Consider the following 47,277-nt stretch of genomic DNA (forward strand, 5'->3'; position numbering starts at 1 on the left):
ATGATGCGTACTATCGCTATTTCCTCGGCGATAAACCGGAGTTGATGAGCGACGCAGAATGGCAACGTCGTTACTGATCGTGTCGATTGTGTTATGCTATCGTACTCGTTAAAGAGTACAAAAGGGGGAAGCAAGCACGCTTCCCCCGCAACGATGGCGATATCTTATGACTCAGCAATCACCCTATTCAGCAGAGATGGCAGAACAACGTCACCAGGAGTGGTTACGTTTTGTCGATCTGCTTAAACACGCCTATGAACAAGATTTACACCTGCCACTGCTCAATTTGATGTTAACGCCGGATGAACGCGAAGCGTTGGGCACGCGTGTGCGTATCATTGAAGAGCTGTTGCGCGGCGAGATGAGCCAGCGTGAGCTTAAAAACGAGCTCGGGGCGGGGATTGCCACTATTACGCGAGGGTCGAACAGCCTCAAATCCGCACCGGTGGATTTGCGTCAGTGGCTGGAGCAGGTGTTGCTGAAAAGTGTCTGATTTTCTCGTAGGCCGGATAAGGCGAAGCCGCCATCCGGCAATGGTGCGCGCTGCTTGCCTGATGGCGCAACGCTTATCAGGCCTACAAATTACAATGACTCATCGTATATCGCGTTATGAAACGGGCTGAGCGCCAGAATCACCGCCTGGTGATAAACGCTTGAGCGCGTCAGCTTGCCCGCGGTAAAAACGCCGATTGCGCCTTCTTTACGGCCAATCTCATCAATACCTGTATAGTCCGACATCACCGGGCCGAGTGCTTCACCTTTACGGACTCTGTCGAGAATGACAGTAGGCAATGGCAGCGTGGCTGAACGAGCTTCACCGCGCTGAACGCCGTTATCAATCACCACCCAACTAAAGGTGGCGTCATCGTCAATTCCTGCTTCAATGGCGACCCAGAAATCAGCCTGCGGGTGCAGGCGGCGAGCGTTATCAACGCGATTTCGTGCGCCAGTGCGCGTTTCCTGGTTTCCGAAAGGTTGTTCCGGCACGCCACTCTCGACGGCGACGGGTTCAATATGGCAGGATCCTTCCCCGAAAATCTCTTCAAATGCCCGCAGAATTGCCTGAATTTTGGCAGGATTGGTGGTCGCAGAGATAACCTTGTGCATAATTAAGCTCAGTTTGAAAATTCATCGCATCGCAGTATAACGGAAAAAAAGCATGTTACAGGTATACCTTGTTCGCCATGGCGAAACGCAGTGGAACGCCGAGCGACGTATTCAAGGCCAGTCAGACAGCCCACTAACCGCTAAAGGTGAACAACAAGCCATGCAGGTGGGAGAACGCGCCCGCTCGTTTGGTATTACGCATGTCATCAGTAGCGATCTTGGTCGTACACGACGCACCGCAGAAATCATCGCCCAGGCCTGCGGCTGTGATATCACCTATGATTCTCGTCTGCGTGAGCTGAATATGGGGGTGCTGGAAAAACGTCACATCGATACGCTGACGCCAGAGGAAGAGGGCTGGCGTCGCCAGTTGGTGAACGGCACGGTGGATGGTCGTATTCCGGAAGGGGAATCGATGCAGGAGCTGAGCGATCGCGTCAATGCGGCGCTGGCATCCTGTCTGGAGCTGCCGCCGGGAAGTCGTCCACTGCTGGTCAGCCACGGTATCGCGCTGGGTTGCCTGGTGAGCACAATTCTGGGATTACCGGCATGGGCTGAACGTCGCTTGCGTCTGCGCAACTGTTCAATTTCTCGCGTTGATTACCAGGAAAGCTTATGGCTGGCGCCGGGATGGGTCGTTGAAACGGCAGGGGACATCTCACATCTGGACGCCCCTGCGTTGGATGAACTACAGCGCTAGCGGCGAATCGGAATCAGGAATTCGCAGCGCAGGTTGATCGGGCGATCTCCCGCTTTGGCATCTTCTGCCGGGTAGTATCGCTCGATATCCTGTCCTTTGCGGCGCGTCAGGTTCAGCATCGGCATGCATGTGCCGTAAACCGTCAGGATAAACTCTTGCACGCCGGTTCCCAGCCCTTCGTAGGTAAACATCACGTACTCGCCACCCTGTAACAGGATAGGCTGCGCCGACGGCACATAGCCATTGGCCTGTTCCGGCGTCAGTGCTGTGGTGTAAAACACTTCCTGTTCGTCATCTTTTTCAATGCTCGGACGCGTTTCGTTAAGCCCGTACAGCACTGGCGGGATCGCCGGAGCCTGAGCAAGGAAGTCGCGCCAGAACTGAATACGCATTTCATGACGGAAATCTGAAATCTGTTCCAGCGAGCAGGAATAGCTTTGCGTGGTGCCGAGCAGTTGCGTATCTTCCAGCGTAACGAACTCGTGCGCAGGCATTGTAAATTCACCCAGTCGCATTGGCGGGCGAATACCGAATGCGCTCCATTCCGGTGAACGGCGATACAGCGCTGGTGTCTGCGAAAATTGTTTCTTGAATGCGCGAGTAAAAGTTTGTTGAGAGTCGAAGCGATATTGCAGCGCAATATCCAAAATTGGACGCGCAGTCAGGCGCAGCGCCACTGCGGATTTCGATAAACGACGGGCGCGGATATAGGCGCCAATAGCATGGCCCGTCACGTCCTTAAACATTCTCTGCAGGTGCCACTTGGAATAGCCCGCTTTTGCCGCCACATTGTCAAGCGACAAAGGCTGATCCAGATGACCTTCCAGCCAGATTAATAGGTCGCGAATAATGCCAGCCTGATCCATAAAATATCCTCATCCTTTCAACAACGAGTACCTGACGTCAGGTATGAGGATAATAGCATTTTTTGCTGTTTTAGCATTCAGTGTTTTTTTTGCTCATAAGTGCTTTTTTCGGACATACGAAAGCGTGATTATTGTAATCCTGTGATCTGTATACATTTTATCTTAGAATGTTTAATAATTACGCAGAACAACTTTTAAGAATGGTAACAATATGAAATATAAGAGCTTAGTCATTTCCTCAATTCTGCTGATGTTGGCGCAGGTCGCCCATGCGGAGCAGATTGGATCTGTCGATACGGTGTTCAAAATGTTTGGGCCGGATCATAAAATTGTGGTCGAAGCGTTTGACGATCCGGATGTTACCAATGTGACCTGTTACGTGAGTCGTGCGAAGACCGGCGGCATCAAAGGTGGACTGGGGCTGGCGGAAGATACCTCCGATGCCGCCATCTCTTGCCAGCAGGTTGGGCCGGTAGAACTGAGCGACAGAATCAAGAACGGTAAAGCTCAGGGCGAAGTGGTATTTAAGAAACGTACCTCGCTGGTGTTTAAATCTTTACAGGTCGTGCGTTTTTACGATGCGAAACGTAATGCGCTGGCCTATCTGGCCTATTCAGATAAAGTTGTCGATGGATCGCCCAAAAATGCCATCAGTGCGGTACCCATCATGCCGTGGCGGCAATAACAAGGAAGCACAATGCAACAGCCGTTGATCTGGTTGGTTGAGGATGAGCAGGGAATCGCTGATACGCTTATCTACATGCTGCAACAGGAAGGGTTTAGCGTAGAGGCGTTTGAGCGCGGATTTCCAGTGCTGGAGAAATCTCGCCAGCAATGCCCTGATGCCATCATTCTGGATGTCGGGCTACCGGATATCAGCGGTTTTGAACTGTGCCGACGTTTACTGGAACGCCACCCGGCGTTGCCGATCCTCTTTCTGACCGCGCGCAGCGATGAAGTGGATCGCCTGTTGGGGCTGGAAATTGGCGCAGATGACTATGTTGCCAAGCCTTTCTCGCCGCGCGAGGTGTGCGCTCGTGTGCGTACGCTGCTGCGGCGGGTGCAAAAATTCTCCACGCCTTCATCGACGACACGCTGTGGGGATTTTGAACTTAATGAGCTGGCCGCGCAGATTACCTGGTTCAGCATGCCGTTGAACCTGACGCGTTATGAATTCCTGCTGCTGAAAACATTGCTGATGTCGCCGGGACGTATTTACTCTCGCCAGCAGCTGATGGATTTAGTCTGGGCAGACGCGCAGGATACCTTTGACAGAACGGTTGATACTCACATCAAAACGCTGCGCGCCAAGCTGCGGGCTATCAATCCGGAGCTTTCCCCCATCAATACACATCGCGGTATGGGATACAGCCTGAGGAATTGCTGATGCGCATTGGCATGCGTTTGCTGCTCGGCTATTTTCTGATTGTCGCGGTCGCCGCCTGGTTTGTTCTGTCGATCTTTGTGCAGGAAATTAAGCCAGGCGTTCGTCGGGCGACCGAAGGTACTTTAATTGATACCGCCACGCTGCTGGCTGCGCTGGCGCGTGATGACGTGCTCTCTGACTCACCGGCTAACGGCAAGCTGGCGCAGGCATTTGCGCAGCTGCATAACCGCCCATTTAATGCCAACATCAGCGGCATTAACAAAGTGCGTAATGAATACCATGTCTACATGACGGACGCGCAGGGCAAGGTGTTGTTTGATTCAGCTAACCAGGCCGTCGGTCAGGACTACTCCCGCTGGAACGATGTGTGGTTAACGCTGCGTGGGCAGTATGGCGCCCGCAGCACGCCGCAAAACCCGAACGATCCGGAAAGCTCTGTGATGTACGTTGCCGCGCCGATCGTAGATGGTGGTCGTATTATCGGTGTGCTCAGTGTCGGCAAACCAAATGCGGCGATGGCACCGGTGATTAAGCGCAGTGAACGGCGAATGCTGTGGGCCAGCGCCGTATTGCTGGGTATTGCCCTGGTGATTGGCTTCGGGATGGTATGGTGGATAAACCGATCTATTGCCCGGCTGGCGCGTTATGCCGACTCCGTTACCGAGAATCGCCCCGTCCCACTGCCTGATTTAGGCAGCAGCGAGTTACGCAAACTGGCGCAGGCGCTGGAAAGTATGCGCCTGAAGCTCGAAGGCAAGAACTACATTGAGCAGTATGTCTACGCGTTAACGCATGAGCTGAAAAGTCCGCTGGCGGCCATTCGTGGCGCGGCAGAAATATTGCGCGAAGGCCCGCCGCCAAACGTGGTAGCGCGTTTTACCGATAATATTCTGACGCAAAATGCGCGTATGCAGGCGCTGGTCGAAACTTTGCTGTGCCAGGCGCGACTGGAGAATCGACAGGACATTACGTTGACGGCGGTGGAGGTAGATACGCTTTTTGCTCAGCTCAAAGAGGCGCGTAGCGTGCAGCTGGCGGCAAAAAACATTACGCTGACCATTCTGCCTTCATCGCTTAGCGTCGCTGCCGATCCCGCGTTACTGGAGCAGGCATTGGGGAACTTGCTCGACAACGCTATCGACTTCACGCCACAGGGCGGGACGATTACGTTGAGCGCGCATCAGCAGAAGGAGCTGGTCACATTGCAGGTCACCGACAGCGGTAGCGGGATCCCTGATTTTGCGTTGCCGCGTATTTTTGAGCGCTTCTACTCGCTGCCTCGCGAGAATGGACACAAGAGCAGCGGTTTGGGGCTGGCGTTTGTCAGTGAAGTTGCACGACTGCATGAAGGTACGGTGACATTATCTAACCGACCAGAAGGCGGCGCCCAGGCCTCGTTTACGCTTCACCGTCACTTCACATAACTTCAAATTCTCCGCACATAGCTGTTCTACCTTACTGATATTGCAAAGGAGAACGCTATGTTTAAATCACCCCTGTTTTGGAAAATTGTCACCTTAGGCGGCGCCATATTACTGCTGTTAATACCACTGACGATGGTCAGGCAGATAATCGTTGAGCGATCGGATTATCGTGATGAAGTCGAAGATGCTATTCGTCAGAGCACCAGCGGGCCGCAAAAGATGGTCGGGCCGCTGATTGCCGTCCCGGTGACGGAACTGTATATCGAGCTGGAAGGCGACAAACAGATCCAGCGTAAGCGCAGCTATATCCATTTCTGGCTGCCGGAGTCGCTGGTGGTTGAGGGGAATCAGAACGTTGAAGCGCGTAAAATCGGTATTTACGAAGGCCAGGTCTGGCACAATGACCTCTCGGTGAAGGCTGAGTTTAACGCCGAACGCTTGCGCGATTTAAACCATCCCAATGTCAGCGTCGGCAAACCGTTTATCGTGGTTGGCGTGGGGGATGCGCGCGGGATTGGTGTGGTGCAAGCGCCGCAGGTCAATGGGGAATCGCTGGCCGTTGAGCCAGGGACGGGGCTGGATGGGGGAGCTCAAGGGATCCACATTCCGCTACCTGACGCGAGCTGGGCGGAGCAAAACCTGAGCATGGTGTTGTCGTTGAATTTGAGCGGAACCGGAGATTTCTCCGTTGTTCCGGTTGGCCGTAACAGTGAAATGACTTTAACCAGCAACTGGCCGCATCCCAACTTTCTTGGGGATTTCCTCCCGGCGAAGCGCGAAATCAGCGAATCAGGATTTAAGGCCCAGTGGCAGAGCAGCTGGTTCGCGAATAACCTCGGCGAACGCTTTGATGGCGAAAAGATTGGCTGGAAGGGAATGCCTGCATTTAGCGTTGCCGTCGCCACGCCAGCGGATCAGTATCAGTTAACGGACAGGGCTACCAAGTATGCCATCCTGCTGATTGTACTGACCTTTATGTCTTTCTTCGTGCTTGAAAGTATGACCAGCCTGCGTCTGCACCCGATGCAGTATCTGCTGGTGGGGCTATCGCTGGTGATGTTTTATCTGCTGCTGCTGGCATTGTCTGAGCACATTGGGTTTACGGCGGCGTGGATTACGGCAAGCCTGGTAGGCGCGTTAATGAACGGGGTGTATCTGCAGGCGATATTACAGAGTTGGCGGAACAGTATTTTATTCACCGTGGCGCTGCTGGGGTTGGATGGGGTGATGTGGGTGCTGCTACGTTCACAGGACAGCTCTTTACTGCTGGGAACCGGCGTGCTGTTGGTCGCGTTGTGTGGCGTGATGTTCCTGACGCGTCATCTTGACTGGCACTCGCTGGCACAGCCAAAACCAAAGCCGACAGAAATTCCGGAGCCTCTGCCTGCGCAGAGTGACGAGTTTCGCTTATGGAAATAGGGCGGTGGGGAAATGAAAAACGGCGCATAATGCGCCGTTTTTTTACCTGTAAGGATTGAATTAATCCTGCAGGTCGCCGCAGAAACGGTAGCCTTCACCGTGAATGGTGGCGATGATTTCTGGCGTATCCGGCGTTGATTCGAAATGTTTACGAATGCGGCGGATAGTCACGTCAACGGTACGGTCATGCGGCTTCAGTTCGCGACCGGTCATTTTTTTCAGCAGTTCTGCGCGAGACTGGATTTTGCCCGGATTCTCACAGAAGTGAAGCATGGCACGGAATTCGCTGCGTGGCAGTTTATACTGCTCGCCGTCAGGACCAATCAGAGAGCGGCTGTTGATGTCCAGCTCCCAGCCGTTGAACTTGTAGCTTTCGACGCTACGGCGTTCTTCGCTGACAGTACCCAGGTTCATGGTACGGGACAGCAGGTTACGAGCACGGATAGTCAGTTCGCGCGGGTTAAACGGCTTGGTGATGTAATCGTCTGCGCCGATTTCGAGGCCGAGAATTTTATCGACCTCGTTATCACGGCCCGTCAGGAACATCAGCGCAACGTTAGCTTGTTCGCGAAGTTCGCGCGCTAACAGGAGGCCATTTTTCCCAGGCAGATTGATATCCATAATCACAAGGTTGATGTCATATTCAGAGAGAATCTGATGCATTTCCGCGCCATCTGTCGCTTCGAATACATCATAGCCTTCTGCTTCGAAAATGCTTTTCAACGTGTTGCGTGTTACTAACTCGTCTTCAACGATAAGAATGTGCGGGGTCTGCATGTTTGCTACCTAAATTGCCAACTAAATCGAAACAGGAAGTACAAAAGTCCCTGACCTGCCTGATGCATGCCGTAAATTAACATGATCGGCGTAACATGACTAAAGTACGTAATTGCGTTCTTGATGCACTTTCCATCAACGTCAACAACATCATTAGCTTGGTCGTGGGTAGTTTCCCTCTGGACCCGACAGTGTCAAAAACGGCTGTCATCCTAACCATTTTAACAGCAACATAACAGGCTAAGACATGCCGGACACCCAATAAAACTACGCTTCGTTGACATATATCAAGTTCAATTGTAGCACGTTAACAGTTTGATGAAATCAACGTATCCAAATGTTTGCTTTCATCACAAAATTGCAATATTACAACTAGTTGCACGAGCTAATTAATAAATGTAATGAATCCAACCAATGCGATCCATTTTAAAATAAATTATCATGGATAAACAGAGGGATATACAACTTTTGTTAACATAAAAAGCAATAGTACAGTTTGGAAATAGTTTAGCATTTTTTACCGGATGCGAAATCCTTTTTCAGTGACTTCTGTTAAAAAAATGTAAATTTGCGCTGCGTAATATGTTGACGTGCGTCACATTATTACTTGCAGACTGACCAAAAAGAGTATCGAAATGCGTTTAACAATTATTCTGGTTGCCCCTGCCAGAGCGGAAAATATTGGTGCGGCTGCCCGTGCGATGAAGACCATGGGATTCACTCAATTACGTATCGTTGACAGCGAGGCGCACCTGGAACCCGCCACGCGATGGGTCGCGCATGGATCGGGCGACATTATTGATAATATTAACGTTTTTCCAACGTTAGCCGATGCGCTTCACGACGTTGATTTTACCGTTGCGACCACCGCGCGTAGCCGGGCGAAGTTCCATTATTACGCCACCCCGGTCGAACTGGTTCCCCTGTTACAGGAGAAATCCACGTGGATGGAACATGCAGCGCTGGTGTTTGGTCGTGAAGATTCGGGGCTGACCAATGAAGAATTAGCGCTGGCAGATGTACTCACTGGTGTACCGATGGTCGCTGACTATCCTTCACTCAATTTGGGGCAGGCGGTGATGGTGTATTGCTATCAATTAGCAGGTTTAATACAACAACCGGCCAAAAACGTTGAGGTGACGGATGAGCTTCAGCTGCAGGCATTGCGCGCACGCGTTTTGCGTTTATTAGCCACGCTGAACGTTTCTGACGACATCAAGCTGACGGACTGGTTGCAACAGCGAATGGGTCTGTTGGGGCAGCGAGACACGGCAATGTTGCACCGTTTTTTACATGATATTGAAAAAAACATCACAAAATAAAATGTTGAACAATTTTTGTTGTGTAGTGTTTTGTTCTTGGTTCAAGTGGGCTCGACATGCTGTATTGGTTGAAAGTAAAAGGGCAAGCAGTTGCTCATGAACAAGTTTCGGAATGTGATCAATTTAAAAATTTATTGACTTAGGTCAGCAGATACTTTAACCCTAAAAGAATACAGGACAGATAATAAATAATTACAGAGCACACAACATCATGAAACGCATCAGCATCACCATTACTACAACCATCACCATTACCACAGGTAACGGTGCGGGCTGACGCGTACAGGAAACACAAGAAAAAGCCCGCACCTAAACAGTGCGGGCTTTTTTTTCGACCAAAGGCAATGAGGTAAACCATGCGAGTGTTGAAGTTCGGCGGTACATCAGTGGCAAATGCAGAGCGCTTTCTGCGGGTTGCCGATATTCTGGAAAGCAATGCCAGACAGGGGCAGGTCGCGACCGTTCTCTCTGCCCCCGCAAAAATTACCAACCATCTGGTGGCAATGATTGAGAAGACCATCGGTGGTCAGGATGCTTTAGCTAATATCAGCGACGCCGAACGCATTTTCTCCGAGCTGCTGGTGGGTCTTGCCGCCGAGCAACCAGTTTTTCCGCTGGCGCAGCTCAAAGCCTTTGTTGAACAAGAATTTGCCCAGATTAAGCACGTCCTGCACGGCATCAGCCTGCTGGGACAGTGCCCGGACAGTATCAATGCCGCGCTTATCTGCCGTGGTGAAAAAATGTCGATTGCTATCATGGCCGGCCTGTTGGAAGCACGCGGGCATAACGTAACGGTCATCGACCCGGTGGAGAAATTGCTGGCTGTCGGCCATTACCTCGAATCTACCGTTGATATCGCCGAATCTACGCGCCGCATCGCCGCCAGCCGTATTCCTGCGGACCACATGATTCTGATGGCAGGGTTTACCGCTGGAAATGAAAAAGGTGAGTTAGTGGTGTTGGGGCGTAATGGCTCTGACTACTCTGCCGCCGTACTGGCCGCCTGTTTGCGTGCCGATTGTTGTGAAATCTGGACCGATGTCGACGGTGTATATACTTGCGATCCGCGTCAGGTACCCGACGCCCGACTGCTTAAGTCGATGTCTTATCAGGAAGCGATGGAGCTTTCTTACTTCGGCGCTAAAGTGCTGCACCCGCGCACCATTACCCCTATTGCCCAGTTCCAGATCCCGTGCCTGATTAAAAATACCGGCAATCCGCAAGCGCCCGGTACGCTGATCGGTGCCAGCAGTGATGACGATGATTTGCCGGTAAAAGGTATTTCTAACCTCAATAACATGGCGATGTTTAGCGTTTCCGGCCCTGGAATGAAAGGCATGGTGGGCATGGCGGCGCGCGTTTTTGCCGCCATGTCGCGTGCGGGCATCTCGGTAGTGCTGATCACCCAATCCTCTTCTGAATACAGTATCAGTTTCTGCGTCCCGCAGGGCGACTGCGCGCGTGCGCAACGCGCCATGCAGGATGAATTCTACCTCGAGCTGAAAGAAGGCCTGCTGGAGCCGTTGGCGGTGACTGAGCGTCTGGCCATCATCTCTGTTGTTGGCGATGGTATGCGCACCCTGCGCGGCATCTCGGCGAAGTTCTTTGCCGCGCTGGCTCGGGCGAACATCAATATTGTAGCGATCGCCCAGGGCTCGTCTGAGCGTTCTATTTCGGTGGTGGTGAATAACGATGACGCGACCACCGGCGTACGCGTGACCCATCAGATGCTGTTCAACACCGACCAGGTGATTGAAGTGTTTGTGATTGGCGTAGGCGGCGTGGGCGGTGCGCTGCTGGAGCAGCTTAAACGTCAGCAAACCTGGCTCAAAAAGAAGCATATCGATCTGCGCGTGTGCGGCGTGGCGAACTCGAAGGCCCTGCTGACCAACGTCCACGGTCTGAATCTGGAAAACTGGCAGTCGGAGCTGGAGAGCGCGAAAGAGCCTTTCAACCTTGGGCGCTTAATTCGTCTGGTGAAAGAATACCATCTGCTCAATCCGGTGATTGTCGACTGTACGTCAAGCCAGGCGGTAGCGGATCAATATGCCGACTTCTTGCGTGAAGGCTTCCACGTGGTTACGCCGAACAAAAAGGCCAACACGTCGTCGATGGATTACTATCATCAGCTGCGTTTTGCCGCCGCGAAGTCTCGTCGTAAATTCCTGTACGACACCAACGTGGGCGCGGGCTTGCCGGTTATTGAAAACCTGCAAAATCTGCTCAGCGCAGGTGATGAACTGCAACGTTTTTCAGGCATCCTTTCTGGCTCACTGTCGTTTATTTTCGGCAAGCTGGATGAAGGCATGAGCTTCTCGCAGGCCACCACCCTGGCGCGTGAGATGGGCTATACCGAACCCGATCCGCGTGACGATCTTTCCGGTACGGACGTGGCGCGTAAGCTGCTGATCCTGGCCCGTGAAACTGGTCGTGAGCTGGAGCTTTCTGACATTGTCATTGAGCCGGTCCTGCCAAAAGAGTTTGATGACTCCGGTGATGTTTCCGCGTTTATGGCGAAATTGTCGCAGCTGGATGACGTCTTTGCCGCGCGCGTGGCGAAAGCCCGTGATGAGGGAAAAGTATTGCGCTATGTTGGCAATATCGAAGAGGACGGCGTTTGTCGCGTGAAAATTGATGCAGTAGACGGCAACGATCCGCTGTTTAAAGTGAAAAACGGTGAAAACGCGCTGGCGTTCTATAGCCACTATTATCAGCCGTTACCGTTGGTTCTGCGCGGATATGGCGCGGGTAACGATGTGACGGCGGCGGGCGTCTTTGCCGACCTGCTACGCACCCTTTCATGGAAGTTAGGAGTCTGACATGGTGAGAGTTTATGCCCCGGCTTCCAGTGCCAATATGAGCGTCGGGTTTGATGTGCTCGGTGCAGCGGTAACGCCGGTGGACGGTTCGCTGTTGGGTGATGTGGTGTCCGTTGAGGCGGCTGACCAGTTCAGCCTGAACAACCTTGGGCGCTTTGCCAACAAACTGCCGCCTGAGCCGCGAGAAAACATTGTCTACCAGTGCTGGGAGCGATTCTGTCAGGAGCTGGGTAAAAGCGTTCCGGTGGCGATGACGCTGGAAAAAAATATGCCGATTGGCTCCGGGTTAGGCTCCAGCGCCTGTTCCGTCGTGGCGGCGCTGGTCGCTATGAACGAACACTGCGGTAAGCCGCTCAACGATACGCGCCTGTTAGCGATAATGGGCGAACTTGAAGGGCGTATCTCCGGCAGTATTCATTACGATAACGTCGCCCCGTGCTTTTTGGGCGGTATGCAGTTAATGATTGAAGAAAACGGCATTATTAGCCAGCAGGTGCCAGGCTTTGATGAGTGGCTGTGGGTACTGGCGTATCCAGGGATTAAAGTGTCGACGGCTGAAGCGCGGGCGATTCTCCCAGCGCAGTATCGCCGTCAGGACTGTATCGCTCACGGGCGGCATCTGGCGGGATTCATCCATGCCTGCTATTCCCGTCAGCCTCTTCTGGCCGCGAAGCTGATGAAAGATGTCATTGCTGAGCCGTATCGTACCCGCTTGCTGCCAGGCTTTAGCCAGGCGCGTCAGGCGGTCGCAGAAATTGGCGCACTGGCCAGCGGTATATCTGGGTCCGGGCCGACGCTGTTCGCTTTGTGCGATAAGCCGGATACGGCACAGCGCGTAGCAGATTGGCTGGGTAAAAATTACCTGCAAAATCAGGAAGGCTTTGTTCATATTTGCCGGCTGGACACGGCGGGCGCACGGGTACTGGGATAATCAATGAAACTGTATAATCTGAAAGATCACAACGAACAGGTCAGCTTTGCACAGGCTGTTACGCAAGGACTAGGCAAGAATCAGGGATTGTTTTTTCCGCACGATCTACCGGAATTCAATCTGACAGAAGTGGATGAGATGCTGAACCAGGACTTCGTTAGCCGCAGCGCGAAGATCCTGTCCGCATTTATTGGTGATGAGATCCCTCAGGAAATTCTGGAAGAGCGCGTGCGTGCGGCATTTGCCTTTCCGGCTCCGGTTGCCCAGGTTGCCGCGGATGTCGGCTGTCTGGAACTGTTCCACGGCCCTACGCTTGCATTTAAAGACTTTGGCGGGCGCTTTATGGCGCAGATGCTGACGCACATCAGTGGCGACAAACCGGTAACGATTCTGACGGCGACTTCCGGAGACACCGGGGCGGCGGTTGCGCATGCCTTTTATGGCCTGAAAAATGTGCGCGTGGTGATCCTCTATCCGAACGGCAAGATCAGCCCATTACAGGAAAAACTGTTCTGTACGCTGGGCGGTAACATTGAAACTGTGGCGATTGATGGCGATTTTGATGCCTGCCAGGCGCTGGTGAAACAGGCGTTTGATGACGAAGAGCTGAAGGTGGCTCTGGGACTGAACTCGGCTAACTCAATTAACATCAGCCGTCTGTTGGCGCAAATCTGTTACTACTTTGAGGCTGTGGCCCAACTGCCGCAAGAGGCGCGTAATCAACTGGTGATTTCCGTTCCCAGCGGTAACTTTGGCGATCTGACCGCCGGGCTGCTGGCGAAATCACTAGGCTTGCCGGTGAAGCGTTTTATCGCGGCGACTAACGTTAACGATACGGTTCCGCGCTTCCTTGCAGAAGGTGAGTGGGCGCCGAAAGCGACCCAGGCAACGTTGTCGAATGCGATGGATGTCAGCCAGCCGAACAACTGGCCGCGCGTGGAAGAACTGTTCCGCCGTAAAATCTGGCGTCTGAATGAGCTGGGTTATGCCGCTGTTGACGATGCGACGACTCAGGACACGATGCGTGAGTTACATGAGATAGGCTACACCTCAGAACCGCATGCGGCGGTGGCTTACCGAGCGCTGCGTGACCAACTGAATCCTGGCGAGTACGGCCTGTTCCTTGGTACTGCGCATCCGGCGAAGTTTAAAGAAAGCGTTGAAGAGATTCTTGACCTGACGCTGGCGTTGCCAAAAGAACTGGCGGAACGTGCGGACCTGCCGCTGCTTTCTCATCACCTGCCAGCTGATTTTGCTGAACTGCGCAAGCTGATGATGACCCGCGGTTAACGGTTGTGCCCGCTGGCGCTTTGCATAGCGGGCCGACAAAACCTGTAGGCCGGATAAGGCGTTAGCCGTCATCCGGCCTTTTTACTATTGCTCGTGGCGTTTAAACACCAGTTCGCCGTTTCCTGATGCTTCTTCATCAAAGAAGTAGCCTTCGCTGTTAAATGCGGTCAGCTGCTCCGGTTGCGTTAAGCGGTTCTCAATAATGTAGCGACTCATCAGGCCGCGCGCTTTTTTGGCATAGAAGCTGATGACTTTAAACTTACCGTTCTTCTCGTCGAGGAAGACCGGTTTGATAAGCTCAGCGTTGAGTTTTTTCGGCTTCACGGATTTAAAATACTCATCCGAGGCGAGGTTGATCACCACGCTGTCGCCTTGCGCTTCCAGCGCTTCGTTAAGTTTATCGGTGATGGTATCTCCCCAGAACTGGTAGAGATCTTTACCCTTCGCATTGGCCAGACGAATGCCCATCTCCAGACGGTATGGCTGCATCAAATCCAGCGGACGCAAAACGCCGTACAACCCGGACAGCATCCGTAAATGCTGTTGAGCGAAGTCGAAATCCGCCTCGCTGAAGGTTTCAGCCTGCAACCCTGTATAGACGTCGCCTTTAAACGCCAGAATGGCCTGACGTGCATTGTCCGGCGTGAAGTCAGGCTGCCAGTCATGGAAACGGGTGGCGTTCAGATCCGCCAGCTTGTCGCTAATCCCCATCAGCTTGCCAATCTGCGGTGCAGAGAGCTGGCGTGCCACGTGAATAAGCTGCTGAGAGTGATCCAGCAACTCGGGCAGCGTATGACGTGTCGTTGCCAGCGGGCTTTGGTAGTCGAGCGTTTTTGCAGGTGAAATCAGAATCAGCATATCCAGTCCTTGCAGGAAATTTACTGCGACTTTAGCAAAAAAAACGACTGAATTGATCGATGGTTGCGATTGCCGCGCTATTCGCGCGGCGTTTCATCCCAGCTATCGGGTGCAAGCTGTTGTCTGATATCAGGATAACGGCGCGGATCGAATTCCGGGCGCACCCCGAGTTTTCGCTGGCGCAGATAGTCGCTGGCGATGGTATGTACAACCGGAGAAAGCAGCAGAATCGCCGTCAGGTTAGTAATGGCCATACAGGCCATGATGATGTCCGCAAGTTGCCAGACCAGCGGAAAACTGATTAACGTACCGCCAATGACGGTGCAAACGGTGGCAATACGTAATAACCAGATAACCCGGATGTTGTCCAGTTTCAGGAAAATGAGGTTGTTTTCCGCATAAATGTAGTTGGCGACGATAGAGCTAAAGGCAAACAGAATCACTATTAAGGCAACGAATCCGGCCCCCCATTCACCCGTCAGCGAGACCATGGCTCGTTGCAGCAACTGGATGCCTTCCATTGGCACATAAGTGGTGCCATTACCCGCCAGTAAAATGATCATTGCGCTGGCCGTACAAAGAATTAGCGTATCGCCCAATACACCAATCATTTGCACAATGCCTTGTGCTGCAGGGTGTGGCGGCCAGGATGCTGCCGAGGCAGCTGCGTTCGGAGTTGAGCCCATTCCGGCTTCATTAGAGAACATACCGCGCTGAAAACCGCTGGCAATGGCCTGGCTTAGCGTATACCCGGCTGCACCGGCCGCGGCTTCCTGCCAACCAAAGGCGCTTTTTATGATGGTCATGATAATGCCGGGGAGCTGTCCGAAATGCCAAAGGCAGATGACGAGGCTACAACCGATCCACAGCAGCGCCATCATCGGAACAAACCATTGCATCAGGCGGGCAACGCCTTTAATGCCGCCGACAATGACCAGTAATGACACTATTGCCAGTGCGATACCGGAGAAGAGGGGAGGGATGTCAAAAGCAAAGGTCAACGCACGAGAGACTGAGTTTGCCTGCACGCTGTTAAAAATCAGGCCATAGGCAATGAGTAAAAAGATGGCAAACAGTACGCCCATCCAGCGCATGCCCAATCCACGGGCCATATACCATGCAGGACCGCCGCGAAACTGTCCCTTGCTGTCGCGCTCTTTATACAGCTGGGCAAGGGAACATTCGGCGAATGAGGTTGCCATACCAATGACCGCCGAGACCCACATCCAGAAAATGGCTCCTGCGCCGCCGGCGGCGATCGCCAACGCCACACCCGCCAGATTCCCGCTACCGACGCGCGCGGCAAGACTGGTGCACAGAGCCTGAAAAGAAGTTAAACCGCCCGGCTGCGGGCTGATGCTGTTTTTAAGACTTTTGCCAAACTGGCGAATATAGCGGAACTGCACGAACCCTGTACGCCAGGTGAACCAACATCCTGCGCCAAGCAGGAGGTAGATCATCACCGATCCCCAGAGTATTTCATTAATAAATGAGAAAAAATCAGGCATTAACATCCCTCTTGTTGATGCCGGTAAGCGCGAATAATCCCGTGTAAGCGCTACCAATTATCGACCAGTATATACCTTATAAGGTGATTGATTGCGGGAGTTTACCATAACAATGGGTATATCCTTAATTGCGCATCACGAGCTGTGAGATGCGTAATCAGGGCTGAGCGGCGGGTCGGACAATCCAGGCGGTTGCGCTGAGAGTGCGTCGTGCTATCATCAGGGAAGATCGGTTACATCCCCCTAACAAGCTGTTTAAAGAGAATCGCTATCATGACGGACAAATTGACCTCCCTTCGTCAGTTCACCACAGTAGTGGCCGACACCGGAGACATCGCGGCAATGAAGCTGTATCAGCCTCAGGATGCCACAACTAACCCTTCTCTCATTCTTAACGCAGCGCAGATCCCAGAATACCGCAAGCTGATTGATGACGCTGTAGCCTGGGCTAAGCAGCAGAGCAACGACCGCGCACAGCAGATCGTCGACGCGACCGACAAACTGGCAGTAAATATCGGTCTGGAGATCCTGAAACTGGTTCCGGGTCGTATTTCTACTGAAGTTGACGCTCGTCTGTCCTACGACACCGACGCGTCCATCGCGAAAGCAAAACGTCTGATCAAAATGTACAACGATGCTGGCATCAGCAACGATCGCATTCTGATCAAACTGGCTTCAACCTGGCAGGGCATCCGTGCCGCTGAGCAGCTGGAAAAAGAAGGTATCAACTGTAACCTGACTCTGCTGTTCTCCTTCGCGCAGGCGCGCGCATGTGCAGAAGCTGGCGTATACCTGATTTCTCCGTTTGTTGGTCGTATTCTGGACTGGTACAAAGCCAACACTGACAAGAAAGAGTATGCACCGGCAGAAGATCCGGGTGTGGTTTCCGTAACGGAAATCTACGAGTACTACAAACAGCACGGTTACGAAACCGTGGTGATGGGTGCGAGCTTCCGTAACGTCGGCGAAATCATTGAGCTGGCAGGCTGCGATCGTCTGACGATTGCACCGGCACTGCTGAAAGAACTGGCGGAAAGCGAAGGCACTATCGAACGTAAACTGTCCTTCTCTGGTGAAGTGAAAGCGCGTCCTGCACGCATCACCGAAGCTGAGTTCCTGTGGCAGCACAACCAGGATCCGATGGCTGTAGACAAACTGGCGGACGGTATCCGTAAGTTTGCTGTAGACCAGGGTAAACTGGAAAAAATGATCGGCGATCTGCTGTAATCATTAATGCGTGGCCCTGATATGGGTCACGCTACCTCTTCTGAAACCTGTCTGTCCTTCCCTTCGCAGTGTATCATTCTGTTTAACGAGACTGTTTAAACGGAATAATCATGAATACTTTACGCATTGGCCTGGTTTCCATTTCTGACCGTGCTTCCAGCGGCGTTTACCAGGATAAAGGTATCCCGGCCCTTGAAGAGTGGTTGGCATCTGCCCTTACCACCCCTTTTGAGCTGCAAACGCGACTGATCCCGGATGAACAGGCGATCATCGAACAGACCTTATGCGAGCTGGTGGATGAAATGAGCTGTCATCTGGTGCTGACTACCGGCGGAACGGGGCCGGCCCGCCGCGATGTAACGCCTGATGCCACGCTGGCCGTAGCCGACCGCCAGATGCCGGGCTTTGGCGAGCAGATGCGCCAGATAAGCCTGCACTTTGTGCCAACGGCTATTCTCTCCCGCCAGGTTGGTGTGATTCGTAAACAGGCGTTGATTCTGAATCTGCCAGGGCAGCCGAAATCGATCAAAGAAACGCTGGAAGGCGTGAAAGATGGCGACGGTAAGGTTATCGTGCCGGGTATATTTGCAAGTGTACCGTATTGTATACAGCTGCTGGATGGGCCGTATGTGGAAACTGCACCGGCTGTTGTAGCATCTTTTCGTCCTAAAAGCGCAATCCGCGATACAAACGCCTGAAAGTAGCCCGATCGTGACATAAGTGCCAATGACAGTGGAGTATTGAATTGTTTACGATATAGTAATTTTTGCTTTACATATATCGACAGACAGATTCAATAACTCCACTGACTCATGGTTTGCTATGTCACAACACACTCGACCGCTGAATCGCCAGGATTATAAAACTCTTACGCTTGCTGCCCTCGGCGGTGCGCTTGAGTTTTATGATTTCATTATCTTCGTCTTCTTTGCCGCTGTTGTTGGCGAACTCTTCTTCCCGGCAGACATTCCTGAATGGCTACGTCAGGTGCAAACCTTCGGCATTTTTGCCGCCGGATATCTGGCGCGTCCACTGGGTGGCATCATCATGGCGCACTTTGGCGATCTGGTCGGGCGTAAGAAAATGTTCACCCTGAGCATTTTGCTGATGGCGATACCGACGCTGGCGATTGGTCTTTTGCCTACCTACGCCTCAATGGGGATCCTCGCGCCGCTGCTGTTACTCCTGATGCGCATTTTGCAAGGCGCTGCCATCGGCGGAGAAGTGCCGGGCGCGTGGGTGTTCGTGGCAGAGCACGTACCGGAGCGCCGCATCGGCATTGCCTGTGGCACGCTGACCGCCGGGCTGACGGTGGGGATTCTGCTGGGATCGGTGGTTGCGACGCTGGTGAATACCAGCCTGACGCAGCAGGCGGTGCATGACTACGGCTGGCGTATCCCGTTCTTGTTGGGTGGCGTGTTTGGGCTGGTGGCGATGTACCTGCGTCGCTGGTTGCAGGAAACGCCCATCTTCCTCGAAATGCAGCAGCGTAAAGCGCTGGCGCAAGAGCTACCGGTGAAGTCGGTGGTGAGCAAACATAAAAAAGCGGTGGTCATTTCCATGCTGCTGACCTGGCTGTTATCGGCCGGGATTGTGGTGGTGATCCTGATGTCGCCAGTCTGGTTGCAGAAGCAGTATGGTTTTGCACCGGCGTTGACGTTACAAGCCAACAGTGTCGCGACCATTATGCTGTGCGTCGGCTGTCTGCTGGCCGGGTTTATTGTCGACCGGGTCGGCGCCAGCAAAACCTTTATTGTCGGCAGCCTGCTGCTGGCCTGTTCAAGCTGGTTTTTCTATCATCTGACCGGCAGCCATCCTCAGCACTTGTTCTTGCTATATGGGCTGGTAGGGTTGTGCGTTGGCGTGGTGGGGGCTGTGCCTTATGTGATGGTGCGGGCGTTTCCGGCGGAGGTCCGCTTTACCGGAATCTCCTTTTCTTACAACGTGTCGTACGCCATTTTTGGTGGTCTGACACCAATAGCCGTGACGATGTTAATGAGCGTGTCGCCAATGGCTCCGGCCTGGTATGTGCTGGCGTTATCGCTGGTGGGGCTAGGTCTGGGGATTTGGCTGCGACAGGATATTTATCATCGCGATACAAGCGTGCAGGGAGAGTTACAGCGCTTGTAAGGAATATCCCCCCGTCCGGGGGGATAGCGTCAGATTAGTGCGCTTCACCGATCGGCAGGATGGTACGGCCAAACTGTTCGTTCAGCACTTCACCCATCGCCAGGTAAATGGCGCTTGCGCCACACACTAAGCCAATCCAGCCAGCAACGTGAATGATCGCTTCGTTACCTGCAATGTTGCCGACCGCCAGCAGTGCGAACAGCACTGTCAGGCTCAGGAAGACAAACTGCAACGCGCGGTTAGCTTTCAGCGTGCCGAAGAACATGAACAGTGTAAACACGCCCCACAGACCCAGGTATACGCCCAGGAACTGACCATTGGTTGCATCCGCCAGGCCCATTTTCGGCATGATCAGGATTGCAACCAGCGTCAGCCAGAACGAACCGTAGGAGGTAAAGGCGGTTAAACCGAAGGTGTTGCCTTTTTTATATTCCAGCAGACCGGCAAATATTTGCGCGATACCGCCGTAGAAAATGCCCATCGCCAGAATAATAACGTCAAAGGCGAAGAAACCCGCGTTGTGCAGGTTAAGCAGAATGGTGGTCATGCCAAAGCCCATCAGGCCCAGCGGTGCCGGATTAGCCAACTTAGTGTTGCCCATAATTCCTCAAAATCATCATTGATTGAATGGTGAAATAGTTTCCCCAAATAACGATCACTGTCTTCGGGGCGCGGCATGATAATCAGGGGAGAGGGCACTGTCTATGATCTAACGAAGGGAAAATGAATTATTTTCCCTGTGATGGGCATCACGCTTATGCATGGTTGATCATTTTGCTAAGACAGACGATTTGAAGTACCGCCGGGATCTGAGGGATTTGGTGGACGATCTGGTGAGAAATACCCATCGCCAGATGGCGCTGCGTCATGGGCGCGGCAGTGGTTATTCCAGTTCAAAGGCTTTCGCATCAACCGCGTGTCGGCCCCGCATGTTTTCTATGGCTTCTGAATCAAAATGTGCAGAATTAATCGTCGCCAATAACTTTCAGCGTTGCCATGTCAGAGGAGTTTACTGACTGGCCTGAGAAGGTGATTTTAGACACGCAACGTTTATTGTCGTTATCGCTATTAATAGTGATCCAATTAGTCGTTTGTCCCTCTTTAATGGATGACGGGACGTTCAGGCTTTGGCTGGAAGTGCGTACTGCTTTGAAGTAGACGGATGCGCCGTTAAGTTTAATATCGCCGCGATCGGCGGTGAGCTGAATGCGCTTCACTACCCGGCAAACGGGAATTCTCAGCGTGAGATCGTTGGTTGCGTTGCGGGGCATCGCAATCATACCCAGAACTTTATGATCGTTAGCGTGCGCAGCGCTGCTCAGCAGCAGGCCCATAAGCAGGCTGGTTGAAAGGGTTAACACGGATTTCATGGAATTTCTCTTTGACGGCTGTAAAAGTGTGTGACATCAGACCATCTTACCGCCGACGGGAAACCGTTTCATGGTCGTAATCTTTTCTTTTTATTACAATTTTCACATGAATGACTGTGCTGGTTTTGATTTGTTTCGTGAATTAATTTTGGTTAGAAACTATTCGTTTTTTTGCCTTTCTGCCTTTTTACCTTAATTTTATCGCCACTGTGCTAAAAAAAATTTTCATGCCCCCCTTGATGACGTGGGTTACGACCCCATCTTGTAGACAACCGCAGTGGTGAGTCTGAAAAAAAACGATTCAGGGTAGTTGAAACCGCACGTTTCGCCCTTATTACAGATTCACAACCACATGATGACCGAATTTTTAGTGGAGACGTTTAGATGGGTAAAATTATTGGTATCGACCTGGGTACTACCAACTCTTGTGTAGCGATTATGGATGGCACTACTGCACGTGTGCTGGAGAACGCCGAGGGCGATCGCACCACGCCTTCTATCATTGCTTATACCCAGGATGGTGAAACTCTGGTTGGTCAGCCGGCTAAACGTCAGGCAGTGACAAACCCGCAAAACACCCTGTTTGCGATTAAACGCCTGATTGGCCGCCGCTTCCAGGACGAAGAAGTACAGCGTGATGAAGCCATCATGCCGTACAAAATCATCGGTGCTGACAACGGTGATGCATGGATTGACGTAAAAGGTCAGAAAATGGCACCGCCGCAGATTTCTGCTGAAGTGCTGAAAAAAATGAAGAAAACGGCTGAAGATTACCTGGGCGAACCGGTAACTGAAGCGGTTATCACCGTACCTGCATACTTCAACGATGCTCAGCGTCAGGCAACCAAAGATGCTGGCCGTATCGCAGGTCTGGAAGTAAAACGTATCATCAACGAACCGACCGCAGCGGCACTGGCTTACGGTCTGGATAAAGAAGTCGGCAACCGTACTATCGCGGTTTATGACCTCGGTGGTGGTACTTTCGATATCTCTATTATCGAAATCGACGAAGTTGACGGCGAAAAAACTTTCGAAGTTCTGGCAACCAACGGTGATACCCACCTGGGTGGTGAAGACTTCGACAGCCGTATGATCAACTACCTGGTTGACGAATTTAAGAAAGATCAGGGTATCGATCTGCGTAATGACCCGCTGGCGATGCAGCGTCTGAAAGAAGCCGCTGAGAAAGCGAAGATCGAACTGTCTTCCGCTCAGCAGACCGACGTGAACCTGCCGTACATTACTGCAGACGCGACTGGTCCGAAACACATGAACATCAAAGTGACCCGTGCGAAACTGGAAAGCCTGGTTGAAGACCTGGTTAACCGTTCTATCGAGCCGCTGAAAGTTGCTCTGCAGGATGCTGGTCTGTCTGTTTCCGACGTTCAGGACGTTATCCTGGTCGGTGGTCAGACTCGTATGCCGATGGTACAGAAGAAAGTTGCTGAGTTCTTCGGTAAAGAGCCGCGTAAAGACGTTAACCCGGACGAAGCAGTGGCAATCGGTGCTGCCGTTCAGGGTGGTGTATTGACCGGTGATGTGAAAGACGTGCTGCTGCTGGACGTTACCCCGCTGTCTCTGGGTATCGAAACCATGGGTGGCGTGATGACTCCACTGATCGCGAAAAACACCACTATCCCGACCAAGCACAGCCAGGTGTTCTCTACCGCTGAAGACAACCAGTCTGCGGTAACTATCCACGTGCTGCAGGGTGAACGTAAACGCGCCGCTGATAACAAAGATCTGGGTCAGTTTAACCTGGATGGTATCAGCCCGGCTCCGCGCGGTATGCCGCAGATCGAAGTTACTTTTGACATCGATGCCGACGGTATCCTGCACGTTTCCGCGAAAGACAAAAACAGCGGTAAAGAGCAGAAGATCACCATCAAGGCTTCTTCTGGTCTGAACGAAGAAGAAATTCAGAAAATGGTTCGCGAAGCAGAAGCGAACGCAGAATCTGACCGTAAGTTTGAAGAGCTGGTTCAGACTCGTAACCAGGGTGACCATCTGCTGCACAGTACTCGTAAGCAGGTTGAAGAAGCAGGCGACAAACTGCCAGCTGACGACAAAACTGCCATCGAGTCTGCACTGACCGCGCTGGAAACTTCTCTGAAAGGCGAAGACAAAGCGGATATCGAAGCGAAAATGCAGGCGCTGGCACAGGTTTCCCAGAAACTGATGGAAATCGCTCAGCAGCAGCACGCACAGCAGCAGGCTGGTGCAGCAGGCGCTGATGCTTCTGCAAACAACGCGAAAGATGACGACGTTGTCGATGCCGAGTTTGAAGAAGTGAAAGACAAAAAATAATCGCCCTTTGAACGGGTAATTACTGGCACGGGCGAAGAGGTTTCCTCTCCGCCCGTGCACGCATGTTAGGGGCAGATAAAAAGAGATGGCTAAGCAAGACTATTACGAGATTTTAGGCGTTTCCAAATCAGCGGAAGAGCGTGAAATCAAAAAGGCCTACAAGCGCCTGGCCATGAAATTTCACCCGGACCGCAACCAGGGTGATAAAGAGGCCGAAGCCAAGTTTAAAGAGATCAAAGAAGCGTACGAAATCCTGACCGATGCGCAAAAACGTGCGGCTTACGATCAGTACGGTCATGCTGCGTTTGAGCAAGGCGGCATGGGCGGCGGCGGCGGTTTTGGCGGCGGGGCTGACTTCAGCGATATCTTTGGTGACGTGTTTGGCGATATCTTTGGCGGCGGTCGTGGTCGTCAGCGCGCCTCACGTGGTGCTGATTTACGTTACAACATGGATCTCACTCTGGAAGAAGCCGTGCGTGGCGTCACCAAAGAGATCCGTATTCCGACTCTGGAAGAGTGTGACGTCTGCCACGGTAGCGGTGCGAAGGCAGGTACTCAGCCACAGACCTGTCCAACCTGTCACGGTTCTGGTCAGGTACAGATGCGTCAGGGCTTTTTTGCCGTACAGCAGACCTGTCCACACTGTCAGGGCCGCGGTACGCTGATCAAAGATCCGTGCAACAAATGCCACGGTCATGGTCGTGTTGAGAAAAGCAAAACGCTGTCCGTTAAGATCCCGGCAGGGGTTGATACCGGCGACCGCATTCGTTTAGCGGGCGAAGGTGAAGCCGGTGAACATGGTGCGCCAGCAGGTGATTTGTACGTTCAGGTGCAGGTAAAACAGCACCCAATTTTCGAACGTGAAGGCAATAACCTGTACTGCGAAGTACCGATTAACTTTGCGATGGCTGCGCTGGGCGGCGAGATTGAAGTCCCAACGCTGGACGGTCGCGTGAAGCTAAAAATTCCGGGCGAAACGCAAACTGGCAAACTTTTCCGCATGCGTGGAAAGGGCGTCAAGTCTGTACGCGGTGGCGCTCAGGGCGACCTGCTGTGCCGCGTGGTGGTTGAAACCCCAGTGGGCCTGAACGACAAGCAGAAGCAACTGCTCAAAGATCTGCAGGACAGCTTTGGCGGCCCGACCGGCGAACAAAACAGTCCGCGCTCCAAAAGTTTCTTCGACGGTGTGAAGAAGTTCTTTGACGATCTGACGCGCTAAGCATACTGCCGTATATGATAAAAAGCCTGAAATTGGAAAATCTCAGGCTTTTATTTTTGGTTCTACTCTCACTGCCACTCCAGGCTTACCTGTTCAACAATGATATTTGTCTCAGCTTTCTCCGGCAAGGTATGTGCGACACTTGCAAATCCGGGTAATGTCTTCCATACCAATGGGTCTCCAATAACAAAAATGTGTTTTTTAGCCCTGGTAAGGGCCACGTTCAGAAGATTAGGTTTGCTCGAAGCCCATTCTGCGCCGCCGCGATTGTGTACATCACATCCGAGAACAAAAATAACGATGTCGTTTTCTTTCCCCTGAAAAGTATGGACTGTACCAACACAGCTTTTTTGCCACTCTTTTATTTCTTTATGTTTTAGTCGCGGTGAGTATTGTTGCCAACTGGCCAGCTCTCTTTGTTCAATCAGTTCCAACAACGCATATTTAACAGCCTTGAATGGAGTAATAACGTAAATAGACCCCAGCTCTATATTTTCCGTGAGTAGACGGTCCAGTAGCGTAATCAGGCTTTGACCGTGACTATCTCGGTACTGCTTGTCTCCCAAACCCCCTCTTGAAACCAACCAGTGGTTTTCAAGTTCGCCATTGACGAGACGACTACAGATTTTATCTGTATCAAGCCCGTGAATCATCCGGTTATTGTATGCCAGTTTATTAGCAATACTGAACATGGGTTCGATACAACGGCGATGTACCCATAATGGGATCCCAATCCAGATGTTATTGTTCATCATCTCTAATTTGCAGCCCCAATGATTGACGCGATCGGCAACCTGTTGGACTGAGAGCTTTTCTGGATTCCACTTTTCAGCATGCTCGTGTAGAAGATCCTGACAAAGGTGCCTAACCAGTGATGGAGAGGTGGTGAATACAGGCTCAATCTGTAACGGATCGCCCACAACGAGTACGCGTTTGGCGCGCCATATAGCGCCGACGGCCTGTTGAGGTGATGCCTGGCCAGCTTCATCGATCATTACCCAGCCAAGCTCGCCGCCTTTTACTCCATGCAGCATACGTCCCACTGAGGCAAAGGTTGTAGAGAGTACCGGGACAAACATGCATAACGTTTGCCACCAGGGGAGTGGCGTGGGCTCAAGATGAGGGGAATGTAAAAAATTCCTCAGGCGGAGCAGGAACATTTCTCTAAAGCGATCAACGCTCCCCATTGCCTCGTAAAGCCAGGCTTGATGAAGATCCATCGCAGCCATAAACAACAGTGAGCGTTGGCGGTTGATCTGAGCGTTTTGCCAGAATGCGGTGCGCTGTAAGCCAGCATTATCGATGGGTTTATGGCTATCAGGTAGAGCTATTCCTGAAAACTTATCCTTCAGGCCCCGCAATTTTTGTTCTATTTCCTCGCGCTGCAGGGCAATCCTGTCTATTTCTTGCTGTAAGCGGCGTTTTTGGGTGTCTGCCTCATTCAGTTGTTTACGCTGTTCAGAAACGAGCTGTGTTTTGTGTATTAATGATGCGCTAAGCGTTAAAAGATGCTGTTGTGTGTTACGTAATGATGTCTGGTAAGTCTGTACCTTTTTACGATTGAGCAAACGAGTCAGCAGGCCAGGTGCATCGGCTTCCTCTATTTTTTGCTGTTGCTTGGCATGCTGAATCTGTTTTTCAATTACGTCCCGCTCGGCTTCAAATTCCTTAAGTGCGCTAAGCCGATCTTCACATCGCACTGCCGCTTTTGCCATGTCCGAAGACAAAGCATCAGATGAACAGTAAGGTTTTTTTGCCAGCAGTTCGGCTAATTCTGCTAACTGTTTTTGCAGCTCTTCTGTTGTTTTCAGGCAGTGAATGAAATGCTGCTTTGCTGCGGTGAAAGAGAGTTTATTGTGGCAAGACTTCCAGCGCCAAAGGCTGAGAAAGTTTTCGTTGTCCGGTCTGGCCATTTCGACTGATGTGTCGCGTAAAAAATGCTCATCAAACAGTAGTCTTTGGGCGAATTTTGTACGATTTGTTTTTCTTCCAAGAGCTACTGAAATTAATCCCCAACACTGTTTTTCTGTCGCAAGAGGACGAAAGAGATGGTAATTACGCTCAGTTCCTTTTCCATCTTTATCTCTTTTATGCGCAGATTTGGGCAGGGATTTTGCTGCAACTTGATTTGCGGTCGGTGACAAATAGTCAAGATAACGAAATTCTTCGGCCAGCGATTTCTTTTGCGGTAATTCGTTAGAGATATTTTCTACGGCTGCATTATTGGATGAGGCCACAATCATTTCGAAACCGGTCAGTTCCGGGACGATAAAGCCTTCATGGGTAAGCGTATCTTCCACATTGCTGAAGCCCGCAAGGACTCTCGCTCGTTCAACGACATTATGCGCAACTAAATCACGCAGCAACGTCGTTTTCCCCGTTCCCGGAGGCCCATTTACTGATAGTAATCCACCTTCAGCAAGCTCTTCTACCGCCGTATTTATTGCAAACTGCTGCATTAATGACATCGCGTGCTCTGGCTCTGAAGGCCAACGCCCCAGAGGCATTTTAGTCGGATGCAGCTTATCGATAATGGCTGTTAGTCCTTTCTGAGAATAGAGATCTGGGTTTCTGTGAACACGGTGAGTGAGGTAAGTATTGAGTGTTCGGCATCGAGTGTCTTCCAATGATGACATTGCATCTTCAATATCCTCAAAAAAGAAGCTATTTAAGATGGGAAGTACTAATGCTTTTTCATTGTCGCTTATGAGGTCTTCCGTTTCGCTAGCTTCTTCTTGTTCCGTGTCCTGGCTCTCATTGTTGCCGTTAAACCAGTCAATTTGTATTGCATATTGCCATTCAGGTGCAAAGTCCGCCCATGATGTTAAATGAGTGTCGAGCAGCGTGAGAATATTGCTTGCGCGCAATACACCCGGGCCTTTTTCCCTTACGGGCTCTAACGTAACGCAGAAATCATTGAATGTATCGGCAAGATGCATACAATCGACCGCAAAGACTGATGAGTCGAGTTTGTGGAATTGACGTTTTTTAAGATGGCCCAACGCCCAGGGTAGCGAACTTACCGACAGTTTATCTCTCGTGGGTACACCTTCTCCGTTCAACTGCATCTTAGCAAAACAGGTTGTCCCTTCCTGATCCAAGCGCTGTTCGCATTCGTCGTCATTTTCCTCATTTGTTCCAAGAACCTCCTGACTAATGCGGCTGACGATATTTTTCTCAAATAGCCCTACGTGAACAATAAATGATGCCTTCGGCGGAATGTCATATTGCTGGCGTAATTTCTCTGAATGCCACGGAAGTGAAGCATCACCTAATGTAATGAGTTTTTTTAGTGGGATCAGCAGGCTTTTATCTTTTCTTTCAAGCGTATAAGGCTGAAAAAATTCAATGCGTTGCCAGGTTCTTAATATTTCTTGCGGGAGAGGTGTCGAGTCCATCTTAGCTCTTTGATTATTATCCCAATATATCAATGAATACGAGAATACTCTGATCCAAGAATTTTTGAAGATCTGAGAGGAGGAATCATTCTCTCTGGCGGTAATGGCACAGGCAGAACATCTTGATGATTGCTGAAATTTTTACTCGTAAAAACCGATCTATCTATCATGAATAATCTAATTTTAACGAGCTTTTTGAGGGTGTAAGATAGTATTTACGAAGTATTCACCCAATAGAGAGAATAAAAGTGAAACATCTGCATCGTTTTTTTAGTAGTGACGCCTCGGGGGGCATCATTCTGATCATCGCAGCCGTGGTCGCTATGCTGATGGCAAATATCGGGGTTACCAGTGGATGGTACCACGCCTTTTTGGAAACGCCCGTTCAACTGCGGGTTGGCGCGCTTGAGATCAACAAAAATATGCTGCTGTGGATCAACGACGCGTTGATGGCGGTGTTCTTCCTGTTGATTGGTCTGGAAGTAAAGCGCGAGTTAATGCAAGGTTCGCTGGCCAGTCTGCGTCAGGCGGCGTTCCCGATCATTGCTGCTATCGGGGGCATGATTGTCCCGGCGCTGCTGTACCTGGCATTCAACTATGCCGATCCCATCACCCGTGAAGGGTGGGCGATCCCGGCGGCAACGGATATCGCTTTTGCGTTAGGTGTGCTGGCGTTGTTGGGCAGTCGTGTACCACTGGCGTTGAAAATCTTCCTGATGGCGCTGGCGATTATTGATGACCTCGGCGCTATCGTAATCATCGCACTGTTCTATACCAGCGACCTCTCGCTGCTGTCGCTGGGCGTTGCCGCGTGCGCGATCCTTGTTCTGGCAGGATTGAATCTGTGCGGAGTGAGACGCACCGGTATTTATATTCTGGTCGGCGTAGTGCTGTGGACTGCCGTACTGAAGTCTGGCGTGCATGCAACTCTGGCGGGCGTGATCGTGGGCTTCTTCATTCCATTGAAGGAAAAACATGGGCGTTCACCGGCGAAGCGACTGGAGCATGTTCTGCATCCATGGGTGGCATACCTGATCCTGCCACTGTTTGCCTTCGCCAACGCAGGCGTTTCACTGCAGGGCGTCACTATTGATGGACTGACCTCGATATTACCGCTGGGGATCATTGCGGGTTTGTTGATCGGTAAGCCGTTGGGTATCAGTCTGTTTTGCTGGCTGGCGTTACGCCTCAAGGTGGCGCAATTGCCGGAAGGAACGAATTTCCAGCAGATTATGGCGGTCGGTATTCTTTGCGGTATTGGCTTTACGATGTCGATTTTTATTGCCAGCCTGGCGTTTGGCAACGTCGATCCTGAGCTGATTAACTGGGCAAAACTGGGGATCCTGATCGGCTCCTTGTTGTCGGCAGTGATAGGTTACTGCTGGTTACGTGCCCGGTTGAACGCATCAGCCTGACGGGATAACCCTTTCGTGACAATTTTCAGGGAGAGAGTATGTCTCATATAAATTACAACCATCTGTACTACTTTTGGCATGTCTATAAAGAAGGGTCAGTGGTTGGTGCAGCAGAAGCGCTTTATCTGACACCGCAGACCATTACCGGGCAGATTAAAGCGCTTGAGGAACGCTTACAGGGAAAATTGTTTAAGCGGAAGGGGCGTGGGCTGGAGCCCAGTGAGTTAGGCGAATTGGTTTTTCGTTACGCGGATAAGATGTTCACCTTAAGCCAGGAAATGCTGGATATCGTGAACTACCGCAAAGAGTCTAATTTGCTGTTCGATGTTGGCGTGGCGGATGCGCTATCGAAGCAGTTGGTCAGCAGCGTACTGGATGCCGCTGTGGTTGAAGATGAACAAATCCATCTGCGTTGTTTTGAGTCAACGCACGAGATGCTGTTGGATCAACTTAGCCAACATAAGCTGGATATGATTATCTCCGACTGCCCGATCGATTCTACGCAGCAGGAAGGGTTGTTCTCAGTGCGGATAGGCGAGTGCAGCGTGAGTTTTTGGTGCACCAAACCGCTGCCTGAAAAACCATTCCCGGCCTGCCTTGAGGAGCGTCGGTTGCTGATCCCTGGACGTCGTTCGATGCTCGGACGTAAGCTGCTGAACTGGATCAACTCACAAGGATTGAATGTCGAAATCCTCGGTGAGTTTGATGACGCTGCGCTGATGAAAGCGTTTGGGGCAACGCATAATGCTATTTTTGTTGCACCTACTCTGTATTCGCACAATTTCTATGCTGATGATTCTATTGTTGAAATTGGACGCGTAGAAAATGTGATGGAAGAGTATCACGCCATATTTGCGGAAAGAATGATCCAGCATCCGGCGGTGCAGCGTATTTGCAATGCGGACTACTCGGCATTGTTCAAGCCACAGTAGACATACTTACCGTAATACTTCCGGCTGCGGTACTCACCCGCAGCCGGTTTCATGCTATAGCCTCAATAAGCTACGATACTGCCCACCTTCGCGGATAAATACCGGAATTCTGTTCAATGGCGCGGCATAGTGCAACGTTTGCCCTCCCGAATAACTCTCGCCGGTCGTAAGATCCGTCCATGTTTCCCCTTCCGGTAGCCAGACATCACGTTCGCGCATACCTTCATGCATTACGGGGGCAATCAGCAGGTCAGGACCAAAACAGTACTGGTCGGTGATTGCCCAACTTGTTTCCTGTTCGGGGAAATCAAAAAACAGGGGGCGCATCACTGGTGTATTGTGCTTATGGGTTTCCTCCATCAGCGCTTTAATATAGGGCTTCAGTTTCTCTCGCAACGCCAGGCAATCCGTCAGTACGTCACACACGTCCTCACCGTAGCTCCAGACTTCGTTCGGTGCACCGGTAGGACACTGGGCGATACCATCCCGGTACGGTTGTTCCGGTAAAATCTGCGGATCGCGGTTGCCGTGCAGACGCATCACCGGGCTAAATACGCCCCACTGGAACCAGCGGATCAGCAGTTCATGGAAATGTGGGTCGTGAATATTACCGCCATGAAAACCACCGATATCCGTCGTCCACCACGGTATCCCCGCGATTCCCATATTGAGTCCGGCGGCAAACTGGTTGCGTAGCGATCTAAACGAGGAGTGAATATCACCTGACCAGACCAGTGCGCCATACTTTTGACTGCCGGCCCAGGCGCAGCGTAGCAGGTTGATAACCTTGTCTTCACCATCGGCTTTCATACCATCAAAAAAGGTTTTGGCGTACATTCGCGGGTAGATATTGCCCACTTCCAGTACCGGCCCGGCATGGTAGCGATAGTTGTCATAGTCATAAACGCTGAACTCAGGTTCGGCTTCGTCTAACCAGAATAGCTTCACGCCTTTATCATAATAGTTGCGTTTGGCTTTGCCCCAGACGTAGTCCCGCGCACCCGGATGGGTAGCATCAAAGAAAGTGGTGTTGCCGAGGAAATCCATATTGATCGGCAAGCCACGTTCCGTTTGTACCAGCCAGCCGTTTTCGCGCATCTCCCGATAGCTTTCGGTGCGGTTATCCACCGTCGGCCAGACGGAGACCATCAGCTCAATTCCCAGCGATTTCAGCTCGGCAATCATGGCATCAGGGTCGGGCCAGTCGCGCGCATCGAACATCCAGTCACCCTGATTCGGCCAGTGAAAGAAGTCGATAACGATCACCGAGATAGGCAGATTGCGGCGCTTATATTCGCGGGCAACCTCCAGCAGCTCTGCCTGCGTACGATAGCGGAGTTTGCACTGCCAGAAGCCCATGGCGTAGTCCGGCATCATCGGCGGTGTGCCGGTAGCCAGCGCATATGCCCGGCTAATTTCTGCTGGGGTATCGCCAGCCGTGATCCAGTAGTCCAGCTGTTCGCTGACCTGTGCTTCCCATTCGGTAACGTTGTGGGCAAAGGTTACGCGCCCGACTGCCGGGTTGTTCCATAAAAATCCGTAGCCCAGACTGGAGAGCATAAACGGTACTGAGGCCTGGGAGTTACGTTGCGCCAGCTCAAGAACGCATCCTTTGAGATCCAGGTTAGCCTGTTGATACTGCCCCATACCATAAATTTTTTCCCCTTCGGTGGCTTCGAAGCGGGCTTTAAGTGAATATTTCCCACCCTGAATAGGTCGGAATTCGCGCCCTTCAAGGTTGAGTGCGCTGACGTACTGGCCGTGAGAAGATTCATCCTCGCCAATTTCGCCCCGCAGGCGCCAGAACTCCTGCAACAGAGGTTTGTGTGGATGGCGGTAAAAGGTAACTTGTCCTTTTTTATTGACGATAGCGATAATTTTGCCGTTGGTCAGCGTCGCCTGGTGGTGCTCATAATCAATGTGGCAGTGGCTTTCTGCGACTGGCTCAGTCAATGCCCAGTCTTCATTTCTCATTACCGGCAGATGACGGCCACTGCGTACGCGCAGGCTGTTCTCGCCCCAGGGTTCAATCCATAAATAGCGATCGTTTTGCTGCCAGACCAGGCGACGCGGGTCATGTTGCATAAATGGCATGGTGGTGCCTCCCATATTTCGAGGGTGAAGGTAAAGATCGTTTTTAGTTGATGGTTTCCAGATCGTGGCGAATCTTCTCTTCCATCGCTTCGTATTTACGAAAGAAAAGTAGTGGGATCGCTGCGAGCGCGAAGAGTAGGGCGGGTGCCCAGATAAAGGCCCAGGTAATTCCCTCCAGACCCGCAGCACTCTGGGCATGGTTGGGGACATAGCCAAAACAGTTCATGATCCAGGCAGCGAAAGCGGTACCGAGGCCACTACCCATCTTGATGCAGAAGGTGCTGCCGAAGGCGATAAGAATGCCGGTAGCTTTAATACCCGTCTTCCAGGCACCGAAATCGACGGCGAAGCCCAGCATGGCAAACGGCATTGAGCAGGCGATACCGCTGCCGATATTGCCGAGTATCCAGGCGGCGATGAGAAAAGGAATGTTATCTGCTGCCAGCCACATCATGACGCCGCCAAGCGCGGCGACCAGCAGACCGCCTACCCATATCCATGTTTTAGCCAGGTATTTGCTAAAGAAGGGGATAGCGATGATAAACAGGATCTGAATTGTCGCCAGGCTGTTAATCAGTGGAACCAGATCTTTGCGGTCGAGGTTGTAGGTCAGATAGTAGACAATCGTTGTGGAGCGTTGTTGTAGGGCAATCCAGAAGATCAGGTTTGCCAGCACCATCAGGATCCATGGCCAGTTGCCTTTCATTGCCGCAAAACTCTTTTTCATCGGCAATTTAGGTTCTTGCTGTATTTTATCCGTATCCATTTCACGGATATTTTTAAAGGCGAAAAGCGTTAGCGAACAGGATATTACGGCAAATATAATTGCCGTATAAATAAAACCTGCATGATCATTTCCGTTACCTAAAAAAGCAACTAACGGCAGTGCAGTCGCATTCATTAATAAAACCCCAATCTGCCCACCGGTCATTCGCCAGGAATTTAAAACCAGTCTTTCCTTAGGAGATAAGGTCATCAGAGGTAATATTGCACTGAGTGGTGTATTAAGTCCGGTAAATAGAATGCTGGCAATCATATAAGATATTGCTGCATAGATAGCTTTTCCGGTCATACTGATATCAGGAGACCAAAATGACAGGGCGCTGAATACGGCAAAAGGTAATGGCAACCATAAAAACCAGGGGCGGCATTTACCGTAACGCGAACGCGTTTTATCGATGATGATCCCCCATATGGGGGCGTCTATGCCATCGACAATACGCGCCAGCAGCAGGATGACGCCTGCTACGGCGAGGCTAATACCTGCAACGTCTGTGTAGAAATATAAAATGTAAGTTGAACCGAAACAATACAGCAGATTACCCGCCACATCCAAAGAGCCGTAGCTAATACGCTGTAGTAAAGATAATGATGTTGACCCGCATGACTGGGTATCCTCAATAACAGAACTCATAATAATAACTCCGATACTGGAACGATACGCCCAGAAAAACAGCTTCTACTTTCCAAGCAAGTTTTAAATATTATTTTTTATGTCGTTACTGAATTTAACCTCAGATTAAAATGAGTGAGTAAGGTGTACATGAAAAGTAGTTAACCCTACCGCGGTAATGACTCCAACTTACTGATAGTGTTTTATGTTCAAATAATGCCCGATGACCTTGTCATGCAACTCCACCGATTTTGAGAACGACAGTGACTTCCGTCCCAGCCTTGCCAGATGTTGTCTCAGATTCAGGTTATGTCGCTCAATGGGGAGCCCGCAGAATTCGGAAAAAATCGTACGCTAAGGTTTTCCGGGCATCCGTAAGGGCCGAAACTTCCCGTCTTCCAGTCTGCGGCTCTGCCGCCAGACGTAATCGCCGGTTAGGTTGATGTGCTCCCAGCCCAGCGGCGACAGGAATTGCAGCAGCTCGCCGTCCACCGGCTTGCCGGCCTCGACCAACCCCTGGGTGGCGCGTTCCAGGTACACCGTGTTCCACAGCACGATAGCCGCCGTCACCAGGTTGAGGCCGCTGGCCCGGTAGCGCTGCTGCTCGAAGCTCCGATCCCTGATTTCCCCAAGGCGGTTGAAGAACACCGCCCTGGCCAGCGAGTTGCGCGCCTCACCTTTGTTCAGGCCGGCATGCACGCGGCGGCGCAGTTCAACACTTTGCAGCCAGTCCAGGATGAACAGCGTGCGCTCGATCCGGCCCAGCTCGCGCAGGGCCACGGCCAGTCCGTTCTGGCGCGGGTAGCTGCCGAGCTTGCGCAGCATCAGCGAGGCGGTGACGGTGCCCTGCTTGATCGAGCTGGCCAGGCGCAGGATGTCGTCCCAGTGGGCACGCACGTGCTTGATGTTCAGGGTGCCGCCGATCAGCGGGCGCAACGTCGGGTAGGCTTGCACGCCCTGCGGCACGTACAGCTTGGTTTCGCCGAGGTCGCGGATGCGCGGCGCGAAGCGGAAGCCTAGCAGGTGCATCAGGGCAAAGACGTGATCGGTGAAGCCGGCCGTGTCGGTGTAGTGCTCCTCGATCCGCAGGTCGGACTCGTGGTACAGCAGGCCGTCGAGCACATAGGTGGAATCGCGGACGCCGACATTCACCACGCGGGTGCTGAACGGCGCGTACTGGTCGGAGATATGGGTATAGAACAGCCGTCCCGGCTCGCTACCGTACTTCGGGTTGACGTGCCCGGTGCTCTCGCCCCGGCCACCCGCGCGGAAGCGCTGGCCATCGGAGGATGAGGTCGTGCCGTCGCCCCAGTGGGCGGCAAAGGCGTGGCGATACTGGTGGTTGACCAGCTCGGCCAAGGCCGCCGAATAGGTTTCGTCGCGGATGTGCCAGGCTTGCAGCCAGGACAGCTTGGCGTAGGTCAGGCCGGGGCTCGACTCGGCCATCTTGGTCAGCCCGAGGTTGATCGCATCACCGAGGATTGCGGACAGCAGCAACGTCCTGTCTTTGGCCTCGGCCCCGTCCTTCAAGTGGGTGAAGTGGCGGCTGAAGCCCGTCCAGTCGTCCACGTCCATCAGCAGTTCGGTGATCTTGATGCGCGGCAGTAACTGGCTGGTTTGGTCGATCAGCGCCTGCGCCCGATCCGGCACCGCCGCATCCAGCGGGGTGATTTTCAGCCCTGACTCGGTGAGGATGGCATCGGGCAGCTCGTTGTCCTTGGCCAGGCGGGTGACGGTGGCCAACTGCTCGTCCAGCAGCTGCAAACGCTCTTCCAGGTACTGGTCGCTGTTCGGGTTGATCGCCAGGGGCAGGGCCTGCTCGCGCTTGAGTGCGGCGAACTTCTCGGCCGGCAGCAGGTAGTCGTCGAAGTCGCGGAACTGCCGCGAGCCCTTGACCCAGATGTCGCCGGAGCGCAGGGCGTTCTTCAGCTCGGACAGGGCGCAGATTTCGTAGAATTTCCGGTCGAGGCCTTCCGGGGTGATCACCAGCGGCTTCCAGCGCGGCTTGATGAAGGCCGTGGGTGCATCGGCCGGCACCTTGCGCAGGTTGTCGGCGTTCATCTCACGCAGGGTCTGCACGGCTGCCAGCACGCCTTGCGCGGCCGGCCCGTGCTGTTCCCCAACTTTTCGCTCGGCGAAGAGTATGAACATGCGCCGCCGGCGACGAATCGCCAAATCTCACCGTATCTCCCGAGCGGACGATTTCGCACCGGTCTGCCCGTCGAAGGGCTTGCGATCGAACGGGGCGACCTTTTCTATGCATGTCCGCGAGCCAGCGTCTTTTATGGCACGGCGCTCGACGCCGACCTTCGGACGCGCGGCGTAAGCACGCTTGTCATGGCCGGGATAAGCACCACCGGCGTTGTTCTTTCAAGCGTCGCCTGGGCTAGTGATGCGGACTACGACGTGCGTTTGGTCCAGGACTGCTGCTACGACCCGGATCGGGATGCCCACGAAGCTCTGTTGCGTTCCGGGTTCGGCGGACGTGTACAGGTCGTGTAATTTTCGGGCCTCGCATGATCGCGGCCATAGCCGCAGGTGGATTGGTGCGAGGCAGGGCCAGTCCAAGTCAGGGTGCGGTCATCGCGGCGCCTGCAACTCTCAAAAACCCATCGCCGTAGCGGAGGTCTTGTAATCGCATGTCATTACGCACGCCCGATTTATTGTTCACAGCGATAGCACCTGCCATTTGGGGCAGCACCTACATTGTCACCACCCAATACCTGCCGAACTTCTCACCGATGACGGTCGCGATGCTGCGGGCGTTGCCGGCGGGTTTATTGCTCGTGATGATCGTCCGACAGATTCCAACGGGAATCTGGTGGATGCGCATCTTCATCCTCGGCGCACTTAATATTTCGCTATTCTGGAGCTTGTTGTTTATTTCGGTCTACCGCCTGCCGGGCGGGGTCGCGGCGACGGTAGGCGCTGTGCAGCCGCTGATGGTCGTGTTCATCTCTGCCGCTCTGCTAGGTAGCCCGATACGATTGATGGCGGTCCTGGGGGCTATTTGCGGAACTGCGGGCGTGGCGCTGTTGGTGTTGACACCAAACGCAGCGCTAGATCCTGTCGGCGTCGCAGCGGGCCTGGCGGGGGCGGTTTCCATGGCGTTCGGAACCGTGCTGACCCGCAAGTGGCAACCTCCCGTGCCTCTGCTCACCTTTACCGCCTGGCAACTGGCGGCCGGAGGACTTCTGCTCGTTCCAGTAGCTTTAGTGTTTGATCCGCCAATCCCGATGCCTACAGGAACCAATGTTCTCGGCCTGGCGTGGCTCGGCCTGATCGGAGCGGGTTTAACCTACTTCCTTTGGTTCCGGGGGATCTCGCGACTCGAACCTACAGTTGTTTCCTTACTGGGCTTTCTCAGCCCGGGGACCGCCGTGTTGCTAGGATGGTTGTTCTTGGATCAGACGCTGAGTGCGCTTCAAATCATCGGCGTCCTGCTCGTGATCGGGAGTATCTGGCTGGGCCAACGTTCCAACCGCACTCCTAGGGCGCGTATAGCTTGCCGGAAGTCGCCTTGACCCGCATGGCATAGGCCTATCGTTTCCACGATCAGCGATCGGCTCGTTGCCCTGCGCCGCTCCAAAGCCCGCGACGCAGCGCCGGCAGGCAGAGCAAGTAGAGGGCAGCGCCTGCAATCCATGCCCACCCGTTCCACGTTGTTATAGAAGCCGCATAGATCGCCGTGAAGAGGAGGGGTCCGACGATCGAGGTCAGGCTGGTGAGCGCCGCCAGTGAGCCTTGCAGCTGCCCCTGACGTTCCTCATCCACCTGCCTGGACAACATTGCTTGCAGCGCCGGCATTCCGATGCCACCCGAAGCAAGCAGGACCATGATCGGGAACGCCATCCATCCCCGTGTCGCGAAGGCAAGCAGGATGTAGCCTGTGCCGTCGGCAATCATTCCGAGCATGAGTGCCCGCCTTTCGCCGAGCCGGGCGGCTACAGGGCCGGTGATCATTGCCTGGGCGAGTGAATGCAGAATGCCAAATGCGGCAAGCGAAATGCCGATCGTGGTCGCGTCCCAGTGAAAGCGATCCTCGCCGAAAATGACCCAAAGCGCGGCCGGCACCTGTCCGACAAGTTGCATGATGAAGAAGACCGCCATCAGGGCGGCGACGACGGTCATGCCCCGGGCCCACCGGAACGAAGCGAGCGGGTTGAGAGCCTCCCGGCGTAACGGCCGGCGTTCGCCTTTGTGCGACTCCGGCAAAAGGAAACAGCCCGTCAGGAAATTGAGGCCGTTCAAGGCTGCCGCGGCGAAGAACGGAGCGTGGGGGGAGAAACCGCCCATCAGCCCACCGAGCACAGGTCCCGCGACCATCCCGAACCCGAAACAGGCGCTCATGAAGCCGAAGTGCCGCGCGCGCTCATCGCCATCAGTGATATCGGCAATATAAGCGCCGGCTACCGCCCCAGTCGCCCCGGTGATGCCGGCCACGATCCGCCCGATATAGAGAACCCAAAGGAAAGGCGCCGTCGCCATGATGGCGTAGTCGACAGCAGCGCCGGCCAGCGAGACGAGCAAGACCGGCCGCCGCCCGAAACGATCCGACAGCGCGCCCAGCACAGGTGCGCAGGCAAATTGCATCAACGCATACAGCGCCAGCAGAATGCCATAGTGGGCGGTGACGTCGTTCGAGTGAACCAGATCGCGCAGGAGGCCCGGCAGCACCGGCATAATCAGGCCGATGCCGACAGCGTCGAGCGCGACAGTGCTCAGAATTACGATCAGGGGTCTGTTGGGTTTCACGTCTGGCCTCCGGACCAGCCTCCGCTGGTCCGATTGAACGCGCGGATTCTTTATCACTGATAAGTTGGTGGACATATTATGTTTATCAGTGATAAAGTGTCAAGCATGACAAAGTTGCAGCCGAATACAGTGATCCGTGCCGCCCTGGACCTGTTGAACGAGGTCGGCGTAGACGGTCTGACGACACGCAAACTGGCGGAACGGTTGGGGGTTCAGCAGCCGGCGCTTTACTGGCACTTCAGGAACAAGCGGGCGCTGCTCGACGCACTGGCCGAAGCCATGCTGGCGGAGAATCATACGCATTCGGTGCCGAGAGCCGACGACGACTGGCGCTCATTTCTGATCGGGAATGCCCGCAGCTTCAGGCAGGCGCTGCTCGCCTACCGCGATGGCGCGCGCATCCATGCCGGCACGCGACCGGGCGCACCGCAGATGGAAACGGCCGACGCGCAGCTTCGCTTCCTCTGCGAGGCGGGTTTTTCGGCCGGGGACGCCGTCAATGCGCTGATGACAATCAGCTACTTCACTGTTGGGGCCGTGCTTGAGGAGCAGGCCGGCGACAGCGATGCCGGCGAGCGCGGCGGCACCGTTGAACAGGCTCCGCTCTCGCCGCTGTTGCGGGCCGCGATAGACGCCTTCGACGAAGCCGGTCCGGACGCAGCGTTCGAGCAGGGACTCGCGGTGATTGTCGATGGATTGGCGAAAAGGAGGCTCGTTGTCAGGAACGTTGAAGGACCGAGAAAGGGTGACGATTGATCAGGACCGCTGCCGGAGCGCAACCCACTCACTACAGCAGAGCCATGTAGACAACATCCCCTCCCCCTTTCCACCGCGTCAGACGCCCGTAGCAGCCCGCTACGGGCTTTTTCATGCCCTGCCCTAGCGTCCAAGCCTCACGGCCGCGCTCGGCCTCTCTGGCGGCCTTCTGGCGCTCCTGCTGCGGCGTCCGCTCGTGGGCCGTGGCGCGGGTCCGCGCGCCGGCCTCGTGCGCCTGGCGCTCGCGGGCGAGGTCCAGGGCGGCCGTCTTCACGTTCTGCCTTGCGCAGATGAGATAGATCTAGCGTGGACTCAAGGCTCTCGCGAATGGCTCGCGTTGGAAACTTTCATTGACACTTGAGGGGCACCGCAGGGAAATTCTCGTCCTTGCGAGAACCGGCTATGTCGTGCTGCGCATCGAGCCTGCGCCCTTGGCTTGTCTCGCCCCTCTCCGCGTCGCTACGGGGCTTCCAGCGCCTTTCCGACGCTCACCGGGCTGGTTGCCCTCGCCGCTGGGCTGGCGGCCGTCTATGGCCCTGCAAACGCGCCAGAAACGCCGTCGAAGCCGTGTGCGAGACACCGCGGCCGCCGGCGTTGTGGATACCTCGCGGAAAACTTGGCCCTCACTGACAGATGAGGGGCGCGATCCTTGACACTTGAGGGGCAGAGTGCTGACAGATGAGGGGCGCACCTATTGACATTTGAGGGGCTGTCCACAGGCAGAAAATCCAGCATTTGCAAGGGTTTCCGCCCGTTTTTCGGCCACCGCTAACCTGTCTTTTAACCTGCTTTTAAACCAATATTTATAAACCTTGTTTTTAACCAGGGCTGCGCCCTGTGCGCGTGACCGCGCACGCCGAAGGGGGGTGCCCCCCCTTCTCGAACCCTCCCGGCCCGCTAACGCGGGCCTCCCATCCCCCCAGGGGCTGCGCCCCTCGGCCGCGAACGGCCTCACCCCAAAAATGGCAGCGCCTACGGCGCTGACTCTTTCGTTGACCAGGCGCAAGCGCCTGGAAATGCTCAATTAGGGGGCACCTCAGAAAACGGAAAATAAAGCACGCTAAGGCATAGCTGACCTTGCCAGGCCTGCTTCGCCCTGTAGTGACGCGATCAACGGGCAGGAAACATTCCCCTTTCGTGCATGGCAGGCGCACACGAGTTCAGACAGCACGGTTTCCATGCGCGCCAAGTCGGCCATCTTCTCGCGCACGTCCTTGAGCTTGTGTTCGGCCAGGCTGCTGGCCTCCTCGCAGTGGGTGCCATCGTCGAGCCGCAACAGCTCGGCAATCTCGTCCAGACTGAACCCCAGCCGCTGTGCCGATTTCACGAATTTCACCCGAACCACGTCCGCCTCCCCATAGCGGCGGATGCTGCCGTAAGGCTTGTCCGGTTCCCGCAACAGGCCCTTGCGCTGATAGAAGCGGATTGTCTCCACGTTGACCCCGGCCGCCTTGGCAAAAACGCCAATGGTCAGGTTTTCCAAATTATTTTCCATATCGCTTGACTCCGTACATGAGTACGGAAGTAAGGTTACGCTATCCAATCCAAATTCAAAAGGGCCAACGTATGTCTGAACCACAAAACGGGCGCGGTGCGCTCTTCGCCGGCGGGCTGGCCGCCATTCTTGCATCGACCTGCTGCCTGGGGCCGCTAGTACTGGTCGCCCTGGGCTTCTCCGGTGCTTGGATCGGCAACCTGACGGTGCTGGAACCCTATCGACCGTTGTTCATCGGCGCGGCGCTAGTGGCGCTGTTCTTCGCCTGGAAGCGGATTTACCGGCCCGTGCAGGCATGCAAGCCAGGTGAGGTCTGCGCGATTCCGCAGGTGCGCGCCACCTACAAGCTGATTTTCTGGATCGTGGCCGTGCTGGTCCTGGTCGCGCTTGGATTTCCCTATGTCGTTCCATTTTTCTATTAACCAGGAGTTCATCATGAAGAAACTGTTTGCCTCCCTTGCCCTCGCCGCCGCTGTTGCCCCGGTGTGGGCCGCTACCCAGACCGTCACGCTAGCGGTTCCCGGCATGACTTGCGCCGCCTGCCCGATCACAGTCAAGAAAGCGCTCTCCAAGGTCGAAGGCGTGAGCAAGGTCGATGTGGGCTTCGAGAAGCGCGAGGCCGTCGTCACTTTTGACGACACCAAGGCCAGCGTACAGAAGCTGACCAAGGCCACCGCAGACGCCGGCTATCCGTCCAGCGTCAAGCAGTGAGCCAGCAAGCCAACGACAACAGCGAGAGCCGCTTCATGGGACTGATGACACGCATTGCCGATAAAACCGGCGCGCTCGGCAGCGTCGTTTCCGCGATGGGCTGCGCCGCCTGCTTTCCAGCCCTCGCCAGCTTCGGCGCGGCCATCGGGCTGGGCTTCTTGAGCCAGTACGAGGGACTGTTCATCAGCCGCCTGCTGCCGCTGTTTGCCGCGCTGGCCTTCCTGGCGAACGCGCTGGGTTGGTTCAGTCATCGGCAATGGCTGCGCAGTCTGCTCGGCATGATCGGCCCGGCCATCGTGTTTGCGGCCACGGTCTGGCTGCTCGGCAACTGGTGGACGGCGAACCTGATGTACGTCGGCCTGGCCTTGATGATTGGGGTGTCGATCTGGGACTTCGTGTCGCCGGCGCATCGCCGTTGCGGACCGGACGGCTGCGAACTCCCCGCCAAGCGCTTGTGAAAGACGGCTGACCGTGCGACACGGCGGCCCACACGAATAAGGAACGATGGTATGAGCACTCTCAAAATCACCGGCATGACTTGCGACTCGTGCGCAGTGCATGTCAAGGACGCCCTGGAGAAAGTGCCCGGCGTGCAATCAGCGGATGTCTCCTACGCCAAGGGCAGCGCCAAGCTCGCCATTGAGGTCGGCACGTCACCCGACGCGCTGACGGCCGCTGTAGCTGGACTCGGTTATCGGGCCACGCTGGCCGATGCCCCCTCAGTTTCGACGCCGGGCGGATTGCTCGACAAGATGCGCGATCTGCTGGGCAGAAACGACAAGACGGGTAGCAGCGGCGCATTGCATATCGCCGTCATCGGCAGCGGCGGGGCCGCGATGGCAGCGGCGCTGAAGGCCGTCGAGCAAGGCGCACGTGTCACGCTGATCGAGCGCGGCACCATCGGCGGCACCTGCGTCAATGTCGGTTGTGTGCCGTCCAAGATCATGATCCGCGCCGCCCATATCGCCCATCTGCGCCGGGAAAGCCCGTTCGATGGCGGCATCGCCGCTACCACGCCGACCATCCAGCGCACGGCGCTGCTGGCCCAGCAGCAGGCCCGCGTCGATGAACTGCGCCACGCCAAGTACGAAGGCATCTTGGAGGGCAATCCGGCGATCACTGTGCTGCACGGCTCCGCCCGCTTTAAGGACAATCGCAACCTGATCGTGCAACTCAACGACGGCGGCGAGCGCGTGGTGGCATTCGACCGCTGCCTGATCGCCACCGGCGCGAGCCCGGCCGTGCCGCCGATTCCCGGCCTGAAAGACACTCCGTACTGGACTTCCACTGAAGCGCTGGTCAGCGAGACGATTCCTAAGCGCCTGGCCGTGATTGGCTCATCAGTGGTGGCGCTGGAGCTGGCGCAGGCGTTCGCCCGACTCGGAGCGAAGGTGACGATCCTGGCTCGCAGCACGCTGTTCTTCCGCGAAGACCCAGCTATAGGCGAAGCCGTCACGGCCGCATTCCGCATGGAGGGCATCGAGGTGAGGGAACACACCCAGGCCAGCCAGGTCGCGTATATCAATGGTGAAGGGGACGGCGAATTCGTGCTCACCACGGCGCACGGCGAACTGCGCGCCGACAAGCTGCTGGTCGCCACCGGCCGCGCGCCCAACACACGCAAGCTGGCACTGGATGCGACGGGCGTCACGCTCACCCCGCAAGGCGCTATCGTCATCGACCCCGGCATGCGTACAAGCGTGGAACACATCTACGCCGCAGGCGACTGCACCGACCAGCCGCAGTTCGTCTATGTGGCGGCAGCGGCCGGCACTCGCGCCGCGATCAACATGACCGGCGGTGACGCGGCCCTGAACCTGACCGCGATGCCGGCCGTGGTGTTCACCGACCCGCAAGTGGCGACCGTAGGCTACAGCGAGGCGGAAGCGCACCATGACGGCATCAAAACTGATAGTCGCACGCTAACGCTGGACAACGTGCCGCGCGCGCTCGCCAACTTCGACACGCGCGGCTTCATCAAACTGGTGGTTGAAGAAGGCAGCGGACGACTGATCGGCGTGCAGGCAGTGGCCCCGGAAGCGGGCGAACTGATCCAGACGGCCGCACTGGCGATTCGCAACCGGATGACGGTGCAGGAACTGGCCGACCAGTTGTTCCCCTACCTGACGATGGTCGAAGGGTTGAAGCTCGCGGCGCAGACCTTCAACAAGGATGTGAAGCAGCTTTCCTGCTGCGCCGGGTGAGGACAAGGAGGTGTGCGATGAGCGCCTACACGGTATCGCAACTGGCCCATAACGTTGGGGTGAGCGTACATATCGTGCGCGACTACCTGGTGCGCGGCTTGTTACGGCCGGTGGCCTGCACCACGGGCGGCTACGGCGTGTTCGACGATGCGGCCTTGCAACGGCTGTGCTTCGTGCGCGCGGCCTTCGAGGCGGGTATCGGCCTGGATGCCCTGGCGCGGCTGTGCCGTGCGCTCGACGCAGCGGACGGCGCACAAGCCGCAGCGCAGCTTGCCGTGCTGCGCCAGTTGGTCGAGCGGCGGCGCGCGGCGTTGGCCCATCTGGACGCGCAACTGGCCTCCATGCCAGCCGAGCGGGCGCACGAGGAGGCATTGCCGTGAACGCCCCTGACAAACTGCCGCCCGAGACGCGCCAACCCGTTTCCGGCTACCTGTGGGGTGCGCTGGCCGTGTTGACCTGCCCCTGCCATCTGCCGATTCTCGCCGCCGTGCTGGCCGGGACGACCGCCGGTGCCTTCCTTGGCGAGCATTGGGGTGTTGCCGCGCTCGCGCTGACCGGCTTGTTCGTTCTGGCCGTAACGCGGCTGCTGCGCGCCTTCCGGGGCGGATCATGACGAGTTCGCAGCCCGCCGGATGGACGGCGGCCGAGTTGGCGCAGGCGGCGGCGCGCGGACAGCTTGACCTGCATTACCAGCCGCTGGTCGATCTGCGCGATCACCGGATCGCTGGCGCGGAAGCGTTGATGCGCTGGCGGCATCCGAGGCTTGGCCTGTTGCCGCCCGGCCAGTTCCTGCCGCTGGCCGAGTCGTTCGGCCTGATGCCGGAAATAGGCGCGTGGGTGCTGGGCGAGGCCTGTCGCCAGATGCACAAGTGGCAAGGACCGGCATGGCAACCGTTCCGTCTTGCCATCAATGTGTCCGCCAGCCAGGTTGGGCCAACGTTCGACGACGAGGTAAAGCGGGTGCTGGCCGATATGGCCCTGCCCGCCGAGCTTCTGGAGATCGAACTGACCGAATCGGTCGCATTCGGCAATCCAGCCCTGTTCGCCAGTTTCGACGCCTTGCGCGCCATCGGCGTGCGCTTCGCCGCCGACGACTTCGGCACCGGCTATTCCTGCCTGCAACATCTGAAATGCTGCCCCATCACCACATTGAAAATCGACCAATCCTTTGTCGCCAGGCTCCCGGATGATGCCCGTGACCAAACTATCGTGCGGGCGGTGATCCAGCTCGCGCACGGGCTGGGCATGGATGTCATTTTCAGAAGACGACTGCACCAGTTGATTGGGCGTAATGGCTGTTGTGCAGCCAGCTCCTGACAGTTCAATATCAGAAGTGATCTGCACCAATCTCGACTATGCTCAATACTCGTGTGCACCAAAGCGAGGTGAGCATGGCGACGGACACCCCACGGATTCCAGAACAAGGCGTGGCCACTCTGCCTGATGAGGCTTGGGAGCGTGCGCGCCGTCGTGCGGAGATCATCAGTCCGTTGGCGCAGTCGGAGACGGTCGGGCACGAAGCGGCCGATATGGCGGCTCAGGCGCTGGGCTTGTCTCGGCGCCAGGTATACGTTCTGATCCGGCGTGCCCGGCAAGGCAGCGGCCTCGTGACGGATCTGGTGCCCGGCCAGTCCGGTGGAGGTAAAGGTAAGGGGCGCTTGCCGGAACCGGTCGAGCGCGTCATCCACGAGCTACTGCAAAAGCGGTTCCTGACCAAGCAGAAGCGCAGCCTAGCGGCCTTTCACCGCGAAGTCACTCAGGTGTGCAAGGCTCAAAAACTGCGAGTGCCGGCGCGCAATACCGTGGCCTTACGGATCGCTAGCCTTGACCCGCGCAAGGTCATCCGCCGGCGGGAAGGCCAGGATGCCGCTCGTGACCTACAAGGTGTGGGCGGCGAGCCTCCTGCCGTGACCGCGCCGCTGGAGCAGGTGCAGATAGACCATACGGTCATCGACCTGATCGTGGTCGATGACCGCGACCGGCAACCTATTGGCCGCCCGTACCTGACCCTCGCCATCGACGTGTTCACCCGCTGCGTGCTCGGCATGGTCGTCACGCTGGAAGCGCCGTCTGCCGTTTCGGTTGGCCTGTGCCTCGTGCATGTCGCCTGCGACAAGCGCCCTTGGCTGGAAGGACTGAACGTGGAAATGGATTGGCAGATGAGCGGCAAGCCCTTGCTGCTCTACCTAGACAACGCGGCCGAGTTCAAGAGCGAGGCCCTGCGCCGGGGTTGCGAGCAGCATGGCATCCGGCTGGACTATCGCCCGCTGGGACAGCCGCACTATGGCGGCATCGTGGAACGGATCATCGGCACGGCGATGCAGATGATTCACGACGAACTGCCGGGAACGACCTTCTCCAACCCTGACCAGCGCGGCGACTACGATTCCGAAAACAAGGCCGCCCTGACGCTGCGCGAGCTAGAGCGCTGGCTCACATTGGCGGTCGGCACCTACCACGGTTCGGTGCACAACGGCCTGCTCCAACCGCCGGCCGCGCGCTGGGCCGAGGCCGTGGCGCGTGTCGGCGTACCGGCCGTCGTCACACGCGCTACTTCGTTCCTGGTCGATTTTCTGCCGATCCTCCGGCGCACGCTGACCCGCACCGGCTTTGTCATCGACCACATCCACTACTACGCCGATGGGCACTGTTGCAAATAGTCGGTGGTGATAAACTTATCATCCCCTTTTGCTGATGGAGCTGCACATGAACCCATTCAAAGGCCGGCATTTTCAGCGTGACATCATTCTGTGGGCCGTACGCTGGTACTGCAAATACGGCATCAGTTACCGTGAGCTGCAGGAGATGCTGGCTGAACGCGGAGTGAATGTCGATCACTCCACGATTTACCGCTGGGTTCAGCGTTATGCGCCTGAAATGGAAAAACGGCTGCGCTGGTACTGGCGTAACCCTTCCGATCTTTGCCCGTGGCACATGGATGAAACCTACGTGAAGGTCAATGGCCGCTGGGCGTATCTGTACCGGGCCGTCGACAGCCGGGGCCGCACTGTCGATTTTTATCTCTCCTCCCGTCGTAACAGCAAAGCTGCATACCGGTTTCTGGGTAAAATCCTCAACAACGTGAAGAAGTGGCAGATCCCGCGATTCATCAACACGGATAAAGCGCCCGCCTATGGTCGCGCGCTTGCTCTGCTCAAACGCGAAGGCCGGTGCCCGTCTGACGTTGAACACCGACAGATTAAGTACCGGAACAACGTGATTGAATGCGATCATGGCAAACTGAAACGGATAATCGGCGCCACGCTGGGATTTAAATCCATGAAGACGGCTTACGCCACCATCAAAGGTATTGAGGTGATGCGTGCACTACGCAAAGGCCAGGCCTCAGCATTTTATTATGGTGATCCCCTGGGCGAAATGCGCCTGGTAAGCAGAGTTTTTGAAATGTAAGGCCTTTGAATAAGACAAAAGGCTGCCTCATCGCTAACTTTGCAACAGTGCC

44 protein-coding genes, 2 pseudogenes and 1 other annotated feature (1 of these 47 only partly in view) are annotated in these 47,277 nt (G+C 54.7%); of the genes and pseudogenes, 32 read left to right on the forward strand and 14 right to left on the reverse strand.

The genetic code is table 11. The annotated features are described in order from the left end of the window. Together sltY and trpR are read left to right on the forward strand one after the other, a co-directional pair. Positions 1-77, forward strand: the 3' end of a protein-coding gene (sltY, locus tag OGY67_RS10335; protein WP_057067007.1) for a murein transglycosylase. It extends 1,861 nt beyond the left edge of the window; the window shows 77 of its 1,938 coding nt (coding positions 1,862-1,938); its start codon lies off the left edge, out of view; its stop codon occupies positions 75-77. Positions 78-166: 89 nt separating this feature from the next. Next, positions 167-493: a trp operon repressor gene (gene trpR, locus OGY67_RS10340; protein WP_032934222.1), complete on the forward strand. Its 327-nt coding sequence runs from the start codon at positions 167-169 to the stop codon at positions 491-493. 89 nt (positions 494-582) lie between these two features. Here the strand turns inward: trpR and yjjX are convergent, their stop codons facing one another. After that, positions 583-1,107 (reverse strand): inosine/xanthosine triphosphatase, encoded by a 525-nt coding sequence (gene yjjX, locus OGY67_RS10345; protein WP_167820414.1) that lies wholly within the window; start codon positions 1,105-1,107, stop codon positions 583-585. A gap of 52 nt (positions 1,108-1,159) precedes the next feature. Between yjjX and gpmB the strand changes: the two genes are divergently transcribed. Beyond that, a complete protein-coding gene (gene gpmB / locus OGY67_RS10350; protein ID WP_003019006.1) occupies positions 1,160-1,807 on the forward strand; it encodes a 2,3-diphosphoglycerate-dependent phosphoglycerate mutase GpmB in 648 nt (215 codons plus the stop codon). Here the strand turns inward: gpmB and robA are convergent. After that, on the reverse strand, positions 1,804-2,673 hold the full coding sequence (gene robA, locus OGY67_RS10355) for an MDR efflux pump AcrAB transcriptional activator RobA (protein ID WP_003829933.1): 870 nt from the start codon (positions 2,671-2,673) through the stop codon (positions 1,804-1,806). The genes gpmB and robA overlap by 4 nt on opposite strands. 211 nt (positions 2,674-2,884) lie before the next feature. Between robA and creA the strand changes: the two genes are divergently transcribed. The 4 genes from creA to creD are packed head-to-tail and all read left to right on the forward strand — an operon-like array spanning position 2,885 to position 6,903. Beyond that, positions 2,885-3,358, forward strand: coding sequence for a protein CreA (gene creA, locus OGY67_RS10360; RefSeq protein WP_003018998.1), 474 nt, complete (start codon positions 2,885-2,887; stop codon positions 3,356-3,358). A gap of 12 nt (positions 3,359-3,370) precedes the next feature. After that, positions 3,371-4,060 carry a two-component system response regulator CreB gene (creB, locus tag OGY67_RS10365; RefSeq protein WP_048214984.1) on the forward strand — a complete coding sequence of 230 codons (690 nt, stop codon included), beginning with the start codon at positions 3,371-3,373 and terminating at the stop codon, positions 4,058-4,060. Then, positions 4,060-5,484, forward strand: coding sequence for a two-component system sensor histidine kinase CreC (creC, locus tag OGY67_RS10370; RefSeq protein ID WP_286573934.1), 1,425 nt, complete (start codon positions 4,060-4,062; stop codon positions 5,482-5,484). Before creB ends, creC begins: the two co-directional genes overlap by 1 nt. 57 nt (positions 5,485-5,541) lie before the next feature. Continuing rightward, a complete protein-coding gene (creD, locus tag OGY67_RS10375) occupies positions 5,542-6,903 on the forward strand; it encodes a cell envelope integrity protein CreD (protein ID WP_048236167.1) in 1,362 nt (453 codons plus the stop codon). Between the two features lie 60 nt (positions 6,904-6,963). Here the strand turns inward: creD and arcA are convergent, their stop codons facing one another. Further along, a complete protein-coding gene (gene arcA / locus OGY67_RS10380) occupies positions 6,964-7,680 on the reverse strand; it encodes a two-component system response regulator ArcA (protein ID WP_001194359.1) in 717 nt (238 codons plus the stop codon). 95 nt (positions 7,681-7,775) lie between these two features. On the opposite strand from arcA, the gene yjjY reads away from it, so the two are divergent. The 6 genes from yjjY to thrC all read left to right on the forward strand — a co-directional run bounded on the left by yjjY (position 7,776) and on the right by thrC (position 14,042). Continuing rightward, on the forward strand, positions 7,776-7,916 hold the full coding sequence (yjjY, locus tag OGY67_RS10385) for a YjjY family protein (RefSeq protein WP_042998021.1): 141 nt from the start codon (positions 7,776-7,778) through the stop codon (positions 7,914-7,916). 399 nt (positions 7,917-8,315) lie between these two features. Continuing rightward, positions 8,316-9,002 (forward strand): tRNA/rRNA methyltransferase, encoded by a 687-nt coding sequence (locus OGY67_RS10390; RefSeq protein ID WP_003829762.1) that lies wholly within the window; start codon positions 8,316-8,318, stop codon positions 9,000-9,002. Between the two features lie 206 nt (positions 9,003-9,208). Next, positions 9,209-9,335, forward strand: a sequence feature (Thr leader region). Further along, a complete protein-coding gene (gene thrL / locus OGY67_RS10395; protein WP_032337689.1) occupies positions 9,214-9,279 on the forward strand; it encodes a thr operon leader peptide in 66 nt (21 codons plus the stop codon). Its footprint overlaps the feature before it by 66 nt. 23 nt (positions 9,336-9,358) lie before the next feature. Further along, on the forward strand, positions 9,359-11,821 hold the full coding sequence (gene thrA, locus OGY67_RS10400) for a bifunctional aspartate kinase/homoserine dehydrogenase I (protein ID WP_286573935.1): 2,463 nt from the start codon (positions 9,359-9,361) through the stop codon (positions 11,819-11,821). 1 nt (position 11,822) lies between these two features. After that, positions 11,823-12,752, forward strand: a complete 930-nt coding sequence (thrB, locus tag OGY67_RS10405) for a homoserine kinase (RefSeq protein WP_128611311.1) — start codon at positions 11,823-11,825, stop codon at positions 12,750-12,752. A gap of 3 nt (positions 12,753-12,755) precedes the next feature. Beyond that, a complete protein-coding gene (thrC, locus tag OGY67_RS10410; protein WP_008786145.1) occupies positions 12,756-14,042 on the forward strand; it encodes a threonine synthase in 1,287 nt (428 codons plus the stop codon). A gap of 84 nt (positions 14,043-14,126) precedes the next feature. On the opposite strand, the gene yaaA is transcribed toward thrC, so the two are convergent. Next, positions 14,127-14,900: a peroxide stress protein YaaA gene (gene yaaA, locus OGY67_RS10415; RefSeq protein WP_032942329.1), complete on the reverse strand. Its 774-nt coding sequence runs from the start codon at positions 14,898-14,900 to the stop codon at positions 14,127-14,129. A 77-nt stretch (positions 14,901-14,977) separates the two neighbouring features. Further along, entirely contained in the window at positions 14,978-16,408 is a 1,431-nt protein-coding gene (locus tag OGY67_RS10420; protein WP_020996236.1) for an alanine/glycine:cation symporter family protein, read from the reverse strand. Positions 16,409-16,681: 273 nt separating this feature from the next. On the opposite strand from OGY67_RS10420, the gene tal reads away from it, so the two are divergent. From tal to OGY67_RS10435, 3 genes are all read left to right on the forward strand, one after another. Next, entirely contained in the window at positions 16,682-17,635 is a 954-nt protein-coding gene (tal, locus tag OGY67_RS10425; protein WP_003829752.1) for a transaldolase, read from the forward strand. Between the two features lie 110 nt (positions 17,636-17,745). Then, positions 17,746-18,333, forward strand: coding sequence for a molybdopterin adenylyltransferase (gene mog, locus OGY67_RS10430; RefSeq protein ID WP_286573936.1), 588 nt, complete (start codon positions 17,746-17,748; stop codon positions 18,331-18,333). A 124-nt stretch (positions 18,334-18,457) separates the two neighbouring features. Further along, on the forward strand, positions 18,458-19,765 hold the full coding sequence (locus OGY67_RS10435) for an MFS transporter (RefSeq protein WP_003829746.1): 1,308 nt from the start codon (positions 18,458-18,460) through the stop codon (positions 19,763-19,765). A gap of 34 nt (positions 19,766-19,799) precedes the next feature. Here OGY67_RS10435 and satP read toward each other — a convergent pair whose 3' ends face one another. Continuing rightward, positions 19,800-20,366 (reverse strand): acetate uptake transporter, encoded by a 567-nt coding sequence (satP, locus tag OGY67_RS10440; protein ID WP_003829744.1) that lies wholly within the window; start codon positions 20,364-20,366, stop codon positions 19,800-19,802. A 364-nt stretch (positions 20,367-20,730) separates the two neighbouring features. After that, complete coding sequence (locus OGY67_RS10445) at positions 20,731-21,135, reverse strand: DUF2541 family protein (RefSeq protein ID WP_057066993.1); 405 nt, start codon at positions 21,133-21,135, stop codon at positions 20,731-20,733. A 384-nt stretch (positions 21,136-21,519) separates the two neighbouring features. On the opposite strand from OGY67_RS10445, the gene dnaK reads away from it, so the two are divergent. Then, the gene (dnaK, locus tag OGY67_RS10450; RefSeq protein WP_003829739.1) at positions 21,520-23,442 is read left to right on the forward strand and encodes a molecular chaperone DnaK; all 1,923 of its coding nucleotides are present in this window, start codon (positions 21,520-21,522) and stop codon (positions 23,440-23,442) included. An 85-nt stretch (positions 23,443-23,527) separates the two neighbouring features. Then, the gene (dnaJ, locus tag OGY67_RS10455) at positions 23,528-24,661 is read left to right on the forward strand and encodes a molecular chaperone DnaJ (protein ID WP_003829737.1); all 1,134 of its coding nucleotides are present in this window, start codon (positions 23,528-23,530) and stop codon (positions 24,659-24,661) included. 68 nt (positions 24,662-24,729) lie between these two features. Here the strand turns inward: dnaJ and OGY67_RS10460 are convergent, their stop codons facing one another. Further along, positions 24,730-28,059 carry a DEAD/DEAH box helicase gene (locus OGY67_RS10460; protein WP_286573937.1) on the reverse strand — a complete coding sequence of 1,110 codons (3,330 nt, stop codon included), beginning with the start codon at positions 28,057-28,059 and terminating at the stop codon, positions 24,730-24,732. A 248-nt stretch (positions 28,060-28,307) separates the two neighbouring features. On the opposite strand from OGY67_RS10460, the gene nhaA reads away from it, so the two are divergent. Both nhaA and nhaR read left to right on the forward strand, forming a co-directional pair. Then, a complete protein-coding gene (nhaA, locus tag OGY67_RS10465; protein WP_008786152.1) occupies positions 28,308-29,474 on the forward strand; it encodes a Na+/H+ antiporter NhaA in 1,167 nt (388 codons plus the stop codon). A gap of 38 nt (positions 29,475-29,512) precedes the next feature. Further along, positions 29,513-30,406 (forward strand): transcriptional activator NhaR, encoded by an 894-nt coding sequence (gene nhaR, locus OGY67_RS10470; protein ID WP_032942332.1) that lies wholly within the window; start codon positions 29,513-29,515, stop codon positions 30,404-30,406. 54 nt (positions 30,407-30,460) lie between these two features. Here nhaR and OGY67_RS10475 read toward each other — a convergent pair whose 3' ends face one another. The 4 genes and pseudogenes from OGY67_RS10475 to OGY67_RS10490 form a co-directional block, all read right to left on the reverse strand. After that, positions 30,461-32,500, reverse strand: a complete 2,040-nt coding sequence (locus tag OGY67_RS10475; RefSeq protein ID WP_286573938.1) for a glycoside hydrolase family 31 protein — start codon at positions 32,498-32,500, stop codon at positions 30,461-30,463. Positions 32,501-32,543: 43 nt separating this feature from the next. Continuing rightward, a complete protein-coding gene (locus OGY67_RS10480) occupies positions 32,544-33,914 on the reverse strand; it encodes an MFS transporter (protein WP_008786155.1) in 1,371 nt (456 codons plus the stop codon). A gap of 168 nt (positions 33,915-34,082) precedes the next feature. Then, a pseudogene (locus OGY67_RS10485) lies at positions 34,083-34,214 on the reverse strand (IS1 family transposase); the annotation flags it as partial. Between the two features lie 33 nt (positions 34,215-34,247). Continuing rightward, a pseudogene (locus OGY67_RS10490) lies at positions 34,248-35,999 on the reverse strand (Tn3-like element TnAs1 family transposase); the annotation flags it as partial. 3 nt (positions 36,000-36,002) lie between these two features. On the opposite strand from OGY67_RS10490, the gene OGY67_RS10495 reads away from it, so the two are divergent. Together OGY67_RS10495 and OGY67_RS10500 are read left to right on the forward strand one after the other, a co-directional pair. Next, complete coding sequence (locus OGY67_RS10495; RefSeq protein ID WP_001351729.1) at positions 36,003-36,395, forward strand: cysteine hydrolase family protein; 393 nt, start codon at positions 36,003-36,005, stop codon at positions 36,393-36,395. Between the two features lie 137 nt (positions 36,396-36,532). After that, entirely contained in the window at positions 36,533-37,417 is an 885-nt protein-coding gene (locus tag OGY67_RS10500; protein WP_000058717.1) for a DMT family transporter, read from the forward strand. Positions 37,418-37,448: 31 nt separating this feature from the next. On the opposite strand, the gene tet(A) is transcribed toward OGY67_RS10500, so the two are convergent. Next, positions 37,449-38,648 carry a tetracycline efflux MFS transporter Tet(A) gene (tet(A), locus tag OGY67_RS10505; protein ID WP_000804064.1) on the reverse strand — a complete coding sequence of 400 codons (1,200 nt, stop codon included), beginning with the start codon at positions 38,646-38,648 and terminating at the stop codon, positions 37,449-37,451. 105 nt (positions 38,649-38,753) lie between these two features. Between tet(A) and tetR(A) the strand changes: the two genes are divergently transcribed. Beyond that, a complete protein-coding gene (tetR(A), locus tag OGY67_RS10510; protein WP_000164043.1) occupies positions 38,754-39,404 on the forward strand; it encodes a tetracycline resistance transcriptional repressor TetR(A) in 651 nt (216 codons plus the stop codon). A 1,060-nt stretch (positions 39,405-40,464) separates the two neighbouring features. Here the strand turns inward: tetR(A) and merR are convergent. After that, positions 40,465-40,899 carry a mercury resistance transcriptional regulator MerR gene (gene merR / locus OGY67_RS10520; RefSeq protein WP_000429836.1) on the reverse strand — a complete coding sequence of 145 codons (435 nt, stop codon included), beginning with the start codon at positions 40,897-40,899 and terminating at the stop codon, positions 40,465-40,467. Between the two features lie 71 nt (positions 40,900-40,970). Between merR and OGY67_RS10525 the strand changes: the two genes are divergently transcribed. From OGY67_RS10525 to OGY67_RS10565, 9 genes are all read left to right on the forward strand, one after another. Continuing rightward, positions 40,971-41,321, forward strand: a complete 351-nt coding sequence (locus OGY67_RS10525; protein ID WP_001294663.1) for a mercuric transport protein MerT — start codon at positions 40,971-40,973, stop codon at positions 41,319-41,321. A gap of 13 nt (positions 41,322-41,334) precedes the next feature. Then, positions 41,335-41,610, forward strand: coding sequence for a mercury resistance system periplasmic binding protein MerP (merP, locus tag OGY67_RS10530; protein ID WP_000732292.1), 276 nt, complete (start codon positions 41,335-41,337; stop codon positions 41,608-41,610). A gap of 35 nt (positions 41,611-41,645) precedes the next feature. Then, complete coding sequence (merC, locus tag OGY67_RS10535) at positions 41,646-42,068, forward strand: organomercurial transporter MerC (RefSeq protein ID WP_001340589.1); 423 nt, start codon at positions 41,646-41,648, stop codon at positions 42,066-42,068. Positions 42,069-42,119: 51 nt separating this feature from the next. Next, positions 42,120-43,814: a mercury(II) reductase gene (gene merA, locus OGY67_RS10540; RefSeq protein ID WP_000105636.1), complete on the forward strand. Its 1,695-nt coding sequence runs from the start codon at positions 42,120-42,122 to the stop codon at positions 43,812-43,814. Between the two features lie 17 nt (positions 43,815-43,831). Further along, a complete protein-coding gene (gene merD / locus OGY67_RS10545) occupies positions 43,832-44,194 on the forward strand; it encodes a mercury resistance co-regulator MerD (RefSeq protein WP_001277457.1) in 363 nt (120 codons plus the stop codon). Continuing rightward, positions 44,191-44,427: a broad-spectrum mercury transporter MerE gene (gene merE / locus OGY67_RS10550; RefSeq protein ID WP_000993386.1), complete on the forward strand. Its 237-nt coding sequence runs from the start codon at positions 44,191-44,193 to the stop codon at positions 44,425-44,427. The genes merD and merE overlap by 4 nt, the downstream gene beginning before the upstream one ends. Further along, positions 44,424-45,131: an EAL domain-containing protein gene (locus OGY67_RS10555; RefSeq protein ID WP_000204520.1), complete on the forward strand. Its 708-nt coding sequence runs from the start codon at positions 44,424-44,426 to the stop codon at positions 45,129-45,131. Before merE ends, OGY67_RS10555 begins: the two co-directional genes overlap by 4 nt. 74 nt (positions 45,132-45,205) lie before the next feature. Next, complete coding sequence (locus OGY67_RS10560; RefSeq protein WP_000179845.1) at positions 45,206-46,474, forward strand: TnsB C-terminal domain-containing protein; 1,269 nt, start codon at positions 45,206-45,208, stop codon at positions 46,472-46,474. 46 nt (positions 46,475-46,520) lie between these two features. Continuing rightward, the gene (locus OGY67_RS10565; RefSeq protein ID WP_001067855.1) at positions 46,521-47,225 is read left to right on the forward strand and encodes an IS6-like element IS26 family transposase; all 705 of its coding nucleotides are present in this window, start codon (positions 46,521-46,523) and stop codon (positions 47,223-47,225) included. Positions 47,226-47,277 lie beyond the last annotated feature (52 nt).

This window comes from Citrobacter sp. Cpo015 (assembly GCF_030333035.1).
GTDB lineage: Bacteria > Pseudomonadota > Gammaproteobacteria > Enterobacterales > Enterobacteriaceae > Citrobacter > Citrobacter portucalensis.

Coding starts and splice junctions, on each gene's coding strand:
- trpR (WP_032934222.1), top strand. CDS start 167: ATGACTCAGCAATCACCCTATTCAGCAGAGATGGCAGAACAACGTCAC.
- yjjX (WP_167820414.1), bottom strand. CDS start 1,107: ATGCACAAGGTTATCTCTGCGACCACCAATCCTGCCAAAATTCAGGCA.
- gpmB (WP_003019006.1), top strand. CDS start 1,160: ATGTTACAGGTATACCTTGTTCGCCATGGCGAAACGCAGTGGAACGCC.
- robA (WP_003829933.1), bottom strand. CDS start 2,673: ATGGATCAGGCTGGCATTATTCGCGACCTATTAATCTGGCTGGAAGGT.
- creA (WP_003018998.1), top strand. CDS start 2,885: ATGAAATATAAGAGCTTAGTCATTTCCTCAATTCTGCTGATGTTGGCG.
- creB (WP_048214984.1), top strand. CDS start 3,371: ATGCAACAGCCGTTGATCTGGTTGGTTGAGGATGAGCAGGGAATCGCT.
- creC (WP_286573934.1), top strand. CDS start 4,060: ATGCGCATTGGCATGCGTTTGCTGCTCGGCTATTTTCTGATTGTCGCG.
- creD (WP_048236167.1), top strand. CDS start 5,542: ATGTTTAAATCACCCCTGTTTTGGAAAATTGTCACCTTAGGCGGCGCC.
- arcA (WP_001194359.1), bottom strand. CDS start 7,680: ATGCAGACCCCGCACATTCTTATCGTTGAAGACGAGTTAGTAACACGC.
- yjjY (WP_042998021.1), top strand. CDS start 7,776: ATGACTAAAGTACGTAATTGCGTTCTTGATGCACTTTCCATCAACGTC.
- OGY67_RS10390 (WP_003829762.1), top strand. CDS start 8,316: ATGCGTTTAACAATTATTCTGGTTGCCCCTGCCAGAGCGGAAAATATT.
- thrA (WP_286573935.1), top strand. CDS start 9,359: ATGCGAGTGTTGAAGTTCGGCGGTACATCAGTGGCAAATGCAGAGCGC.
- thrB (WP_128611311.1), top strand. CDS start 11,823: ATGGTGAGAGTTTATGCCCCGGCTTCCAGTGCCAATATGAGCGTCGGG.
- thrC (WP_008786145.1), top strand. CDS start 12,756: ATGAAACTGTATAATCTGAAAGATCACAACGAACAGGTCAGCTTTGCA.
- yaaA (WP_032942329.1), bottom strand. CDS start 14,900: ATGCTGATTCTGATTTCACCTGCAAAAACGCTCGACTACCAAAGCCCG.
- OGY67_RS10420 (WP_020996236.1), bottom strand. CDS start 16,408: ATGCCTGATTTTTTCTCATTTATTAATGAAATACTCTGGGGATCGGTG.
- tal (WP_003829752.1), top strand. CDS start 16,682: ATGACGGACAAATTGACCTCCCTTCGTCAGTTCACCACAGTAGTGGCC.
- mog (WP_286573936.1), top strand. CDS start 17,746: ATGAATACTTTACGCATTGGCCTGGTTTCCATTTCTGACCGTGCTTCC.
- OGY67_RS10435 (WP_003829746.1), top strand. CDS start 18,458: ATGTCACAACACACTCGACCGCTGAATCGCCAGGATTATAAAACTCTT.
- satP (WP_003829744.1), bottom strand. CDS start 20,366: ATGGGCAACACTAAGTTGGCTAATCCGGCACCGCTGGGCCTGATGGGC.
- OGY67_RS10445 (WP_057066993.1), bottom strand. CDS start 21,135: ATGAAATCCGTGTTAACCCTTTCAACCAGCCTGCTTATGGGCCTGCTG.
- dnaK (WP_003829739.1), top strand. CDS start 21,520: ATGGGTAAAATTATTGGTATCGACCTGGGTACTACCAACTCTTGTGTA.
- dnaJ (WP_003829737.1), top strand. CDS start 23,528: ATGGCTAAGCAAGACTATTACGAGATTTTAGGCGTTTCCAAATCAGCG.
- OGY67_RS10460 (WP_286573937.1), bottom strand. CDS start 28,059: ATGGACTCGACACCTCTCCCGCAAGAAATATTAAGAACCTGGCAACGC.
- nhaR (WP_032942332.1), top strand. CDS start 29,513: ATGTCTCATATAAATTACAACCATCTGTACTACTTTTGGCATGTCTAT.
- OGY67_RS10475 (WP_286573938.1), bottom strand. CDS start 32,500: ATGCCATTTATGCAACATGACCCGCGTCGCCTGGTCTGGCAGCAAAAC.
- OGY67_RS10480 (WP_008786155.1), bottom strand. CDS start 33,914: ATGAGTTCTGTTATTGAGGATACCCAGTCATGCGGGTCAACATCATTA.
- OGY67_RS10500 (WP_000058717.1), top strand. CDS start 36,533: ATGTCATTACGCACGCCCGATTTATTGTTCACAGCGATAGCACCTGCC.
- merR (WP_000429836.1), bottom strand. CDS start 40,899: ATGGAAAATAATTTGGAAAACCTGACCATTGGCGTTTTTGCCAAGGCG.
- OGY67_RS10525 (WP_001294663.1), top strand. CDS start 40,971: ATGTCTGAACCACAAAACGGGCGCGGTGCGCTCTTCGCCGGCGGGCTG.
- merP (WP_000732292.1), top strand. CDS start 41,335: ATGAAGAAACTGTTTGCCTCCCTTGCCCTCGCCGCCGCTGTTGCCCCG.
- merC (WP_001340589.1), top strand. CDS start 41,646: ATGGGACTGATGACACGCATTGCCGATAAAACCGGCGCGCTCGGCAGC.
- merA (WP_000105636.1), top strand. CDS start 42,120: ATGAGCACTCTCAAAATCACCGGCATGACTTGCGACTCGTGCGCAGTG.
- merD (WP_001277457.1), top strand. CDS start 43,832: ATGAGCGCCTACACGGTATCGCAACTGGCCCATAACGTTGGGGTGAGC.
- OGY67_RS10555 (WP_000204520.1), top strand. CDS start 44,424: ATGACGAGTTCGCAGCCCGCCGGATGGACGGCGGCCGAGTTGGCGCAG.
- OGY67_RS10560 (WP_000179845.1), top strand. CDS start 45,206: ATGGCGACGGACACCCCACGGATTCCAGAACAAGGCGTGGCCACTCTG.
- OGY67_RS10565 (WP_001067855.1), top strand. CDS start 46,521: ATGAACCCATTCAAAGGCCGGCATTTTCAGCGTGACATCATTCTGTGG.